Origin of the sequence: Chryseobacterium sp. CBo1, assembly GCF_001693475.1 — a bacterium.
GTDB classification, from domain to species: Bacteria; Bacteroidota; Bacteroidia; order Flavobacteriales; family Weeksellaceae; genus Chryseobacterium; species Chryseobacterium formosense.
The window spans coordinates 1-57,671 of the sequence record NZ_MAUH01000034.1; the positions used below are offsets into that span (position 1 = coordinate 1).

Annotated in this window: 49 protein-coding genes; 28 read left to right on the top strand and 21 right to left on the bottom strand. The window is 35.1% G+C overall.

The window, feature by feature from the left end; translation table 11 throughout:
• Positions 1 to 128 precede the first annotated feature (128 nt).
• The 5 genes from BA768_RS14895 to ricT form a co-directional block, all read right to left on the bottom strand.
• Positions 129 to 1,403: a DUF6080 domain-containing protein gene (locus BA768_RS14895; protein ID WP_065721405.1), complete on the bottom strand. Its 1,275-nt coding sequence runs from the start codon at positions 1,401 to 1,403 to the stop codon at positions 129 to 131.
• A 60-nt stretch (positions 1,404 to 1,463) separates the two neighbouring features.
• The gene (locus BA768_RS14900) at positions 1,464 to 3,005 is read right to left on the bottom strand and encodes a protein adenylyltransferase SelO (protein WP_065721406.1); all 1,542 of its coding nucleotides are present in this window, start codon (positions 3,003 to 3,005) and stop codon (positions 1,464 to 1,466) included.
• A 76-nt stretch (positions 3,006 to 3,081) separates the two neighbouring features.
• Positions 3,082 to 5,463 carry a penicillin-binding protein 1A gene (locus BA768_RS14905; protein WP_065721407.1) on the bottom strand — a complete coding sequence of 794 codons (2,382 nt, stop codon included), beginning with the start codon at positions 5,461 to 5,463 and terminating at the stop codon, positions 3,082 to 3,084.
• A complete protein-coding gene (locus tag BA768_RS14910) occupies positions 5,450 to 5,932 on the bottom strand; it encodes a gliding motility lipoprotein GldH (RefSeq protein WP_034677750.1) in 483 nt (160 codons plus the stop codon). The genes BA768_RS14905 and BA768_RS14910 overlap by 14 nt, the downstream gene beginning before the upstream one ends.
• Complete coding sequence (gene ricT / locus BA768_RS14915; protein ID WP_065721408.1) at positions 5,925 to 7,346, bottom strand: stage 0 sporulation family protein; 1,422 nt, start codon at positions 7,344 to 7,346, stop codon at positions 5,925 to 5,927. The genes BA768_RS14910 and ricT overlap by 8 nt, the downstream gene beginning before the upstream one ends.
• Positions 7,347 to 7,622: 276 nt before the next feature.
• On the opposite strand from ricT, the gene BA768_RS14920 reads away from it, so the two are divergent.
• The 6 genes from BA768_RS14920 to BA768_RS14945 all read left to right on the top strand — a co-directional run bounded on the left by BA768_RS14920 (position 7,623) and on the right by BA768_RS14945 (position 14,792).
• A complete protein-coding gene (locus BA768_RS14920) occupies positions 7,623 to 8,861 on the top strand; it encodes an OmpP1/FadL family transporter (RefSeq protein WP_034677752.1) in 1,239 nt (412 codons plus the stop codon).
• Between the two features lie 9 nt (positions 8,862 to 8,870).
• Positions 8,871 to 10,307: a G-D-S-L family lipolytic protein gene (locus BA768_RS14925; RefSeq protein WP_065721409.1), complete on the top strand. Its 1,437-nt coding sequence runs from the start codon at positions 8,871 to 8,873 to the stop codon at positions 10,305 to 10,307.
• An 85-nt stretch (positions 10,308 to 10,392) separates the two neighbouring features.
• The gene (locus BA768_RS14930) at positions 10,393 to 11,331 is read left to right on the top strand and encodes a ribose-phosphate pyrophosphokinase (RefSeq protein WP_034677754.1); all 939 of its coding nucleotides are present in this window, start codon (positions 10,393 to 10,395) and stop codon (positions 11,329 to 11,331) included.
• 56 nt (positions 11,332 to 11,387) lie between these two features.
• On the top strand, positions 11,388 to 12,032 hold the full coding sequence (locus BA768_RS14935; RefSeq protein WP_034677756.1) for a 50S ribosomal protein L25/general stress protein Ctc: 645 nt from the start codon (positions 11,388 to 11,390) through the stop codon (positions 12,030 to 12,032).
• A gap of 375 nt (positions 12,033 to 12,407) precedes the next feature.
• Positions 12,408 to 13,628 (top strand): aminotransferase class V-fold PLP-dependent enzyme, encoded by a 1,221-nt coding sequence (locus tag BA768_RS14940; RefSeq protein WP_065721410.1) that lies wholly within the window; start codon positions 12,408 to 12,410, stop codon positions 13,626 to 13,628.
• A gap of 45 nt (positions 13,629 to 13,673) precedes the next feature.
• The gene (locus BA768_RS14945; RefSeq protein WP_065721411.1) at positions 13,674 to 14,792 is read left to right on the top strand and encodes an aspartyl protease family protein; all 1,119 of its coding nucleotides are present in this window, start codon (positions 13,674 to 13,676) and stop codon (positions 14,790 to 14,792) included.
• A 361-nt stretch (positions 14,793 to 15,153) separates the two neighbouring features.
• On the opposite strand, the gene BA768_RS14955 is transcribed toward BA768_RS14945, so the two are convergent.
• From BA768_RS14955 to hemA, 7 genes are all read right to left on the bottom strand, one after another.
• Complete coding sequence (locus BA768_RS14955; RefSeq protein WP_034677763.1) at positions 15,154 to 15,390, bottom strand: hypothetical protein; 237 nt, start codon at positions 15,388 to 15,390, stop codon at positions 15,154 to 15,156.
• Between the two features lie 127 nt (positions 15,391 to 15,517).
• On the bottom strand, positions 15,518 to 16,555 hold the full coding sequence (gene hemE, locus BA768_RS14960) for a uroporphyrinogen decarboxylase (RefSeq protein WP_065721412.1): 1,038 nt from the start codon (positions 16,553 to 16,555) through the stop codon (positions 15,518 to 15,520).
• A 28-nt stretch (positions 16,556 to 16,583) separates the two neighbouring features.
• Complete coding sequence (locus tag BA768_RS14965; RefSeq protein WP_034677766.1) at positions 16,584 to 17,270, bottom strand: uroporphyrinogen-III synthase; 687 nt, start codon at positions 17,268 to 17,270, stop codon at positions 16,584 to 16,586.
• A 149-nt stretch (positions 17,271 to 17,419) separates the two neighbouring features.
• On the bottom strand, positions 17,420 to 18,082 hold the full coding sequence (locus tag BA768_RS14970) for a peptidoglycan recognition family protein (protein ID WP_034678279.1): 663 nt from the start codon (positions 18,080 to 18,082) through the stop codon (positions 17,420 to 17,422).
• A gap of 6 nt (positions 18,083 to 18,088) precedes the next feature.
• The gene (locus BA768_RS14975) at positions 18,089 to 18,670 is read right to left on the bottom strand and encodes a DUF1287 domain-containing protein (RefSeq protein ID WP_065721541.1); all 582 of its coding nucleotides are present in this window, start codon (positions 18,668 to 18,670) and stop codon (positions 18,089 to 18,091) included.
• 126 nt (positions 18,671 to 18,796) lie between these two features.
• The gene (gene hemC / locus BA768_RS14980) at positions 18,797 to 19,705 is read right to left on the bottom strand and encodes a hydroxymethylbilane synthase (RefSeq protein WP_034677769.1); all 909 of its coding nucleotides are present in this window, start codon (positions 19,703 to 19,705) and stop codon (positions 18,797 to 18,799) included.
• Positions 19,692 to 20,966 carry a glutamyl-tRNA reductase gene (hemA, locus tag BA768_RS14985; RefSeq protein ID WP_034677771.1) on the bottom strand — a complete coding sequence of 425 codons (1,275 nt, stop codon included), beginning with the start codon at positions 20,964 to 20,966 and terminating at the stop codon, positions 19,692 to 19,694. Before hemA ends, hemC begins: the two co-directional genes overlap by 14 nt.
• Before the next feature lie 238 nt (positions 20,967 to 21,204).
• Between hemA and BA768_RS14990 the strand changes: the two genes are divergently transcribed.
• The 6 genes from BA768_RS14990 to BA768_RS15015 all read left to right on the top strand — a co-directional run bounded on the left by BA768_RS14990 (position 21,205) and on the right by BA768_RS15015 (position 27,578).
• Positions 21,205 to 22,230, top strand: coding sequence for a rod shape-determining protein (locus BA768_RS14990; RefSeq protein WP_034677772.1), 1,026 nt, complete (start codon positions 21,205 to 21,207; stop codon positions 22,228 to 22,230).
• A gap of 27 nt (positions 22,231 to 22,257) precedes the next feature.
• Positions 22,258 to 23,112, top strand: coding sequence for a rod shape-determining protein MreC (gene mreC, locus BA768_RS14995; RefSeq protein WP_034677773.1), 855 nt, complete (start codon positions 22,258 to 22,260; stop codon positions 23,110 to 23,112).
• Positions 23,105 to 23,611: a hypothetical protein gene (locus tag BA768_RS15000; protein ID WP_034677774.1), complete on the top strand. Its 507-nt coding sequence runs from the start codon at positions 23,105 to 23,107 to the stop codon at positions 23,609 to 23,611. Before mreC ends, BA768_RS15000 begins: the two co-directional genes overlap by 8 nt.
• Positions 23,608 to 25,635 (top strand): peptidoglycan D,D-transpeptidase FtsI family protein, encoded by a 2,028-nt coding sequence (locus tag BA768_RS15005; RefSeq protein WP_065721413.1) that lies wholly within the window; start codon positions 23,608 to 23,610, stop codon positions 25,633 to 25,635. Before BA768_RS15000 ends, BA768_RS15005 begins: the two co-directional genes overlap by 4 nt.
• A complete protein-coding gene (rodA, locus tag BA768_RS15010) occupies positions 25,632 to 26,879 on the top strand; it encodes a rod shape-determining protein RodA (protein WP_034677776.1) in 1,248 nt (415 codons plus the stop codon). Before BA768_RS15005 ends, rodA begins: the two co-directional genes overlap by 4 nt.
• Before the next feature lie 117 nt (positions 26,880 to 26,996).
• On the top strand, positions 26,997 to 27,578 hold the full coding sequence (locus tag BA768_RS15015; RefSeq protein WP_065721414.1) for a pentapeptide repeat-containing protein: 582 nt from the start codon (positions 26,997 to 26,999) through the stop codon (positions 27,576 to 27,578).
• 79 nt (positions 27,579 to 27,657) lie between these two features.
• On the opposite strand, the gene BA768_RS15020 is transcribed toward BA768_RS15015, so the two are convergent.
• Both BA768_RS15020 and BA768_RS15025 read right to left on the bottom strand, forming a co-directional pair.
• Positions 27,658 to 28,344, bottom strand: a complete 687-nt coding sequence (locus BA768_RS15020) for a C40 family peptidase (protein WP_034677778.1) — start codon at positions 28,342 to 28,344, stop codon at positions 27,658 to 27,660.
• A 341-nt stretch (positions 28,345 to 28,685) separates the two neighbouring features.
• Complete coding sequence (locus BA768_RS15025; protein ID WP_034677781.1) at positions 28,686 to 30,881, bottom strand: glutamine synthetase III; 2,196 nt, start codon at positions 30,879 to 30,881, stop codon at positions 28,686 to 28,688.
• A 204-nt stretch (positions 30,882 to 31,085) separates the two neighbouring features.
• Here BA768_RS15025 and BA768_RS15030 point away from each other — a divergent pair, with 204 nt between their 5' ends.
• The 10 genes from BA768_RS15030 (at position 31,086) to BA768_RS15075 (ending at position 44,298) form a co-directional block, all read left to right on the top strand.
• Positions 31,086 to 33,593 carry a toxin-antitoxin system YwqK family antitoxin gene (locus tag BA768_RS15030; RefSeq protein ID WP_065721415.1) on the top strand — a complete coding sequence of 836 codons (2,508 nt, stop codon included), beginning with the start codon at positions 31,086 to 31,088 and terminating at the stop codon, positions 33,591 to 33,593.
• 180 nt (positions 33,594 to 33,773) lie between these two features.
• Entirely contained in the window at positions 33,774 to 35,465 is a 1,692-nt protein-coding gene (locus BA768_RS15035; RefSeq protein WP_065721416.1) for a DUF6909 family protein, read from the top strand.
• 198 nt (positions 35,466 to 35,663) lie between these two features.
• Positions 35,664 to 36,137, top strand: a complete 474-nt coding sequence (locus BA768_RS15040; protein WP_065721417.1) for a DUF1572 domain-containing protein — start codon at positions 35,664 to 35,666, stop codon at positions 36,135 to 36,137.
• Between the two features lie 256 nt (positions 36,138 to 36,393).
• Positions 36,394 to 38,235, top strand: coding sequence for a M1 family metallopeptidase (locus BA768_RS15045; protein WP_065721418.1), 1,842 nt, complete (start codon positions 36,394 to 36,396; stop codon positions 38,233 to 38,235).
• 154 nt (positions 38,236 to 38,389) lie between these two features.
• Positions 38,390 to 39,853: a DUF5687 family protein gene (locus BA768_RS15050; RefSeq protein WP_034677789.1), complete on the top strand. Its 1,464-nt coding sequence runs from the start codon at positions 38,390 to 38,392 to the stop codon at positions 39,851 to 39,853.
• 171 nt (positions 39,854 to 40,024) lie between these two features.
• On the top strand, positions 40,025 to 40,771 hold the full coding sequence (locus BA768_RS15055; RefSeq protein ID WP_034677790.1) for an ABC transporter ATP-binding protein: 747 nt from the start codon (positions 40,025 to 40,027) through the stop codon (positions 40,769 to 40,771).
• A 235-nt stretch (positions 40,772 to 41,006) separates the two neighbouring features.
• Positions 41,007 to 41,567 carry an RNA polymerase sigma factor gene (locus BA768_RS15060; protein WP_065721419.1) on the top strand — a complete coding sequence of 187 codons (561 nt, stop codon included), beginning with the start codon at positions 41,007 to 41,009 and terminating at the stop codon, positions 41,565 to 41,567.
• A complete protein-coding gene (locus BA768_RS15065; protein WP_065721420.1) occupies positions 41,554 to 42,165 on the top strand; it encodes a hypothetical protein in 612 nt (203 codons plus the stop codon). The genes BA768_RS15060 and BA768_RS15065 overlap by 14 nt, the downstream gene beginning before the upstream one ends.
• A 29-nt stretch (positions 42,166 to 42,194) precedes the next feature.
• Positions 42,195 to 43,232: a porin family protein gene (locus BA768_RS15070; protein WP_065721421.1), complete on the top strand. Its 1,038-nt coding sequence runs from the start codon at positions 42,195 to 42,197 to the stop codon at positions 43,230 to 43,232.
• 16 nt (positions 43,233 to 43,248) lie between these two features.
• Positions 43,249 to 44,298, top strand: coding sequence for a S41 family peptidase (locus BA768_RS15075; RefSeq protein ID WP_065721422.1), 1,050 nt, complete (start codon positions 43,249 to 43,251; stop codon positions 44,296 to 44,298).
• Between the two features lie 105 nt (positions 44,299 to 44,403).
• Here BA768_RS15075 and fumC read toward each other — a convergent pair whose 3' ends face one another.
• Together fumC and BA768_RS15085 are read right to left on the bottom strand one after the other, a co-directional pair.
• A complete protein-coding gene (fumC, locus tag BA768_RS15080) occupies positions 44,404 to 45,798 on the bottom strand; it encodes a class II fumarate hydratase (RefSeq protein WP_065721423.1) in 1,395 nt (464 codons plus the stop codon).
• On the bottom strand, positions 45,795 to 46,241 hold the full coding sequence (locus tag BA768_RS15085; protein ID WP_065721424.1) for a hypothetical protein: 447 nt from the start codon (positions 46,239 to 46,241) through the stop codon (positions 45,795 to 45,797). Before BA768_RS15085 ends, fumC begins: the two co-directional genes overlap by 4 nt.
• 164 nt (positions 46,242 to 46,405) lie before the next feature.
• Between BA768_RS15085 and BA768_RS15090 the strand changes: the two genes are divergently transcribed.
• Complete coding sequence (locus BA768_RS15090) at positions 46,406 to 48,013, top strand: fumarate hydratase (protein WP_065721425.1); 1,608 nt, start codon at positions 46,406 to 46,408, stop codon at positions 48,011 to 48,013.
• A gap of 97 nt (positions 48,014 to 48,110) precedes the next feature.
• Entirely contained in the window at positions 48,111 to 48,401 is a 291-nt protein-coding gene (locus tag BA768_RS15095) for a hypothetical protein (RefSeq protein WP_034677796.1), read from the top strand.
• A gap of 98 nt (positions 48,402 to 48,499) precedes the next feature.
• Here BA768_RS15095 and BA768_RS15100 read toward each other — a convergent pair whose 3' ends face one another.
• The gene (locus BA768_RS15100) at positions 48,500 to 49,414 is read right to left on the bottom strand and encodes a helix-turn-helix domain-containing protein (protein WP_065721426.1); all 915 of its coding nucleotides are present in this window, start codon (positions 49,412 to 49,414) and stop codon (positions 48,500 to 48,502) included.
• Positions 49,415 to 49,512: 98 nt separating this feature from the next.
• Between BA768_RS15100 and BA768_RS15105 the strand changes: the two genes are divergently transcribed.
• The 3 genes from BA768_RS15105 (at position 49,513) to BA768_RS15115 (ending at position 53,473) form a co-directional block, all read left to right on the top strand.
• Positions 49,513 to 51,579, top strand: coding sequence for a T9SS type A sorting domain-containing protein (locus tag BA768_RS15105; protein WP_065721427.1), 2,067 nt, complete (start codon positions 49,513 to 49,515; stop codon positions 51,577 to 51,579).
• A gap of 175 nt (positions 51,580 to 51,754) precedes the next feature.
• Positions 51,755 to 52,840 (top strand): peptide chain release factor 1, encoded by a 1,086-nt coding sequence (prfA, locus tag BA768_RS15110; protein WP_065721428.1) that lies wholly within the window; start codon positions 51,755 to 51,757, stop codon positions 52,838 to 52,840.
• Positions 52,841 to 52,909: 69 nt separating this feature from the next.
• Positions 52,910 to 53,473, top strand: coding sequence for an STM3941 family protein (locus BA768_RS15115; RefSeq protein WP_065721429.1), 564 nt, complete (start codon positions 52,910 to 52,912; stop codon positions 53,471 to 53,473).
• A 44-nt stretch (positions 53,474 to 53,517) separates the two neighbouring features.
• On the opposite strand, the gene BA768_RS21530 is transcribed toward BA768_RS15115, so the two are convergent.
• Entirely contained in the window at positions 53,518 to 54,351 is an 834-nt protein-coding gene (locus BA768_RS21530) for a M23 family metallopeptidase (protein ID WP_065721430.1), read from the bottom strand.
• Positions 54,352 to 54,512: 161 nt separating this feature from the next.
• Between BA768_RS21530 and BA768_RS15125 the strand changes: the two genes are divergently transcribed.
• Positions 54,513 to 55,271, top strand: a complete 759-nt coding sequence (locus tag BA768_RS15125; RefSeq protein WP_065721542.1) for a type III pantothenate kinase — start codon at positions 54,513 to 54,515, stop codon at positions 55,269 to 55,271.
• Between the two features lie 77 nt (positions 55,272 to 55,348).
• On the opposite strand, the gene BA768_RS15130 is transcribed toward BA768_RS15125, so the two are convergent.
• From BA768_RS15130 to BA768_RS15140, 3 genes are all read right to left on the bottom strand, one after another.
• Positions 55,349 to 55,780, bottom strand: coding sequence for a nucleoside deaminase (locus BA768_RS15130; protein WP_047482194.1), 432 nt, complete (start codon positions 55,778 to 55,780; stop codon positions 55,349 to 55,351).
• A 69-nt stretch (positions 55,781 to 55,849) separates the two neighbouring features.
• Positions 55,850 to 56,398 carry an energy transducer TonB gene (locus BA768_RS15135; protein ID WP_083206703.1) on the bottom strand — a complete coding sequence of 183 codons (549 nt, stop codon included), beginning with the start codon at positions 56,396 to 56,398 and terminating at the stop codon, positions 55,850 to 55,852.
• Between the two features lie 130 nt (positions 56,399 to 56,528).
• Entirely contained in the window at positions 56,529 to 57,446 is a 918-nt protein-coding gene (locus BA768_RS15140) for a helix-turn-helix transcriptional regulator (RefSeq protein ID WP_065721432.1), read from the bottom strand.
• Positions 57,447 to 57,671 lie beyond the last annotated feature (225 nt).

Consider the following 57,671-nt stretch of genomic DNA (forward strand, 5'->3'; position numbering starts at 1 on the left):
ATTGGATTTTTCAATTTTATTCTTCGAGTTTTTCAAAAAATTATATTTTTCAAAAAATAAAACCTGAAAAAAGATTTTTTTTTCAACTCAACACGAAAAAAGACTGCCCTTTTGAGACAGCCTCTTTTTTATCTGTAATATTGATTTACAAAATCATAAAATTCCCACATTCTTACATAATTATTGAAAAGCAAGAAAGTGAACATTATAGCAAGTAAAACTGTTAATAAAGATACCATCTTCGGAGAATTTCGGTAAGAAAAAAACAGCCAGCCCAACATAATCGGAAATGCAAAAACAAAATGACCGCCATAAATGTATGACGTGTGAAGCCCGAATCTCAAAACACAATGAATTAAAATGTCAACAAACATAGAAAGCATTACAATCTGAGCAAGCTTGTTTTTAAAATTTCTGAAATAGCTCCAGAATATTAAAATTAAAAGTAATCCTATAAAAATATAAGGAACGATTGAAGTGTAAACATCCATGAAAAGTGCTTTGTAATAAAAACCTTTCATATTGTGCTTTTCACGGATAAAGAAACTTGGGAAAAGAATACTGCCACCAAAAAAGTAAGAGTAAATCATATCCCATGTCGGAGTAGATTTTACATTAGAGAATTTCTCGTATTGTTCGCCTGATTTTGACAGAATATTTGAGTATTTAAAATCAATTCTGTAAAGATAAAGCGCAATAAAAGCCACGCAGGTAAGTGAAACTCTGAAAACGGCATTCCCAAATTTTTTCCAGCTTTTAAAAAGGCCTTTTTCAAACGCGATGGGAATAAAAACTTTAACAATATTGGTAACCGTTAATCCACCAACGGTAATTCCTGCTAACACTAAAGCTGAACCGGCTATTTTTTGATCTTTTTTAAATTTTATTGCGGTATAATAATTAAATAAAACCAATAAAAATAGAGTGTAAGTATACGTTTCCGGAGTGAAAGAAAGCAAAATATTCGTTGAAAAAATACTGAAAAAAGCTACGATCAGAATATTTAAACCTAAAGGAAGCTGAATAATATTTTTTAAATATTTAAAAATCTGAATTAAACTTAAACTGATTGTGATGTTGCTCAGCCAAGCCAATGTTAGTCTGAAATTGCTTCCTGTTTTTCCGCCTGAAATATAAAATGCCAGTTCACGAATCCAGTTGAAAAAATAATAGGAGAGTGGGTGTCTTTCAAAGCTTCCGCCGCTCATAACGATGGCTTTATTGTCGAAACTAAAATACCCATCCCAAGGAATTCTTGCATCAAAAATAATGCGGTAATGCTGTGCTAAATAAGTTCCGAAAATTCCGTAAGCGAGAATAAAGAGTACAAATAAGCCGAATTCTGCCCATGAAGACGGAAAAACGATCTTAAAAAAGTTTAAAAATTTAGATTTGAATGACACTAATTTATTTTTTGCAAAAGTAAAATAAAAAACCCACCTGAAAAGGTGAGTTAGATATATTTATGAACTACAAGACAACATCGAGCATCCTGAAACATCATCATATCCTGATGGTCTTTTTATAGATAATTCAGGAAATATTTCTTCATATGGATTTTCCAAAGCCTTGGTAAGTTTTTCGAGCATTTCAGTTTTTCCGTTGTTGATTTCTTCAATACATTCGTACAAAAGGTAGTTTCTCAGGATAAATTTAGGATTAGTTTTCTTCATTAAATCTAAAGATTCTTTTTTCGAAATTTTATTTTCTCGTAATCTCGACTCGTAAGATGAAATAAAATGTTCAAGTTTTTGAGTTTTTGATTCGTCTAAAAATCCATACGAAACTGATGAAAAAAGATGTTTAATATCAGAATTTTCATCAAGCTTTTCCAATTGATTAAAGAACAAAGTGTAATCCAACTGTAACTCCTGCATTAAAGCCTGCCAATTTGTAAAAAATTCTTCATCATCTTTCTTTAGCTCATCAAAACCAAATTTCCTGCAAAGCATTTTGTCATGTGTCTCCCAAAAATAATTACCATAATTATTTAATGTTTCTTCCAGAAATTTTTCATCTTTTATCAAAGGAAAAAGCGCATTTGCCAATTGCCAGAGATTCCATTGCGATATTTGCCCCTGCTTTCCGAAAGCATATCTTCTTCCCGGAAGATCCGTGGTATTTGGTGTGAAATTGAGATCATATTCATCCATCATCGAATACGGTCCGTAGTCAATCGTTAAGCCTAAAATAGACATATTATCGGTATTCATCACCCCATGTACAAATCCAACTCTGAACCATTCAACCATTAAATCGGCTGTTCTCTTGCAAACTTCACTGAAAAACGCCTGGTATTTTTGTTCGCCTTCAGGTTTAATATCTTTAAAATAATTTTCAATAGTGAAATCGGTAAGATCGATTAATGTGTTAATTTCTTTCTGGGCAGACATCAGTTCAAAATGACCAAAACGGAGAAAACTTTCAGCAGTTCTAATGATTACTGCACCTTTTTCTTCCTGAGGATTTCCGCTGTACATGATATCGCGAACCACATTTTCTCCTGTAAATGCTAAACTCAAAGCTCTGGTTGTAGGAATTCCTAAATGATGCATTGCTTCACTCATCAGATATTCCCGAACAGAAGATCTTAGAACGGCTCTTCCGTCTGCATGACGGGAATAAGGAGTTGCTCCCGCACCTTTCCATTGAATTTCGTTTTTTTTACCGTTTTTATTGGTGATTTCTCCGGCGAGAATGGCTCTACCGTCTCCTAACTGGCCTGCCCAGTTTCCGAACTGATGTCCTGCATAAGCCGTTGCGTAAGTCTTTATTTTTTCAGATAAATTTGTTGCTGCTAAAAAATTAATGTCACTTTCTTGAAATTTTCCCAATCCTATTTCTTCTGAAAGTTTTTGATTAAATGCAACCAGTTTTGGGTTGTCAAAGCCAACAGGATTTACTGTCGAAAAAAGAACTTTAGGCGTATTTCTCTGCATTGGATTTCCTGAAAAATCACCTGGAAACATGTCAATAAAAGGCTGAGTAATTTGATCAATATTCATGTTTCAAAGATATTAAAACAGAAAACAAAAAAGACCCTTCAGTAATTGAAAGGTCTTATGATTATTATAAAGAATTTTATTTGTTAAAGTCAATATCTTCACTGGTGTTCAGATGTTCATTGACGTTGTCTTCTTTCTTACCGGAATTGTTCTTCGGTCCTGTTTCTGCAGGGCGAGGGTTTTTCAGATCATCAATGGTCTGAAGCCCGCCGTCGTCGCCGTATCCGCCACCAAGTCCCTGAAGATTACTGCATCCGTCTTTCCAGTCGAGAGGTTTTACGAATTTATCGTCAGGAGATATTTTTAAGCTTTTATCGGCCCAGACTTTCTTCATGAAAATTGCCCAGATCGGAAGCGCCATTTTTGCTCCTTGTCCTTCACCGGTTCCCCAGAAGTGTGTTGCTCTGTCTTCCCAACCAACCCAAGCTCCGGTTGCAAGTTTAGGTACAATTCCCATAAACCAACCGTCGGAATTATTCTGGGTTGTTCCCGTTTTACCGGCAATTTCTACCGCTTTAGATATTCCTTTTCTTCCTAATTCACCTGATGCAGTTCCGTATTGTGCAACACCCTTCATCAATTCAATCATGGTGTAAGCGTAATTAGGGTTCATTACTTCTTTAGGTTCAGAAATGACTTCTTTTATAACTCTTCCGTTTACGTCTTCAATTCTCCAGATCATTTCCGGTTTGTTGTAATTTCCGTAGTTGGCAAATGTGCTGTAAGCTCCAACCATTTCGTAAATGGTAATATCTGAAGCCCCTAAAGCCATCGGTAAACTTGTGGAAATTTCTTCAGTAACCCCTAAGTCTCTCGCCGTTTGAATAACACTTTGCGTTCCTGACATTTCAGCCAGTCTTAGTGCTACAGGGTTTTGAGAATGTGCTAAAGCGTCTTTTAATGTCAACATTCCGCCTCTTCCAGGAACATGGTAACTTCCTTTATTGAAGCTTGCGTTTGAGATTGTTGAACAAGGTGTTAAGCCTAATTTCATAATCGCAGTCGCATAAACGAAAGGTTTGAAGGTTGAACCAACCTGTCTTTTTCCTTGTTTGATGTGATCATATTGGAAGTGTTGCCAATCAATTCCTCCAACCCAGGCTTTAATTTCACCTGTTCCGGGAACCATAGACATTAAGCCAGCCTGTGCAATTTGTTTATGGTATCTGATAGAATCCCACGGACTCATTTCAACTTCTTCTTCCCCGGCCCATGTAAATCTTGACATTTTTATAGGCTTTCTGAATTCCATCATAATTGAATCTTCAGAAACTCCGGCTCTACTCAACTGTTTGTAACGACCTGTTCTTTTTACGGCCTGCATCATTACATTGTGTGCCTGTTGATCATTTAGGTAATAAAAAGGCCTGTTTTTTCTACCTCTTTGTTCTGCATCAAACCTTTTCTGAAGATCGGTTAAGTGTTCTTTAATAGACTCCTCGGCATATTTCTGCATTTTAGAATCCAGCGTAACATATATTTTTAAACCGTCTTTAAAAAGATTTAATGGTTTACCTGTTTCTTTTTCGTAATCTTTAAGATAGGTGTCTATTTCCTTTTTCAAATAAAACTTATAATACGCAGAGTAGTCATCAGTGATATTTTTAATTGGATGATAATCTAAAGTAATCGGAGTTCCTACAGCTTTATCAAAAGTTTCTTTATCTATATATTCAGTTTTAAGCATCTGCTCCAATACAACATCTCTTCTGAATTTAGCTCGTTCAGGATTACGCATCGGATTATTTTTAACTGGATTTTCGAGCATTGCAACAAACATTGCAGCTTCTGGTAGAGTTAGTTCTGCAGTTGTTTTATTGAAATATATTTTTGATGCCATTTCTACACCATTAGCATTATATAAAAAATCAAACTTGTTAAAATATAATGTAATAATTTCTTCTTTCGTATAGCGTTTTTCAAGACTTACAGCAACAACCCATTCTTTTAGTTTTTGTATAACCGCTTTTACTTTATTGTCTGACCTTTTGCCAGTGAAAAGTAATTTAGCCAACTGTTGGGTAACCGTAGATCCACCGCCTCTTCCTCCTCTAAATGCTACAGCTCGTACAACAGATTGTAAATCAATGCCAGAATGTTCCTTAAAACGCTCATCTTCTTTTGCATACAATGCATAAATAAGATATGGAGGGAGCGATTTGTATTCAACCGGCTGAGTTTTTTCTTTTTCGAATTTACCTAAAAGAACGCCGTCCGAAGAATAAATTTCAGAGGCAACATAAATATCCGGGTTTTCAAGTTCTTTTACATCAGGCATTTCGCCAAGAAAACCTTGGGAAACTGCAAAGAAAAGTCCTGAAATTCCTAAAACTACTGCAATGAAACCAATCCAGATAAATTTCACCCACCTCTTCCAGGCTGTGCTTTTTTGGTTCTTTTTAGGAGGAAGCGGGAACGTTTTTCCCTTGTTTCCTGTATTTTGCTTATTTTGTTCCATTTGTACTTACGGTTTTTGCCGTTTCTACTTTTATTCCTAAATCTTCTATTCCCGGAAGATTATCGTTTCTCATTGCCTGAGCAACAGAAATTTCATAATTGCCTTTTTCAGGAAATTTATAATTCAGTTTATACTGAAATAAAGTCTCTTTTACTTCTCCAAATCCCGTTCCCAGCCATTCTCCATTTGGTTTTGCCAAAACATAATTCAATGTATCGGTTTGCCTGGCTTTGGTTTTAGGATCGGTAAGATTTACAATGAACCTTATATTGCTGTAAGGATATTCGTTGTTATTTCTTACAACAAATATAAGATTTTTAGGATTTTGCGGATCCGAAATTTCAAGATTAAATTTTTGTTCGGTCTTCTTATCCCATTTGTTATCAACATTGTTCATCACAACATTTTCTTCGGAAGCATTGCAGCTTACCAAAAAAATAAGGAGAAAAAATCCTGAGATTTTATGCATTGTTATCTTTTTTTGGAGGGAATTTCTTTTTGAACTTCTTTTTGGGTTGTTGATTTTGAGGTTTTTTCTCAGCATCATTATTTACAGCTTCCACTTTTTCCAACTGTGGTTTTGGCTGTTGTTCTTTTTGAGGTTTCTGATTATTATTCTGATTTGGTTTCTGAGGTTTTTCAGATCTCATCGGTCTGTCCTGTCTTTCACCCTTGTCAGTTCTCTCCGGTTTATCGTTTCTGTCCGGTCTGTTCTTTTTTTGTCCCGGATTTTGATTGTTGTTAGGTCTGTTTTGATTTGAATTCTGGTTTTGGTTTCTGTTTTTATTGAAACCTCTTTTCTTTTCAAAACGGTCAACACTGTTTTCCTGAATTAAATCTACAGTTTGCAGAGAAAGTTCCGGCTGTTTCAAATCTTCGAGAGGTAACGTTTTTTCACCTCTTTTATTTTTTGAAATCAGTTTTTTAACCAAATCTACATCGAAATCGTACCAAGCCATTGAGCTGTCAACATATGCAAACCACATTTTCTTTTTGAAAACATCGATTTTTATACAAAACGCCCGACCTTTTTCGGTGTCAAGAACGGTTGATGAAGACGGAAAATGACTTAAAGCATCAAGATAACTGTCTAATTCGTAGTTCAGACAACATTTCAGTTTACCACATTGTCCGGCTAATTTCTGAGGATTAATGCTTAGTTGCTGGTATCTTGCAACATTGGTGTTTACCGATCTGAAATCGGTAAGCCATGTAGAGCAACAAAGTTCTCTTCCGCATGAACCGATACCTCCAACTTTTGCCGCTTCCTGTCTGAAGCCAATCTGTTTCATGTCGATTTTTGTACGGAAAGCTCCCGCAAATTCTTTAATCAACATTCTGAAATCCACGCGATTATCGGCAGTGTAGTAAAATGTAACTTTAGAAGAATCACCTTGATATTCAACATCGGTTATCTTCATTTCAAGACCTAATCGATGCGAAATTTTTCGAGCCTCAATTTTTACATTTTCTTCTTTTTTTCTTGCTTCCTGCCAAACCTCAATATCTTTTTGGTTGGCTAATCTATATATTTTGAGGGCATTGTCTTCTGAAGATCTTTTCTTCTTCATCTGAATTTTTACCAATTCCCCTGTGAGGCTTACTACGCCTACATCATGTCCCGGACTCGATTCTACTGTTACTACGCTACCTATATGTAAAGGAATGTTATTGACATTCTTAAAAAACGATTTTCTGTCATTTTTAAATCTAACTTCTACAAAATCACACCTGGTTTGCGCAGGATTTTGTACGTCAGACAGCCAATCGAAAACACTTAATTTATAACTATTACCGCAGGTATTTACACTTTCACAGCCATTCGCAGATTTAGTTCCGCAAGAATGTGCAGAATCGCCGGATGTTTTACATCCACAACTCATATTATAATTTGTTTAATCTTGCAAATTTATTGATTTTTATCTTTATACAATTCCAAATGTACTAAATATTAATTTTTGAATTTGTTTAATATTAAACATCATCATTAATGTGTGATTTTTTGATGTTTAATTGTTTGTAATTCAAAAAGATATTGTATTTTATGTATTGAATGTTATTTTAAACATAGTTTTCTTTTGGCGCTTAGTTTAAAATATTAAGATTTATTAACAGGTGTATCTAAAATAATTTTATATTTGGGTATATAATAATAGTCTATGAAAAAAATATTAGTATCAACTGCTTTATTGGCTGGAGTTTTGTCTTACGCAGGAGGCTTTAGAGTTTCTTTGCAGGGGGTGAAGCAATTGGCAATGGCGCACACCAGTGCTCATGCTGAAGATGCGAGTGTTGCATTCTTTAATCCGGCAGGTATGTCATTCATTCCTTCTAAACTGAGTGTTGTTGCAGGAGGCTTCGGAGCAAGTAATAAAGTTACTTTTCAGAATCTAAACACTTTAAACAGTACAGAAACAGATAATCCTATCGGTACCCCGATTTATGCGGCGATTGCCTACAAGCCGATTGATAAATTATCAATTGGTTTTAGTTTTTCTACGCCTTTCGGAAGTACAATTCAATATCCATACGATTGGGAAGGAAGAGAAATGGTGCAGAAGCTTGAGCTAAAAAGCTTTTATTTCCAGCCGATGGTTTCCGTGAAAATGGCAGACTGGTTGTCTTTCGGAGCAAGTTATATTTATGCTACCGGAAAAGTAGACTGGGATAAAGCGGTAACTCAATTTGGAGGAACGGTTAATATTAATGATGATAAAGCAACAGGTCATGGTTATGGTTTTGGTTTCTATTTCCGACCGGATCCTAAATTTGATCTGAGTATTGCATATCGTTCACCGGTTGATATGAAAGCTAAAAAAGGAACTGCAACTTTCAGAGTTCCTGCTCAGACTACGGTAAACGGACTTTTAGGTCTGAATGCAAACGGACAGGATGCGTTTACAGCAACTTTACCTTTAGTTGAAGAATATACAATCGGTATGACCTATAAGGTAACACCAAAATGGCTAATTTCTGCCGATTTTAACTATCATGGTTGGGAAAGATACAGTCAGTTGACTTTAGATTTTGCTAATGCTCCGATTGGAAATCAGGCAGATCCTACGGTTTTGGTTGCGCCAAAGAATTTTAAAAATTCAAAAACGGTAAGATTGGGAACTCAGTATGCGTTCAGTAATATGATTTTTGGTCGTTTGGGAGCTTATTATGATGAATCTCCATATTCTGATGAAGACTTTATTCCTGAGACGCCTTCTTTCGATTCTTTTGTTTTAACAGGAGGTTTAGGCTTTAAGTTTAATAAATTCGGAGTTGATGTTGCAGGTGGTTACGTAATGCCACAAAGCAGAGATGTGAAAAATGACTATTTAGGATTCTACGGCCAAGCGAAAGCAAAAGCGTTCTATTTTGGTCTTGGTTTATCGTATAATGCTTTTTAAATTTAAATTATGAAAAAAATAATAATATCTACAATCGCTGTTTCTGCACTTCTTTTTACAACAAGCTGCGAAACAGATTTTGATACTGATGTACAGGATATAGTCGTAACGAAAGGTGAGGCAGATTTCTCGAAATTTATTTCTTTGGGAAATTCGCTTACTTCGGGCTACAGAGATGGTACACTTTATTCAGGTGGACAAAATGAATCTTTTCCAAGTATGATCGCTATGCAGATGAAACTTGCAGGAGGTGGAGAATTTAAGCAGCCATTAATGTCAAATAACGTTGGCGGATTTATTGGTTTGCCGGGATTTCCAGGGAAACTTGAATTGAAAATGGTTAACGGAGCATTAAGCCCCGTTGCAAATGCGCCTGCTGCGGCCTTAGACGATGTCAAATCAGGTGGGCCATATCAAAACATGGGTGTACCCGGAGCTAAAACCTCTCATTTACTTGCGCCCGGATATGGTAATCCTGCTGGTCTTTCTCTAGGTCTTGCGAATCCTTACTTTGTACGATTTGCTTCGTCTACTACAGCTTCGGTTGTTGGTGACGCTCTGGCTCAGAATCCTACTTTTGTTTCTTTATGGATCGGGAATAATGATGTATTAGGATATGCAACAACAGGAGGAGACGGTTCAAATCCTATTACTCCGGTAGACGGAGCTGTAGGAGTAGGTTTTACAAATACTTATACTGCTTTAGTCAACACGGTTTTCCCTTCCGGAACTACCAGAAAAGGGATCGTAGCAAATATTCCTAACGTAACAAGCGTTCCGTTTTTCACAAGAGTTCCGGCAATGCCGCTTACAAATCTTACGGATGCGCAAGTTGCTCAGTTAAATGGAGGGTATGCTGCTTATAATGCAGGGTTGGCGCAGGCTAAATCTTTAGGAGCAATCAACGATGCGGAATATCAGAAAAGACTGATCAAATTCACGGCAGGAACTGTAGCCAACGGAGCTGTTATTGCAGATAAAGATTTGTCAACGGTTCCTGGATTACCAAAGTACAGACAAACGACAGCAAAAGATTATATCTTACTAACGGCAAGTGCAGTGCTTACGCCTCAAGCTGGTGGAGGTACTTCAGTTCCTTTGGAAGATAAATTGGTGCTAACGGAAGCTGAAGCGGCAAAAGTTATAACAGCTACTACTTCTTATAACGCAACAATCAAAAGTTTGGCGGAATCAAAAGGGCTTGCTTTTGTTGATATGAATGCTAAAATGACAGAATTGAATTCTAAATCAGGAATTTCGTGGAATGGTGTGAAGTATACTGCTACTTTCGTAACCGGAGGAACATTCTCTTTAGACGGAGTTCATCTTACGGGTAGAGGTTATGCTATTGTTGCGAATGAATTTATCAAATCAATTAATGCGAAATACAAATCTACTTTACCACAAGTAGATCCGAATAAATATTCAGGGGTGACATTCCCTTAATATTCAGGAAATATAAAAACTTAGAAACCACAGGATTGATTCTTGTGGTTTTTTTTTAAATTTGCAAAATCTTTAAAAAGTAAAAATGGCCGATCAGTTAAGTTATCTGTTTTCTACAAGAACGAGTAAGGATCTTGCAGAAAAAATTGCCCAACATTATGGGAAAGAATTAGGGAAAATCAACTTTCAGGAGTTTAGCGACGGAGAGTTTGAACCTGTTTTAGACGAATCTGTAAGAGGAGGAAGAGTTTTCCTTATCGGGTCGACATTCCCGCCTGCAGACAATCTTTTAGAGTTGCTTCTAATGATTGACGCTTCGAAAAGAGCTTCTGCAAAAAGTATTACTGTCGTACTTCCATATTTCGGTTTGGCAAGACAAGACAGAAAAGACAAGCCAAGAGCACCAATCGGGGCTAAACTGGTTGCAAATCTTTTAACCGCTGCAGGTGCTACAAGAGTAATGACGATGGATTTGCATGCAGATCAGATTCAGGGATTCTTCGAAATTCCTGTGGATCATTTGTATGCTTCTACTATTTTCGTTGATTACATCAAAAATCTTAACCTTGATAATCTTACCATTGCTTCTCCGGATATGGGAGGTGCGAAAAGAGCGAAAAATTATGCAGGTCACATTGGCGCTGATGTTGTAATTGCTTACAAAGAAAGAAAAAAAGCAAACGTTGTAGAAGAAATGTTCCTTATCGGGGATGTTGAAGGGAAAAACGTTATTCTTATCGACGATATGATCGATACTGCGGGTACACTTTGCAAAGCTGCAGATATATTGATGGAAAAAGGAGCAAAATCTGTAAGAGCAATGGCTACTCACGGAGTGCTTTCAGGAAAGGCTTACGACAATATTGAGAACTCAAAATTATTGGAAGTTATTGTAACTGACTCAATTCCTGTAAAAACTAATTTGTCATCTAAAATAAAAGTGCTATCTTGCGCCCCATTATTTGCAGATGTGATGAAGATGGTGCACGAGCATCAATCAATCAGTAGTAAGTTTGTTATCTAATTGATAATTAATTTGTTGCAAATTAAATTGAAAACAATTTTTTAAATTTTTTATAAATGAAATCTATTACAATTCAAGGTACAAAAAGAGAAAGCGTGGGCAAAAAGTCTACAAAAGCTTTACGTGATGCTGAATTAGTTCCTTGTGTTGTTTACGGAGGTGGTGAGCCATTGAACTTCTCTGCAGAAGAGAAAGCGTTCAAAGGTTTGGTATATACTCCTGAAGCACACACGGTATCTATTGAGGTTGACGGACAAACTATTCCGGCTGTTCTTCAGGATATTCAGTTCCACCCAATTACAGACAAAATTATTCACGCAGACTTCTACAGATTATCAGATGATAAGCCTGTAATTATGGAGGTTCCTGTAAGAATTACTGGTCGTTCTAAAGGTGTTGTAGCTGGTGGTGTTCTACGTCAGTCTTTCAGAAAACTAAAAGTAAAAGCAATCCCTGCAAACTTACCTGATGAGGTAGTTGTAGATGTTACTCCATTGAAAATTGGTAACAAACTTTATGTAGGTAGCATCAAAACAGAAGGATATTCTTTCATGCACCCTGACAACGCAGTTGTTGTGGCTGTTAAGATGTCTAGAAATGCAATGAAAGGTGGTGCAGCAGCACAGGATGATGATGAGGATGAAGAAGTTGCAACTGAAGAAGGAGCGGCTCCAGAAGCAGCGGAAGCTTCAGCAGAATAAGAATTTCTTATTTAAAATATAGAACCTGTCAATTTTTTGGCAGGTTTTTTTATGATTAAAAGCAAACGTTATCAGTTTAAACATTTCCGTGTCTTTTTATAAGTGAAATCGAAGATTCGACGTAGTCAAACGGCTTTGTGAAACTAAAAATATAGTAGTTAGAAAAACTTTGCGTCCCTGATAATATTAAATTTTAGGATTAAAAATTTACAATATAATTTTCCATTCTTAGCGTTAAAATAATTAAAATAAGTTCATCTAATCCATCGAATCTTTCTATCAGCTCTCAACAATCACCATCAAACAAGAATCCGAAAAAAAGCCGTAAATTTGATGGGTTCTAAATAAAGAACGTTTTAATTAAAATTTTAATAAATGTTTGACATTCAGGAAATCAGAAGTCAGTTTTCTATATTAAATCAGGAAGTGAACGGTAAGCCTTTGGTTTACTTAGATAATGCAGCAACCTCTCAGAAACCGAACTCAGTTTTAGAAGTTTGGAGTCAATATTATACAGAGATCAATGCAAATGTGCATCGCGGAATTCATACTTTAAGTCAGTTGGCGACCGAAGAAATGGAACTTTCAAGAAGAAAAATCCAAAAGTTCATCAATGCTAAACATGATTTTGAAGTTATTTTCACCAAAGGAACAACGGAAGGATTAAACCTCATCTCCTATATTTTAACTTCAAGATTAAAAAAAGACGATGAGATCATTATTTCTTACCTTGAGCATCACTCCAATATTGTTCCATGGCAATTGCTTTGTGAAAGAACAGGAGCAAAATTAAGGGTGATCCCAATTGATGAAAACGGGATCTTACAGTTGGATTATTTAGACGAGTTTTTAAGCGAAAAAACGAAAGTAGTATCCGTAAATCAGGTTTCCAATGCTTTGGGAATTGTAAATCCTGTTGAAGAAATTATTGCTAAGACAAGAGCTAATTCAGATGCATATATCGTTATCGATGGCGCACAGTCTGCTCCACATTTTAGCATTGATGTTCAGAAATTAGATTGTGATTTCTTTGTGTTTTCAGGACATAAAATGTACGCTCCGATGGGAACCGGGATTTTATACGGAAAACAGGAAATTCTTGAAAATTTGCCGCCTTTCCATGGTGGAGGAGAAATGATTGCGGTTTGTTCATTTGACAGTACAACTTACGCAGGTTTACCTTTTAAATATGAAGCGGGAACTCCAAATGTTGGTGGAAATATTGCTTTAGGAGCAGCGGTTGATTTCATTAAAAAAATAGGACAACAGAATATTCAGAATCACGAAAATGCTTTGTTGGAATATGCTCAGAAACAACTTTTAGAAATTGAAGGTTTAAAAGTGTACGGCGAAAAAGCTCATAGAACGGGTGTAGTTTCCTTTAATCTCGAAGGAATCGGTATTTCTTCCGATGTAGGGATGATTCTTGATAAAATGGGCGTTGCGGTAAGAACGGGGCATCACTGTACACAGCCGATCATGGATTTCTTTAATATCGCAGGAACAGTTCGGGCAAGTTTTGCGGTCTATAATACGTTTAATGAAATCGATTTGCTTGTAGAAGGTGTGAAAAAAGCACAAAGAATGCTTTCTTAATAATTAACAGACTGTTTCTATGAGGCAGTCTTTATTTTTTATGCTATGATGAAATATAAAAATCTTTATGCTTTTGCATTTTTAATTTTCCCTTTGTTTGTAAGTGCTGTAACCATCCCTTTTGATTATATCGACGGAAAAATCATCATCAATGTTGATATTAAAAATAAGAAGCACAATTTTGTTTTTGATACGGGTGCTTTAACGATAATTTCTGACGAACTAAAAGGTTCGTTGAACGAAAAGAAAGGCAATGTCCTTTTTGAAGCAACGGATGCAAACAGTTCCAAATCTACGATGGATGTTTTCTCAACCAATGAGTTGAAAGTGTCTGATTTAAAATTTAAAAATATAAATTTTTCATTCGCTGATATAAGTTGGATGAATTCTCGTGCATGTAAAAAAATCAGCGGGATTTTTGGAGCGAATATGATGAATAATAAAGTTTGGCGAATTGACTTTATAGCTAAAACAATTGTTGTTTCAGATAAGTTATTGGAAGATTCAGTTCAATCCGTTTCAATTCCATTTTCTGAAGAATATTTTACCCATGTTCCCACAATTAGTATTAAGATAAAAAAACATAATTTTAACATGTTTTTTGACACGGGAGCAGGTTCTGGCTTTACGTTGGATCCAAAATCTTATCAATTGGTAAAAGACGATGATTTTTTGATTTTTGAAGGACTTTTGTCGCAATCTTTAAGTAGTGTGAGTAAAGGCGAAAGGCAGCTTGATATGATGAATGCAGAGATACATAACAAATTTCTGGGAAAGCAGATTGTTGACAGCAGCACTGATTCTCGAAATCTGATCGGGACAAAATTTATGGAAAATTTTCTTGTTGAATTAGATTTTATTTCTAAAAATATTATTCTTCACAATTTAAATAAAACTCCTGATTACAATAGTTTCGGAGTTGCTTTTGCACCTGTTGAAGGTCATTTGGTTGTTGTGAATAAACTAAAAATTCCACAATTGTCAGAATTGAATGTGGGTGACAAGATTGTCAAAGTAAATAATATTATTACCGATAAAATAAATGGCGATACTTTTTGTCAGGTTAAAAAAGTGATAGACGATAGTCAAATGATAACATTCCAGACTAAATCGGGGAAGGAATTTAAACTTGAAAAGAAAAATATTTTAGAATATCTGAATTAAAAGATAATAAATAAAATCTTTTTCTAAAACCAATTGAAATTTTTTTATTTTTCCCGTTCTATCTTTTCCGGATTTTGTCTTGTATCAAAGACATCAGCAATTTTAATATACTTGTTTCCTTCATCAATAGAATAAATTATTTTGTAATTTGATTCTACAATATAATGATATTGAATACTTCTGTTTTCTAAAAACAATTCTCTTTGCCCAAATTTTAGGGTTATGGATTAATTTTCAGGTGCTAAAAGAATTCTGGTTATAATTTTTAATGCAACTTGATGACTTTTCGAGGTGTTTTCGTAATAATTGAAAATTTCATCAATCTGCTTTTCAGAAAATTCCGACCAAATAACTTTGTATTTCAATTTGAATATTTTGAAAGAAGTTCTGAAGTTGTTTTAAACTTGTTGTTTTCAAAATCACTCTCTGATTTAGAAATTCTTTCATTCATTTCTTCAACAGTTAATGCCTTGAGCTTATTTTCTTCTTCAATATTTTTGGTTTTTTTTAGTAATTTTTCAAACTGAGCAATCACTTCTTCACTTTGAAGCTTAAGGAAATCCTGTATGAATTCTAATTTTCTTGATTGAATGTCCATTGTAGAAAATATTTGATAATCAAATGTATAAAAATAAATTTAGAATTAAAAATCCCTTTCAAATAGCTGAAAGGGATTTTATTTTAATTGATTTTAAAATCTGCATTATCCACAAAAACGACGAGAATTAAAATTCAACATTCGGTTTCCAATCCACCACCGCTCTGATAAACGCTTCCGCATTTTCCACCGGAATATTAGGTAAAATTCCGTGTCCTAAATTGGCGATGTATTTATCTTTTCCGAAACGGTTGATCATTTCCGTTACCATTTTTTTGATGGTTTCAGGGCTTGAATGTAATCTTGCAGGATCAAAGTTTCCTTGTAACGTTACTGAATTGTTTGTCAGCTTTCTTGCCATTTCTGGACTCACCGTCCAGTCAACTCCCAAAGCTGAAGCTTTAGATTTTGTCATGTCATCCAAAGCAAACCAGCATCCTTTTCCGAAAACCACCACATGCGTCAACGGACTCAATGCTTCAACAATCTTATTGATATATTGCCATGAAAATTCCTGATAATCTGCCGGAGAAAGCATTCCGCCCCAAGAATCAAAAACCTGAACGGCGGAAACTCCTTTTTCAACTTTTCTTTTCAAATAAGCAATTGTTGTGTCGGTGATTTTCTGAAGTAGTAAATGCGCCGCTTCCGGTTGCTGAAAACAAAAAGATTTAGCAATATCAAAAGCTTTGCTTCCTTTTCCTTCTACGCAATAGCAAAGAATCGTCCACGGAGAACCCGCAAAACCAATCAAAGGAATTTCGTTGTCTAATTTCTGTAAAGTAAGCTCAATCGCATCAAAAACGTAACCTAAAGTATCATTCACATCGGGAACAACAACATTCTTCACATCTTCCATCGTTCGGATCGGGTTATCCAGCCAAGGTCCGACAGATTCTTTCATTTTGAAATCAATTCCCATCGCCTGAGGAACTACCAAAATATCAGAGAACAAAATCGCTGCATCCAAAGGAAATCTTCTGATCGGCTGTACCGTGATTTCAGAAGCCAGTTCCGGAGTCTGACATCTCGTAAAAAAGTCATATTTATCACGAAGTGCAATGAATTCAGGTAAATATCTTCCTGCCTGTCTCATCATCCAAACCGGTGGTCTTTCTACGGTTTCTCCACGAAGTGCTTTTAAATATAGGTCGTTTTTAATCATAATTTTAGTTGATGCTTGTCGGTGTTCTTTAAGGTTTAATTTTCATTAAAGTTTCTTTTATGACCGACAACAGGTTTGCCAGAGTGTTTTCTTTACTCGTGAAAATCTCTGATTTTGTATGTCTTTTTAGTTCTTTGGAGGTGGTTTCTCCGATTGAAAAAAGGATTACATTTTCCAAAGAATTATTTTTCGCAAAACTACGAACTCCGCTTGGGCTAAAAAAAACTATTGCATGATATTTTTCATGTATCGTGGGATTTAGCTCTTCTGTTTGATAAACTGTGACTTTTTTATACTGAATATTCTGCAGCGGAAGTTCATTATCCAAAACATCAATTGCCAAATTTCCGCAAAAATGAATGAATTTTTCGTGAACGCAGTTTTCAATAATGAACTGAGAGAGCGTTTCCGCATTTTTCAACACCTTAAAAGTTCCAAACCCGTTTTTGCGAAGTTCTCTTTTGGTTTTTTCGCCAACGCAATAGATTTTATTATAGTTTTTGGCTGTGAAATCTTCATTTGGCTTGAAACCGTTTTCAAAAAAAGATTTCACCCCATTTGAGCTTGTGAAAATAAGAGAGCTGTTTTTTAAATCAAAACTTCTTACGTAAAGTGATTTTGTTTTTATTACCTCTATGTATTCAACCGAAATATCATTTCCTAATTTTTCGGAGATGTATTTTGGGTCTAAAATTTTGGTAAATAAAATTTTCATTATTTTTTTAGCAGTTTATTTGTCATTCCGTAGGAATCTAAACATTTTATGTTAAATGCTTTGCTGAGATTCCTACGGAATGACAAAGTGGTCGTTAACTTCATTATTTATAAAATAAATATTGAATCTTTTTTATCGCTTTTATAAAACTAATTAGCTGGCTTATCTTTTAATTTTAAATCAGAAACTTGCTGTCTAACTTTATTCATGAAGTCTTTTCCGGGATCTTCTTTTCCGGTAAAATAATTTGGGTCAGACTCCTTCCATAATTTAGAATTTCTGAAAACTCCGTACTCTGAATGACCGATGAGATATTCAATCTTATACTTTTGAGTTAAATATCTTACCAGTTGTGCATTGGCTTCAACCTGCTTTTCGGTTAAAGGTTGCTTTTTGCTTCCGATATTTTCAACTCCGATAGCACAATAATTTAAACCAATCGTATGTCTTGCAAATTGTGTTGGTTCCATCAATTGATAAATAGTTCCGTCGCGATCGATGATGAATTGCGAAGAAACATTTAAAGTACTTTGTTTTTTTAATGTATTTCTTGCGCTTTCAAGATGTGTTTTATTGAAATATTTAAAATTGCTTTCGACCGTTCCACCTGCAGTGTAATGCAAAACAATCATTTTGGGAGTAATGGTCGGGTTTTTTTGATTCAGACCGTGGTGGTCTTTCAGGTATTCTAAACTTAAAGCTATTCGTTCTGCAGAATAATTAATGGGTTTTTCAATAATTTTTAAACCTGAATTCTGTGCAAAGCTTACATTTAAAATCAATAAAAAAAGAACAAAAATTATCTTCTTCATCATGAATTATTTTGAATATTGATAATGTCCGGTAATATCAAATTTAAACAAGCAGTCTTCAAGAACTTGTCCGGCACCGATATTATGAACGATTAAATATCTTTTTCCGTCTGCAGATTTTTTATTAACTACAATTCCGATGTGCGTTAAATTTCCGGGAAGAAGCCAGGTTACAATATCTCCGGGAACATATAATTCGGGCTTGGTTTCTGTTGATTTTGATTTCCCGAATTTGGCAAAAAAAACTTGCAGATTGGGAACTCTCCTATGATCAATATTGGTGTCTGGTTTTTTCAAACCGAATTTTTTAGGATATTTAGAAAAGTTTTTCTTCATATCTTCATGTACTTCTTTTTGCAAATCAATTCTAAGTTTTCTGTAAGCTCTGATGATCACATCAGTACAAACGCCTTTATCTGCAGCAACATCACCATTGGGATATTTAATCGAAACATACGCAGGATCATAAGTGACTTTATCTCGTGTTAAACTCAAAGCTGCATCAGATAGTTTTTGCGCAAACTGATTTTGGGCATTCGCTGTGAAAACAAAAAACAGAAAAATGAGTATTGAAAAGTACTTTCTCATCGGCTTAAAATTTAGAATTGAAAACATTTTTGTAAAGTTCAAAAATTAATTTTAAACATGAAGGTACTTTAAACATAAAGAAATGTTAAGATTCGGATAAATCTTAATTTTGCTTAAACCTAAACCTTAAATCTGACTTTTAATCTCGGTCATCAATTCCTTTCCACCGTTTTCAAGAACAACATTGGCAAATTTTTCCCCAAAATTTTCTACTTCGTTATACTCAAAACTTTCATCGGTTGCGATGTAGTTTTTCCCGTCTAATGAGCAAAGTGCCGCTTTAAATCTGATCTGATTTTCAATTTTTTCGGCAAAAGCTCCAATGGGTGCAGTACAGCCCCCTTCCAAAGTGCTCAGGAAATTTCTTTCCATTTCTACACAAGCCTGGGTTTCTTTATGGGAAATCTGTTTCAGAATGTCGTTGATTTCTTTTTTGTCAGAATGTCCCGCAACTGCAACCACGCCTTGTGAAGGTGCAGGAATCATAAACGGAATAAATTCGTAATCGATATCCATTTTCATTCTCTTGATTCCGGCAAGAGATAAAATAGTCGCATCAAAATCCTGCTCTTCCAGCTTCTGAAGTCTGGTTTGTATATTTCCTCGGATGTCAAAAAACTCGGTATCGGGATAATGTTTAGACCAAAAAGCTCGTCTTCTTAAACTGCTTGTTGCCAATTTAAGCTCATGAAATTCTTTATTCATTGCCGATTTTCTTCTGATCAAAACATCTTGTGGATGATCTCTTTCGAGATAAGAAATGATTTCGATGTTTTCCGGAAGTTTTGTCGGAACATCCTTTAGCGAATGTACGGCGATATCGATCTCGTCGTTGAGCAAAGCAATATCTAAATCTCTTGTGAAAACTCCTGTAATTCCTAATGAATACAATGGTTGATTAAGATTTTTATCGCCTGAAGAAACAATCGGGACAATCTCGGTAAGATGGTTTAGATTCTGCAAATGTCTTGCAACTTCTCTTGCCTGCCAAAGTGCAAGTGCTGAATTTCGGGTTCCTATTCTAATGCTTTTCATTGAATTCGTTATTGGGTTGTTCAACTAAAATTTCGTGCATTAATTTACTAATTTCTTCGGCTTTCAAAGGGTTGTCGATAATATATTTTGCAAAACGGTTGGTAATCTTCTGAATCATCTTATCAGAAAGCTCCATGTCGTTGATATTGATGTATTTATTTTTTCTGTAGAAATTGTGCATTTCATTACGTTCCATATTTTTCAGAACAGCTTTGAAATGATGGATGTTCGGAGCCAGTTTTCGCTTTTTCTCCCATTCCAGAAAATCTTTGGTCATTTCTTTAATAATGAGTTCCGCTTTTGGGATTTCTTTTTCACGCTGCTGAATGGTTTCCTGAATTTGTTTTGAAAGTTCATCCACATCAATTAAAGTAGCATTTTCAACTTCCGAAACATTTTTATCAACATTATGCGGAATCGAAAGATCAATAATCAGAATTTCTTTTCCGTTTTTTAAATGTGATTTGTTAATGATCGGCGTTTTCGCTCCGGTTGCAACGATGAGAATATCTGTATTTTCTAATTCCTTTTCAAAGTCATGATAATCGATGTTGGGAATATTGTATTTCTCGGAGATCTTAGCTGCTTTTTCCTGAGTTCGGTTGGCAATTTTTATCTTAGGCTGGTAAACGTGTTTTACTAAATTTTCTACCGTATTTTGTCCGATCTCTCCAACACCCAGAAGAAGGATGTTTTTTTCGGTAATTCTTTTCTGATTATTTAAAATATAATGAACCGCCGCATACGAAACAGAAGCCGCCCCGTTTGAAATTCCGGTTTCATTCTTTATTTTTTTTGAAATCTGAATAGCAGAATTAATAGATCGTTCTAAAAAAGGATTCGAATTTTGTCTTTCTTTTTTAAAACGTGCATACGCTTTCTTAATTTGTCCTATAATTTCAAAATCTCCTATGATCTGGCTTTCCAATCCTGCTGCAACCCTGAATAAATGATTTAAAGCTTCTTCTTTTGTTAAAATATTCGCAAACTGAAGAAAATCTGACAAATTCACCCCAATTGTTTTGCAATATTCTTCAGCTACAAAAAGATAGTTTGAAGTAGTGGTGTAAATTTCGGTTCTGTTGCATGTAGAAACCACAAAAGCATCCCCTAAATTTTCATCATGAATTCGGGTGACAAAGTTTTTGATGTTTTCATCAAAAAATGCAAATTTCCCTCTCGTCTCTACATCAGCTTTCTCATAGCTGATCGATAATACGGCGAAATTTGTTGTCTGATGTATATTAGAATACTGTATCATAAGCAGTCGCAAATTTAAGCAATTTTTATGGATGCAGCTTGTGATAGTCTGTATGATAATTATCGTAAAAAGCTATGAAAATCCATTTTAAACCTAAATTTAGATTGGGTAAAAATAGAAACAGTTAGGGTTGTGTACTTTGTAAATTTTAATAAAAATTTAACCAAATTATCTCTTGTTAATTATTTTTTACTACTGTGAATTTTATATCTTTGTAAACTTAAATCAAGCAGAAATTATGAGTTTATTCGATATGTTTACGCAAGAGATTGCGATAGACCTTGGTACTGCCAACACGCTTATCATACATAATAATAAGATTGTTATAGACCAGCCTTCAATTGTCGCAATTGAGCGTTCCACCGGCAGACCTATTGCGGTCGGTGAGCAGGCTAAACATATGCAGGGTAAAACCCATGAAGATATTAAAACTATCCGTCCGTTAAAAGATGGAGTAATTGCAGATTTTCATGCTTCTGAGCACATGATTAAAGAATTTATCAAAAAAATTCCAGGAATTAAAGGTAAATTCATTCAACCTGCTTTAAGAATTGTGATCTGTATTCCTTCAGGAATTACTGAAGTTGAAAAAAGAGCGGTAAGAGATTCTGCTCAGAAAGTAAACGCAAAAGAAGTACGCCTGATTTACGAGCCAATGGCAGCTGCAATCGGAGTTGGTATTGATGTACAGAAACCTGAAGGGAATATGATTATCGATATAGGTGGTGGTACTACCGAAATCGCTGTTGTTGCTTTAGGAGGTATTGTTTGTGATAAATCTGTGAAAATTGCAGGTGATGTATTCACCAATGATATTGCTTATTTCTTAAGAACACACCACAATTTATATATCGGAGAAAGAACAGCTGAAAGAGTGAAAATCGAAGTAGGTTCTGCTGTTGAAGATCTTGATGTAGATATCGATGATATTCCGGTACAAGGAAGAGACCTTATCACTGGTAAACCAAAAGAAATTATGGTTGGTTATAAGGAAATCGCAAGAGCTTTAGATAAATCAATTATCAGAATTGAAGATTCTGTAATGGAAACCCTTTCTCTTACGCCGCCGGAATTGGCAGCAGATATTTACAAAACAGGTATTTATCTTGCAGGTGGTGGTGCTTTGTTAAGAGGTCTTGCAGACAGATTACACAAAAAGACAGGCCTTCCTGTATTCGTAGCAGAAGATCCTTTGAGAGCTGTTGTTCGCGGAACTGGTATTGCCCTTAAGAATATGGATAAATTCAATTTCTTAATTAAATAATTCTAACTTTTTACGACCTTTATCTGAATGGGATTTTTGCTGAGATTATTTTCGAAGAATGCTCTTTTCGTATTCTTTATTTTCCTGCAAATTATTGCTCTCATTTTGATATTCTCTAAAAATGCCATGCAGCAATCGTGGTTGGCCGGGCAAACTGCGGCTTTCAACTCCTGGGTTTCGGGAGGGATTGATGAAGGAGTTTCTTATCTTAAACTAAAACAGGTAAACGAAGATCTTGTTGCACAGAACAAATCTTTAATGGTACAGCTTTACGGAAAGCAAGGTGCTGCAAATCCCGTATTCAGAAAAGTTCACGATACTTTAGGAGGCGGACAAATCTATACTTTTGTAGATGGCGAAATTGTTTTCAACAGCATCAACAGAAGAAACAACTATTTTACAATCAACCGAGGCAGAAGAGACGGAGTGTATCCTCAGATGGGCGTAATGGCTCCGAAAGGAATTGCCGGGATTGTGATTAATTCTACCGATAGTTATGCTTTGGTACAATCCGTTTTAAGTGTAAATAAAATCAGGATTAATGCTGCCCTTAAAAATTCAGGATATTTCGGAACTCTTACATGGAGAGGAGATAATTCTCGGGTCATGCATTTGGCGGATGTGCCAAAATATGTTTCCCTGAAAATTGGTGATACCATAGAAACCGACGGGAAATCGGCGATATTTCCTAAAGGGGTAATGATCGGAACTGTTGCAGGATATTCCGTAGACAATAAAACAGGATTTTGGGATATTTCAGTTGAATTAAGCGAAAAAATGGGAGCTTTAAATAAAGTTTTCGTTGTTAAAAATCTTAAAAAAGCTGAGGTTCAGAAGATTCAGGACACGATGCAAGCTGTAATAAAAAAAGAAAATGATTAGCAGAACGATATTTACAGATCTTTTGATCATGGCTTTTTTGGTGGCATTACAAGTTTTTGTATTGAACAGAATTACGCTGTTTGGTAAATTTACTCCGGTTCTATATCCGGTTTTTGTCATGTTTTATCCTTTTTTCAGAAATAAATTTCAGTTCTTAGCTCTGAGTTTTTTAATTGGGCTTTCCGTAGATGGTTTTCTGGGTACATGGGGAATCAATGCCTTGGCAACTACAGTAATTGCTTATTTCCGTACGTTGATTTTCCGTACGTCTACAGATACTTCTACAGATTTCTTTTCGTTCCAGTCTCTGCAATGGACGCAGTTTTTACTCTTTCTGTTTTCAAGTATCTTTATGCATCAGCTTTTGGTGCAGTATATCGAGTTTTTCAAATTCAGCAGAATTTTTGAAATCTTACTTAATGTGTTGGTAACTAGTGTAATTTCCTTTATATTTATCATTGTTTACGCATTAATCTTTAAAATCAAACAGAAAGTTTGAACGCACGCCATATAAAAATCTTAACCGTTCTCATTGTCATTGCTCTTATTTTTGTAGCAAGGCTTTCTTATTTGCAGCTGTTTACAGACCGTTATGCACTTAACGCAGCCAACACGTCTATTAAAACTGAATATGTAATTCCTCAGCGCGGAGTTATTTTCGACAGAAACGGTAAAATTCTGGTGGGAAATCAGCCTGCTTACGAAATTTCTTTCACTCAGGCATTGATGAAACCTGATTTTGATACGCTGGCTTTCTGTAATTTAATGAAGATTTCTAAACCTGAATTTATCAATAAGATTAAGCTTATTAAAAAGGAAAAATATTATTCCAAGCTCACCCCGATGACTTTTTTTAAAGATCTGAGCAGGGAGGAGATTGCAAGAGTTCAGGAAATTATATTTAAATATCCGGCATTCAGTATTGTTCAGCGTCCGCAAAGACAATATGAAGTGTCAACTTCCGGAAATCTTTTGGGCTATACAAGTGAGGTGAACGACAGGGAAATCAAAAAAGATTCTACTTATTACCTTCCCGGTGACCTCATCGGTAAAACGGGTGTAGAAAAGGCTTACGAAAAAGAGCTTCGTGGGGTGAAAGGTGTAAAATATATTCAGAAAGATATTAAGCTTAGAAATGTTGGCCCTTATAAAAACGGTTCGTTAGACAAAGACGTAATTACCGGAAAAGATATTACTCTGACGATTGATTACGATCTTCAGAGAATGGCCGAAGAAATGTTGGTGAATAAGCACGGTGCTGTTGTAGCTTTAGATCCAAATAATGGTGAAGTTCTGGTTGCAGCAACCGGACCGGATATTGATCCGAATCTTTTTACCGGCCCTTATAAATCAAAAAATTTATATGCTCTATCGAAAGACACGATTTATGAAAATAAACCGACTTTCGACCGTTCTTTACAAGCGGGTTATCCTCCCGGATCAACATTTAAATTACTGACTGCTTTAGCAGCAATGCAGATGGGCGTGATGGATGAAAATACAATTTTCCCATGTGGCGGAGGTTTCTATTATAAAGGTAAAAGAATTAAAGGTCATGGTGGAGCAGATCCGTTGATTCCTTCTATTCAGGTTTCCAGTAACTGTTTCTTTACGTATGCATTTATTGCCATTATTAAAAAATATCCGGGAAATCCTTCAAAAGGAGTTGATGAATGGAAAAAAATCATGAGCAGCTTTGGAGTAGGAGAATTTTTAAATAATGATTTTGCTGTTGGTGCAAAAGGCAGAATTCCTTCCGGAGATTTTTACGAAAGGAGATTTAAAGCCATTATTAAAGCAAGCGGCTCTACCAAAAAAGATTATAAAAACTGGGATGAAATGTCAACCGGAGCTATTTATAACGGAATGGGGCAGGGAGATGTTTTAGTAACGCCTATTCAGTTGGCAAATTATGTTGGTGCGATTGCAAACCGTGGATGGTATTACACTCCTCACATCGTAAAAGCGATTGACGGGAGGCCAAATCCTGATCCTAGATTTAAGGTTAAACATAAAACTTTAGTAGATCCGAAACATTTTGGTCCTGTTTTAAAAGGAATGGAAGCCGTTGTTCTACGTGGAACTGCGAGAGGCCTAATGTCTAAAGATTTCACACAGTTAGCAAAAACGGGAACAGCGCAGGTTCCGCAAGGAAAAGATAACTCTATTTTTGTATTGATCGCTCCTGCAGATAAACCGAAAATTGTTGTGGTTGCTGTCATGGAACACGCAGGTTTTGGAGCAACCTGGGCGGGTCCGGCTTGTACGGTTATTGCTGAAAAATATATTACAGGAGACTTAAAACGTGAGCATCTTTACAAAAAAATGATTACGTCGAGTTTCATGCCTGAATACAAAAGACAGTGGATTGCTGATTTAAAGAGAAAAGGTTTGTATGTAGAACCAAAACCTGATTCGCTGAAGCTAAAAAGAATTCAGGACAGCTTAAATCTGATTAAGAAAAAGAAAGAAGCACTGCAAAAGAAAATGAATTCTAACCCCCAAAAACCTAAGAAACCATGAAGTGGACAGAAGGAGTAGACAAACTTGGGCTTGGATTGTACTTTTTGCTTTGCGTTTTCGCTATTGCGAATATTTACAGTGTTGATGAGGCTTTAGGTAAAAAACAACTTATTTTCTTCGGAATTTCTCTCTTTGTTGGCATCATTATTTTTGTCAGCAGAAGCAAGTTTTTCGAAAACATGGCTGGAATTATTTATATCGGAGGGGTTTTGATGCTTGCCGGTCTTCATGTTTTCGGAACGGAAATTCTCGGTCAGAAAAACTGGTATAAATTCGGAAGCTTTACGATGCAGCCTGTAGAATTCTCAAAGATCGGGACAGCGTTGATGTTGGCAAGCTATGTTTCGAGAACAGAGTTTAATCTTAAAGATACAAGGTCATTAATAACGGTTTTGGCCATTATTGGTATTCCTGCCGTAGTGGTGCTGTCAATTCCTGATGTTGGCTCGTTACTTGTTTTTACAGCTTTTTTCATTGCTTTATATAGAGAAGGTCTTTCGGGAAAGCTTTTTCTTATCGGAGGTCTTTTTGGAGCTGTATTTTTAATTGCTAATTACCTGAATGATCCCTTAAAATGGAGTCTCTGGTATTTCACAACTTTTATCATTATCATTGGCGGATTGTGGTTTGCTTTTAATGCGGCTTTTCTCCGTAAAAATATTTATACACTTTTACCGGGAGTAGGTATTGTTCTTCTCTTGGCGGCATTGTCATTTATTTCACCGGTTATTTTCGAAAAACTTCCTAAGCACCAACAGGAGCGTGTTGAGGTTTTATATAAAGGTGAAAAAGAATTCCGTGATACTTCAGGGTATAATTTACTGTACTCTAAAACAGCCATCGGTTCCGGCGGAATGTTTGGAAAAGGATTTCGTGAAGGCTCTGTTACTCAAGGTAAATTTGTTCCTGAACAGGAAACCGATTATATATTTTGTACAGTTGGAGAAGAATGGGGATTCGTCGGAAGCGCCGTTCTGGTCTTTTGTTACATGATTTACATCGGTCGAATCTATTACCTCGCAGAGAAACAGAAATCGATATTTAACAGGGTTTTCGGCTATTGCTTTGCTTCGATCCTGTTGATGCACTTTTCAATCAATTTAGGAATGGTTATGGGGCTTTTCCCGACAGTTGGTATTCCTTTACCATATTTCAGTTACGGAGGTAGTTCTTTATTAGCCTTTTCAATCCTTACTTTTATTTTCTTTAAACTCAATCACGCTGATAAAAACAGTTTGGTATAAAGCTGGAAGAGGTAAGTTGGGTGATGGAAGTTTAAAGCCATTCTTCAAATCTTTTTCATTTGAATCTGCGCAATTTCCCAAATCAGCGAGATATATTTCTAAAAATCAAATAATACTATGAGAGAAGTCTATATCATTGACGAAAATTTCGAAAACATTGATTTTACTCAGAAACTTTTAGATTTAGGCGAATACGAGAACTGCACTTTCCGAAACTGTAATTTTGAATACGTAAATCTTTCCGAATTTAAATTTACTGACTGCGAGTTTATAGAATGTAATGTAAGCATGACAAAACTTGTGGGAACTGCTTTTCGTGAGGCTGTTTTTAAAGACTGTAAAATGTTCGGAATGGCTTTTAATGATTGTAATGAATTTGGAATGTCATTTAAATTCGAAGGTTGTGTCTTAAACAATTCTGTATTTTATCAATCAACAATCCGAAAAACAATATTTAAAAATTCAAAATTAATTGAGGTTGATTTTTCTGAAGCTGACCTTATGAATGCTGTGTTCTCAGGATGTGATCTCAGTGGTGCAATTTTCGACCGTACCAGTCTTGAAAAAGCAGATCTAAGAACTTCTTTCAATTATACCATCAATCCGGCTTTAAACAAGCTAAAGAAGACCAAATTTTCCCTTTCTGAAATTCACGGTCTCTTGCGTCAACTTGATATAGAAATTGATAAAAATAGCTAATCTCAGCTGTCATGATGTACAAAAATTAAAGCCATCAAATAAGATGGCTTCATTTTTAATATCAATCAATTATTTAAGACTAATTTACGGATGCTAAATTATTGTAGTTCTCTCCGTTTTCGTTGATCACCCTTTTTGCGAATCTGAATTTAGGTCCCCAATAAGAATCATTCAGTGACGAGACCATTACTCCTTTCGACGTTGCCGCATGAATAAACTTTACTTCTCCTTCTTCTGTAACGTCTTCCACGATTCCTACGTGAGAGATTCTTCTACCGTGAGAAAAGAAAATAAGATCACCTTTCTGAAGATTTTCTTTCTCAACACTTTCTCCTTCCTGAGATTGAGATGCTGCAACTCTTGGCAAAGTAAGACCTGCTGCTGCACCGAAAACTGATAATACAAATGCTGAACAGTCGATTCCGTTTCTTGTTGTTCCTCCGTATCTGTAAGGCGTTCCAAGATAAGTTGCTGCTTCTGCTAAAATGTTATCAATGGTCTTATTATGTTTGATCGCTTTTGCGATTTCAGAATTTTTTAAAGAATTTTTTGCGTTAGATAGCGCAACTGCTTTTTCAGATACAAAAGAGCTGATTAGCAATTTTTTATCTTTCTCCAACTGAGTGTCGATAGCAGTAAGTTTGGCATCTGTTTTGTATTCTTTAGTGTAAGTTGCCGGTTTTGAAACTACGTAATTTGTTACGCATGATTGTAGTGATATTGTAGAAACGAAAGCAACTAAATAAAACAAAACTCTTTTCTTCATATAAATTTGATTATCCGTGTTAAAAAGGTATATTTATTTCTCTAAAGCATTACAAAAGTAGATATTCCAGCTAAAAGAGCCTCGATATGATTATTATCAGGTTCTTGATTTAACACATTTTAACATAATGTATCGTTATGTTAAAGAAAAACAAACCGCTAACTCCCTTTTTTGGTGAATGAGCGGTTTTTTTTATTAAGATTTTTTAACAAAATAATTCCACTTTCCTTTATTCATCGGATTTTATAATTTTTGTGATTCTTAAAAATACTATTAAGAAATTATAAAAAAAGTTCCCCGGAAAACCAGGGAACCTTCACTAATATGGAACTTTACAGATGTTATCTTGTAAATAACATTTCTCTATATTTAGTCAGTGGCCAAAGCTCGTCGTCAACCATCATTTCAAGATCATCAGAAGCTTCTCTGATTCCTTCAAATAATGGGATAACTTTCGTACAGTAATCTTCTGCCTGGGTCTGACTATTGGTTACAGCTTTTGCTGCTTCTCTTGCTTTAATTAAATCTTCAACACCTAATTTGATCTTAGAAACATTTTCAGAAATATTGGTGATCAAACTCATTTGTTCTTTCGCCAAAGTTTTGAATTCTTTATCTCCGAAGATTTCTTTAAGACCTTTTACGTTTTCAATTAATCTGTTCTGATATTTTAAAGCGGAAGGAATAATGTGGTTTCTTGCGATATCACTTAAAACTCTTGCTTCAATATCGATTACGGTAGAATATTTTTCTAATTTGATTTCGTTTCTTGCCTCAACTTCTCTGTGAGTGAAAACTCCGATTTCTTCGTAAAGATCCAGGAATTTTTTATCCATTTCCTGCTTAAGAGCTTCCGGAGTCGTTTTCAAATTGTTCAAACCTCTCTTTTTAGCTTCTTTAGCCCAGTCATCAGAATATCCGTCACCTTCAAACATGATGTTTTTACACTGCTTGATGTATTCTCTCAATACATTGAAGATTGCTTCGTCTTTTTTAAGACCAGTTTCAATTAAAGCATCAACTTCTTTTTTGAAATCGTTTAATTGTTTTGCTGCAATCGTGTTCATTACTGTCATCGACTCAGCACAGTTTGCTGCAGAACCTACTGCTCTGATCTCAAATTTATTTCCTGTAAATGCGAAAGGAGAAGTTCTGTTTCTGTCAGTGTTATCCAACAGAATTTCAGGAATTTTTCCAACTACATTTAGCTTTAAATCTGTTTTTTCGTCTGGTGAAAGTTTTCCTTCCGTTACTTTTTCAAGCTCTTCCAAAACTCTGAACAACTGGCTTCCGATAAATACAGAAATAATTGCCGGTGGAGCTTCGTTTGCACCTAATCTGTGGTCGTTACTTGCAGAAGCAATACTTGCTCTTAAAAGATCAGCATATTCGTGAACTGCTTTAATGGTATTCACGAAGAACGTTAAGAACTGTAGGTTTTTCTTAGGGTTTTTCCCCGGACTTAAAAGGTTTTCACCTGTATCGGTTGCTAAAGACCAGTTGTTGTGCTTTCCGCTTCCGTTTACTCCTGCGAAAGGTTTTTCGTGAAATAAGATGTGGAAATGGTGTCTGTGAGCAATTCTTGCCATAACGTCCATCAACAAAGAGTTGTGGTCAACTGCAACGTTTACCTCTTCAAACATTGGAGCCAGCTCGAATTGGTTTGGAGCTACTTCGTTGTGTCTTGTCGTAACTGGAATACCCAATTTCATACATTCAACTTCCAACTCTTTCATGAAGTTCATTACTCTTGTAGGAATTGAACCGAAATAGTGGTCATCAAGCTGTTGTCCTTTTGCTGGAGAGTGTCCTAATAAAGTTTTACCTGTTAAAACTAAATCCGGACGAGACTGATACAATGCTGAATCAACTAAGAAATATTCTTGCTCCCAACCTAAAGTAGGAGTTACTTTTGTTACGTTTTTGTCAAAATACTGCATTACGTTTGTTGCAGCTTCGTCTACAGCGTTCAATGCTCTTAAAAGAGGTGCTTTATAATCTAAAGTTTCTCCTGTATAAGAGATAAAAATTGAAGGAATACATAAGGTTGTTCCCATAATGAATGCCGGAGATGTAGGATCCCAAGCTGTATAACCTCTCGCTTCGAAAGTGTTTCTGATACCACCATTCGGGAAAGAAGATGCATCCGGCTCCTGCTGAATCAATAAGTTTCCGCTGAATCTTTCGATCGCTCTGCCTCCTTCGATTGGAGTGAAGAAAGAATCGTGCTTTTCTGCAGTAGATCCTGTCAAAGGTTGAAACCAGTGTGTGTAGTGTGTTACACCTTTGCTCATTGCCCAGTCTTTCATTGCAACAGCAACTTGGTCTGCAATGTGTCTTTGGATTTGAGTTCCTTTTTTCATCGCATCCAAAATAGATTGGAATGCTTCTTTCGTTAAATATTCTCTCATTGTTTCTTCTGAGAAAACATTTTGACAGAATAATTCTGACAATTTTACAGGAACTTCAATAGAATTATCTTTTCTAAAGTCCTTAAATGGTAAAGTTTCTAACGCTTTGAATCTTAAAGTCGACATATTGGGTTTGATTTTACGGGGCAAATTTACGAAAAAATTGAAACAAAAATTAATTACCCCTATATTTTTATGATAATTTATAAATAAATATAATTTTAAGATGAAAATACCCTCTTGATTTTATGGGGTAGCTTTGAATTGGCTTTGATTTTATTATTTAAATTTATGATTAAGAATTCTTACTTTTGAATAAATCCAAATTGTATGATTAAAAAATCGATATGTATTATTTCTTTTCTTCTGTTTACAGCAGCGTTTTCTCAAAAATCTGAACCGATATATTATGATAAAGAATGGAAGGTGACTGCAAAATCCAATGCTTCTTATTATAGAATAATGCCCATGAAAGAATTGGGTGATTTGGTTTTGCTTCAGGATTTTTATATCAACGGAACACCACAGTTTGAAGGATATACTTTTAAAAAGAATGAAAATGCCTATGTAGGAGATATTGTTTGGTATGATGAAAAAGGAAATGATGAGAATTTTAAACAATATAGAAATGAAACTAAAAATCTCACCTTATTATATTATTATCCCAATGGAAAAATCCGAAAGAAAGGTCAGTATAAAAATGGGGTAAAAGATGGTGAAACTGTAATTTATAGTACAGACGGAACTGTTTTAATGAAAGGAATTTATGTAAAAGGAAAACCTGAAAGCGGAAGTTTTGAAAGAATAAAAAACAATGATGATTATGATTATAATGAGAAAATTCAGGAAGTTTCTTCGTTAGATAAAGGAGCTCATAATGATGGTGAAGATTTGATGGTTGTTCCACCGCCGCCGCCAATTCCTCAAACAAGAGGAGTTGAGCCGCAAACTATTGCGCTTTTAGAACCAATAGGGGAAGTGAAAAATTCTTCAAAAAAAATCAAAAATAGAAAAACAGTTACTGAGAAAATATTTTGGGCAAATTCAAAACAAATTGCTCAGGAAACAGTTTTTGCCATTGACGGGGGTTATTATAAATCTATTGAACAGAGAAATTACGACAAGACGGGAAAATTAATTCAATCTTTGAATGAGGCTAACTTTTACGATTATGGAAATGATATTACAAATGGATTAGATTATGAGTACTATCTCCAGAATAACTTTGCAACCGAAGTTAAAACCATTATAAGGTATGCTGGTAAATTAAGATCAGGGAAGAATTTTTCATATTTCCCGAACGGAAAAATTGCAACAGAAACTTTGTATAAAGATGGCTGGAGAGATGGCGAAGAAATGGTTTATGATGAGAATGGAAAATTAAAAAGTAAAAGAATTTATAAAGAAAATGAGCCTTTTCAAGGAAATTTTGATGAAAATGCAGGTGCGTTTATCGTGAATTTAAATTATGTCAACGGTTTAAAAGATGGTGAAGCAATTGCTACAAATGAAGAAAAGCAAATCGTTGCAAAAGGCATTTACAAAGAAGGAAAGCCTTTTAACGGAACTTTTGTTTTGCAGCTTGATGACCGTTCCGATGATTATGAATTAATCAATGTTGATAATTTCAAAAAGACTGGTTTGCAAAAAGTATTTGGTTACCGATTGGAAAATTTAGAAAAGACCTACACGATGAAAGATGATAAGCTTGATGGGATCAAAACTTTTTATGATAAAGGCGAAATTACCGGAACATTAGAATATAAAAATAATGTACCTTATAATGGGACTTTAGTTAGTGACGAAAAAGCAATCATTTACAAAAATGGAAACCTTGCTGAAGAAACCTATTTTAAAGACCGATATAATAAAGAAGGAATTCAAAAGCAGAAAATTTATGAAAACGGGGTTTTAACAAAAGTCAAAAATTATTCTTTCACCATTTCAGATAAGCCACAGGAATTTTATGAAGGGATTTTGAAAAACGGAAAACCTTTCTCCGGCTATTTTGAAACGGAAGATGATCGCGAGTTTAAACAAGTTGATTATTTTGAAAATGGAATCCGAAAATTTCAGTATTCCAATGATTATCTGAAAAATATGGATAATTATCAACATCAATTATATGATATAAAATCAACTTATAAAGGCGGGGGAATTTTTGATGGTGTCGAATATAAGCTCAATGAAAAGCAGTTCATTTCAAGATATTGGAAAAATGGCGTGTTGAAAAGTTTCGACTGGGATTTGTTTGCCATGCATTATTTTAACAGAATACATTTTGAGTTGAAAGGGAATGTAATTGAAATCAAAGATATGCAGGCGAACAAAAAAGCTGAGATTAAAATCGAACAATCAGGGAATACTTTCAATAAACAGCTTTCTATCGACGGGAAACTTGTTGATTCGACAAGAAAAGAGTATTTAGAATCAAAATATAAAGAAGGATTAATTCTTTATCGTGAGCAAGACGGGAAAATTTTTGCGACAAAAGTAGACTTAGCAGATGAGTCTGTCGAGCCTAGCGAAGGAACAGAATTATTTTACAAAGTGTATATGCTTGTTAAAGAATCATCAAATATTCAGGTAAGTTTTAACGATTTGTCTGAAAAATTTGTTTCAAACAAATTCATGGAAGAAACTGATGAAAACGAAATTATAACAGGTGTTCAAACCGACGCAGAAGGAAAACCAAAAGACGGAATTTTTATTACGCCTACTGAGAATAATAACTACACTTTACAACTTTACATGAATCGAAAATTAATGAAAACGGTAGAGAAAGTGAGTTTCGATAAAATTAAAGATGAAATAAAAAAGTTGGAAAGGTTAGATTAAATATGAATAAAACTTATTCTTAATTTCTTTTTATGTATTCCGATAAGTATTAATTTTAAAAACCATTTAATCTATTAACTAGGTTTTTAGATTAAATAACAAGTTGCTGAAAATTAGTGTATTAAAATATTAAAAATATTTTTCGTAACTTGCGAGACTTTTTATAAAAATTTTAAATATATGACAAATTCTAGAGCAAGAGAAACCACCGAGGCAATTGAAAGACTATACATATCTATGAGACATTTGTTTTATAGAGGTTTTTTCAAGCCAAGCGGAGTTTCGGGAGAAAGCATTAGAAGTTTGTTGAAGACGATCAATCCGGAAATTTACGGTACCATGAGCATTCCAAGCAAATTGGAATTGGATGGTTTGATGTATGTTTTAGACAGACTTCCAGAAGGTATTGAAGAATGTGCTTTCATTCATCTTACATCAGATGAAGGTTTTGATAAAGGAAGTTTTGAGCCGATCGTTCCTAAAAAGAGAAGAAGAAACTGTTACAGAATCGACGAACATCAGATGAACATTGAAGTTCTTTTGGGACGTTCGGAAATCTACGATATTCTTACCCACCTTACTTTTTTATTTATAGAAGCAGATAAAATTCGTAACCTCGCATTTATTCAGGATGAAAACTGGAAGCCGACAAGAGCTTTCAAAATCATAGAAGAAGTAGTGAAAGGCGAGAAAAAATTCAGCAGAAGAGAAAAAGAGGTGGCATTGATTCATTTGTCTTCATTAATCGGAAGAACTTTTGATGAAACGTTAAATGCTTATAACACTTTTGGCGATGATGAAAACCCGGACAGATTGTTTAAAATCATCTATCATTTAGGGAAAGTAAGTCTGGAAGATGCAAAGCAGAGCCGTGAAAGAGAAATTCATTTCAGTGCAATCCTGAAAGAAAGAGTAGGACATCACTATTTCGGAGAAAAATGGGCAAATAAGGTGAAAGAAGTTTTATTTGAAAACGACCTTCATATGCGTCCTTTACACATCATATCTGCCAATATGCATTCGGTAAAAAATATGCTGTTTGCCAATGACGCTCTAAAGAAAAAACAGACTAAAGATGTTGACTATAAACTTTACCAGGAAATTTCTAATAAAAAAGATCTTCGTGATAAGGTTTTAAAATATGCGTTGGAAGAAGGTTTGATTTATATTGATGATAGAAGCGGAAGTAATATTGATGTTCAGATCATTGATTTAAGCAAGGTTGATCTTAAAAATACACCATTTAGCGGAGTGAAATTCGCGGGAGAAGATGTAATCATGGTTTTTGATTACGCTTTTGGAGAACAGGCTTTTGAGGTGATGGATGAGCTTTTAAGACCATTCGAGCAAAAAGGTGAAGTGTATATGATGAAAGTAAAATCGGTTTCCATTATGGGTAAGGCGGGAATTCTTGCCGGTGGAAAAGGCGATATTATGATTCCTACTTCGCATATTTTTGAAGGAACAGCCGACAATTATCCGTTTGAAAATGCCCTTAAAAAAGAAGATTTCGTTGATGATGAATTACAGGCTTTCGAAGGTCCGATGATTACCGTTTTGGGAACATCACTGCAAAACAGAGATATTCTTCAGTATTTTATGAATACTTCGTGGAAGGCAATCGGGCTTGAAATGGAAGGGGCGCATTATCAGAAAGCAATTCAGGTAGCTTCTAAAATCAGACACCATATTTCCCCGGATCTATTTGTGATGTATGCTTATTACGCATCAGATAATCCTTTGGAAACAGGTTCTACGCTATCTTCAGGAGGTTTGGGATTAACCGGAGTAAAACCAACCTATCTGATTACATTAAAAATCCTTGAGAAAATTTTACAAAGCGGAGCAAAAGAAATTACTGCTAAGAAATAGTTTTCAACTAAACTTATCATTTTAATCCTTCAAGGTTTTGAAACCTTGAAGGATTTTTATTTCCCACTGATTATAGAGATTTTCACGAATGATTGCGTATAGTTCTTATGGTTAAAAATAATTGAAATATGCGAGAAAGATCTGCGTAATCTGCAAAATTAGCGTGAGAAAATATTTATCTTTAGAAAAAACAAAACAATGAGCACAACACAATTAGCCAAAAGATTCAGAGAAGTTTTGCTGGATGGGAAATGGATTGCCAATACCAATTTTAAAGATCAGCTTTCTGATGTGACTTGGGAACAGGTAACCACAAAGATTAGTTCTTTAAATACCGTCGCAATGCTTGCTTTTCATATTGATTATTATATTGCAGGATTGATCAATGTGTTTGAAGGTGGCGATCTGGAAATCAGAGATCAGTTCAGCTTTGATCTTCCTCCGATTGAATCTCAAAAACAATGGGAAGAATTGTTGAACAAACTCTGGGGTGATGCCGAAAAATTCGCTTCTTTATTAGAAAAAATGCCGGATTCTAAAATGAATGAAGTTTTTGTTGATGAAAAATACGGAACTTACTTAAGGAATATCGACGGAATGATTGAGCATTGTTATTATCATTTAGGTCAGATTACTTTAATTAAAAAATTGATCTTGTCTAAACACGAATAGCACTAATATTTTTTACCAATTACACAAAATTATTAGGATCTGTTTGTACCTTTCATTTGTAAATTTGTGTTTAAATATTCTCAAGATTGCACCGATTCTTTTACGCAATCATCTGTGAAAATCAGTGAAATCTGTGGGAATCTAATTTAACCATTACATGAAAGCTATATCTAAACCCCAACGAAAAACCTCTTCAAAGCTTCATATTTGAGGCTTTTTCAAAAATTACCTACCTTTAGACAAATAAAATTTATCAATGAAAAAATCGTTAATCATCCTTTTTGCGTTTGTTATTTTGCAGTTTCAGGCTCAGCAAAAAGCCTATTATCAGCAGGCTGCACAATATAAAATGGATATCGACGTCAATGCAGAAGAATTTACTTACAAAGGAACTCAGACCTTAAAATACCAAAACAATTCGCCCGACGAGCTCGATGTGGTGTATTTCCATTTATACTGGAATGCTTTTAAACCAAATTCCATGATGGATCAAAGAGTGGCAAGTCAGGGAAAAAACGGGGATTCCAGATTACAGAAAGACGGAATTTCAAGATTAGCATCTATTCCGAAAAATGAAGAAGGAGCCCAAAACATTCACTGGATTAAGCAAAACGGAAAAAACCTGAAATTTGAAATCCAGGAAACCGTAATGAAAGTGTATTTGGATAAACCGATGAAACCTCGTTCAAAAACAACTTTTACAATGGAATGGGATGCCGTAATTCCTCAACAAATTAGACGTAGCGGAAGAAATAACCGTGAAGGTGTTGATATGACAATGACGCAATGGTATCCTAAAATTGCTGAATATGATTACGACGGATGGGCAACTTTCGATTACATCGGTAGAGAATTTCATGCACCGTTTGCGGATTTTGATGTGACGATTAAAATCAACAAAGATTACATTGTCGGAGCGGGAGGAACGCTTTTAAATCCGACTGAAGTAAAAGGCTATGATACTTCAGCACAAATTAAAACAGACCAAAATAAAGCAACCTGGAAATGGAAAGCTAAAAATATGCTCGACTTTGCCTGGGCTGCAGACCGTGATTATTCGGTAGAAAGCTTTGAGGTTTCAGAAGGTCCGAAAGTGTATTTTGTGTATCAGAAAAACGATAAAACTAAATATTGGGGTGAAGCAAAACCTTACGTAACCAGATATTTCCAAATCATGAATTCTAAATTCGGGAAATATGCCTATCCTTCTTACGCATTTATCCAGGGTGGCGATGGCGGAATGGAATACGGAATGTGTACCATGATTCTGGGTGAAGCAAAAAATCTTGAGGATTTAATGGGATTAATGGTGCATGAAGGTTCTCACTCGTGGTATCAGCAAATGTTGGCGACCAACGAACCGACAAGATCTTGGATGGATGAAGGTTTTACAAGTTATGCTGAAAGCTACGTAATGCATCAGTTGTTTCCACCAAAAGATAACAGACCGAATGCTTTCGTTGAAAAACTTGATGCGTACAGAAAGTTTCTGAAAAAGGGAATTGAAGAACCTGCGGTTTGGTTGGGTGATCATCATGACAACGGTTCGGCATATTCCTACGCAAGTTACGTGAAAGGAGAATTGTACTTGGTGCAATTGGGGTACATTGTCGGAGAAGAAAATTTGTCTAAAATCATGACTGAATATTTCAAAGAATGGAGTATGAAACATCCTACAGACAGAGATTTTCTACACATCGCACAGAAAGTTTCAGGCATGGATTTGAAATGGTTTCATCATTATTGGATTAATACGACTAAAACCATCGATTACGGAATTAAAGATGTTCAGTATGGTGACAAGTCAACAACGATAACTTTGATAAATAACGGTCAAGTTCCTATGCCGATTGACTTCTCTGTAATTACTGCGGATAACAAAATCGTGAATTACCAGATTCCTTTAAACATGACGCATACCTGGAAAACCAAAGATGTATTCGGAGAATTTACTACTTTAAAATACTGGCCGTGGACACAGAAAGAATACACGTTTACGATTCCTTACAACAAATCTCAGATAAGCGCTTTAGGAATAGACCCAAGCGAAAGAATGGCAGATGTGAATCCTGAAGATAATTTTGTTGAAGTGAAGTAATGAAGTTTTAAATAAATCAAAAATCCCCGAAGAGTTTTCTTTGGGGATTTTGTTTAAATTCAATTCATAGCGGATAAAATAATTATTCCCATATTCAGTGACAAATTCTGTAACATTTAAACCATTATCTTTACTAATATTTAAAAAGTAAACTATGTTTAAAAGATTTTTGAAGCTGGAGTGGAAAAGTTTTTTTAGAGGATCTTCAGTCGGGATTAATCTAGCGATGAAGATTTTCAGAATTATCGGGATTTGTTTCTTTATTTTTTGGCTTGCCATGATGTCTTTCATTGCGTATTACTATGTACAGGAAGAAATGAAGGAGGATCCGTTGAAAATTATTTCACGTTTTCTGATTATTGGCTGGGTAATCGATTTGGTATTCAAATACATGATTCAGCAGATTCCGACGCAGAATATCAAGCCTTTTCTTACACTTAATATTCCCAAAAAAGTGGTGGTCAATTACACTTTGATTAAAACATTTCTCACGCCGCTGAGTTGGTTTAATTCAATATTTATTATAACATTTTGCGGAATTTTAGCCTTTAACGGATATGGTTTTCTGGGGATTTTTACTTGGTTTGTAGGAGTTTCATCAATGTTTTATCTGAATAATTTTCTCAATCTTTTATTTAATGATAAAGAGAATGTAGCGATTGGGGTAGGCGTTGTTATTGCCGCTTTATCTGCTTTGAATTATTATGATATTGTTCCGGTTTTATCTTACTCCGAAAAGTTTTTCTATAATCTTTACGAGCGACCTTATTTTGCGGTAGTTCCTGTGATGCTTTTCGCAGGTCTTTGGAAGGTAACCTACAATTACATCCGAAAAGGATTTTATCTTGATGAAGGTCTCGAAGCTAAGAAAGAAATCGGGAAAACCGAAAACATTGCTTTCCTGAATAAATATGGTGCTATCGGAACTTTTATCAACAATGATATTAAGATGTTGAAGCGTAATAAAGTAACGAAAGGCGTTTTAATAGGAAGTTTTATGTTCGTATTCTATGGTTTACTGATGTTTACCAGCGAAATATACAGCACGCCCACAATGATGATGTTTATGGGACTTTTCGTAACGGGAGGTTTTCAGTTTACTTTCGGACAAAGAGTTCCTGCATTTGACAGCGCTTATTATCCTTTGATGATGACGCAGAATGTTCCTTACAAAGAATATCTAAAGGCAAAATGGTGGCTGATGAATATTGTTACGGCAATCTCTATAATTATCGCCTTATTTTACGCATATTTCGGTTGGAATGTTTACTTCGCATTTTTTGCGGCAGGATTGTACAATATTGGAGTGAACTCACAATTTACGCTTTGGTCCGGTGCTTATAATAAAAACTTGATTGATCTTAATGCTAAAGAAAAAAGAGTCGGTCAAAAAAATACACTTAGCTTCAAGGCTTTTATTTTAATGATTCCTAAAATGATCTTACCAATGGTAGTTTATGGTGTGACGGAAAAACTTTTTGGTATTCCTGCAGCAGTTGTGACGATTGGTGTTTTAGGATTAATTGGCTTTCTTCTCCGTGAAAAAATCTTCGATATTATTATTAAAAAATATAAAACCGAAAAATACAGCACGATTGAGGCTTTTAAGAAAGATTAATTTTTGAAGAGCCAAGATAAAAGGCAAAAGTGAATAAGTATTTTTGTTGATAAACTATTCATGTCTTTGCTGAGTGTAACGCCTTTGCGACCGAAAATATTCACTGTTAAAATGAAATAAATCTTTGCGAACATTGCGTTAAAAACAAACAACAAAATTAAAATCAAAACAATGATCACAATACAAAATTTAAAGAAAACATACGGGAACGCAACCGTTCTTAATATAGAAAATTTAGAAATTACCAAAGGCGAAACCTTCGGTTTGGTTGGAAACAACGGAGCCGGAAAGACAACGCTTTTCAGTTTAATGCTCGATTTGATACAGCCGACAACAGGTTTTGTGAGTGTTGAAAATATCAAAGTAAACGAATCTGAAGCTTGGAAAAACAAAGTTTCCGCTTTTATCGATGAAACTTTTTTAATTGGATATCTTACTCCCGAAGAATATTTCTATTTTATCGGCGAACTGAGAGGGCAGAATAAAGCTTCTGTGGATGAATTTTTGAAGCAGTTCCATGATTTGTTTAACGGCGAAATCATCAACTCTGGAAAATATGTAAGAGATTTATCTAAAGGAAACCAGAAAAAAGTCGGCATTATCGGCGCATTAATTGGTAAACCGGATATTATTATTTTAGACGAACCTTTTGCCAACTTAGATCCATCCACACAAATCAAATTAAAAAATATGATCCGTGATTTTGCCAAGGAAAACGGAGTAACGTTTTTAATTTCAAGCCATGATCTTGCGCACACCACAGAAGTTTGTAACAGAATTGTTGTGGTAAACAAAGGTGAAGTTGTTCAGGATATCCAAACAACGCCTGAAACTTTACGTCAGCTTGAAAAATATTTTGAAGATCAGGTTAACTCTGGAAAGACCGAAATTATTTCTGAAGAAACCTCATCAATCTAAGATTTTTAAAAGAGCCACAAGGTGGCTACATCATACAGCATCGGGTATAGCCCGATGTTTTTGATAAATAATAAATTGAGTTGTATTAGGATAATAATTTAAAAAAAATATAACATTCATTTTCAGTTGGTTATATTGGTTTAAACAAAAAAATAAAATTTTCTGTAACCATTTTAAACTTTTACTGTCTTTACTATAGAAATCGAAGATTCGACGAAGTCAAACAGAATAAACCATGAAGCTTTTGTTTAATAATAAAAAAGAAGATTTGCTGAGCCGCCTCAAAAGGCAGGATCCGGCTGCGCAGAAAATCTTTTATGATCAGAGTGTAAGAAAATTCCTGAGTGTGGCGAAAAGTTATGTCAGCGATTTGTATCAGGCCGAAGACTGCGTGATCAAAGCATTCTGTAAGATTTTTAAACATATCGAAAGCTTTCGTGGTGAAGGAAATTTCGAAGGTTGGGCGAGAAAAATTGTGGTCAACGAATGTCTCAATTTTATCAAAAGCCGCAAAACGGTTTTTTATCTTGACGACGTTCATGCTTCTGTTCTGGAGGATTTACACGAAGAGCCTGTAGATTTTGATTTTAATGCACAGGAACTTCTCGATCAGCTTCCGGATGCGTACCGAATGGTTTTCAACCTTTATGTGATTGAAGAATACTCGCATCAGGAAATTGCAGACACACTGAATATTTCTTTGGCTGTAAGCAAAACGCAACTCTTCAGAGCTAAAGAAAAATTAAGAAAGATTTACTTTCAACAACAAAAAAAACTGAAAAATGAACTCGTATAAAGATAATTTTGAATACCAGATAAAAAAACAGATCGACGAAAGAGAAATTGCTCCTTCAAGAGATTTATGGGCAGATATTCAGGCTCAAACTGAAAATATCCAACCCAAAAAATCAAATCTTAACTGGGTTTTACTGGCTGCTTGTTTTGTTTTGTTATTCGGTTTAGGAGCGGTTTTGTTCTTAAATAATGATACTGAATCTACGGTGCAAATCGCTGAAACAGGAAAAAAGCCTTCTTTGAAAGAACAGGATGCTGAAATACAGCCCGAGAAAATAAATTCTCAGGAAATTATTCAAAAGCAAAAGGAAGTGAGATTTACTCAGACTAATAATTCGCCAACTGAATTAAAAATGGAAAAAGAAATTCTTATAAAAAATGATCTTCCATTAATTAAAGAAAACCCTTCTGAAATTGCTTCTCAGATCATTCAGAATCAGCCGGCGAAAATCATGGCAAAATCCGATTCTGTAAAGGTTCAGAAGAAAAAAAGATATGTTGATCCTTCAACGCTGCTTTTTTCTGTAGAGCATAAAGATGTTATTGATAAATCGAAGGATGGGAGCAATGTAGCGACCATCGACCTCAATACGAAATAACCCAATTTTAAATTTAAAAAAATAAAAATATGATCAAGAAATTTATCATCACAGGAATGTTGTGTCTTGTTGCGACCTCAATGAATGCACAAAGAAAAACATTTAGTTTGAATCTTCAGCCAAAAGAAGATACTACGGTAAGCCCGATTGTGAAGGAGAAAGTTGAAGAATACGCTTCGAAAATCAACGAAATCATTCAGGAAGAAAAAACACAGATGGAAACCGAACTGAGGTTTCTTCAGGAAAAAAATCTTGACAAAGCTGAGTTTGATAAGCAAAAAGCTCAGATTGCAGATACGTATTCTCAAAAAATAGATACAAGAATTGAAGGTTTGGGATTTGATTTGGATCAGGTGATTCAAAAACAGGTAAGATATTCTCTTTTGAATTCTGATGTCACTTCAAATGAAGAATTAAAAGAAAAACTGTTGAAAAAGTTTCAGTCTAAAAAAAGCTTTGATCCTTATATTTCTTACGGAGTTATGACTTTAACGAATGATAAACCGGATAATGATTTAGATAAAAACTTAGGTTACGCCAATAACTTTGAATTTGGTTTAAAATTTAATTATCAGTTTGGCAGAACCAGTCCGTGGGGATTAATTTCAGGTTTAGGCTTTTCCTGGAGAACAGTTCGTACGGATAATAATATGGTTTTTGCAAAACAAAACGGAGATGTTTTTCTTACTAAATATGAAGGAAGTCTTGATAAATCGAAATTGAGAACAGGCTATCTGATGATTCCTTTAGGTTTTCAATATAATTTTTCAAAGCTGAAAAGTGCCGGAATGGATGTTCAGTACAGGCCTTATTCAGATGGTTTCAGAGTTGGTGCAAACGTTTACGGCGGAATTAAAATGGCTACGAACAATATTGTGAAAGAAGACAGCCAGGGTTTCAGAGATCGCTCAAATTATCAGGTAAATCCTTTTGTTTACGGAGCTCAGGTAACGCTTTCTTATGACAATATTTCTCTTTTCGTAAAAAAAGATTTCAGCAATTTCTTCAAAGATTCTTATTTTGAAAACGACAAGGCTTTGGTTTTCGGAGTGGCTTTAGGATGGTAATTTATTACGTTTGAAGATGAAGAAGATTTTATTACTGATCGGCATATTCTGCATTGTTTTCAATGGGAATGCACAAAAGCTAAAGACATCGCGGGACAGCACAAAAATATTTTACGATAAAATCTTTAAAGCTTTCGAAGTTGCTTACTTATACAAAAAAGATTACGATTGGAAGAAGTTAAAGACTGAGACATTTCAAAACTTGGAATCTGCAAAAGATTTTAAAGGATCTTTATCTGAAGTTAAAGTTTTATTTGAAAAAGTTAATGCCAATCATTCGGTTGTGTCTTATCAGGAGAAAACGTATGGGATGAAAACAAATATCCCATGGGATAATTTCAGTGAGCAATGGATGAAGAAGCTTAATGCCAAGCCGAAATTTGAAGCTCAGGTTTTAGATGGAAAATATGGTTACATCTTAATGCCCAATATATCATCGGATGATTTCAGCAATGAATATATAAATAAAACAGCACAGCTTATGTATGACAAAATTGCAGAATTGAAAACCAATAATAATCTGGAGGGATGGATTGTTGATCTTCGTTTCAATAGCGGTGGAAACTCTGCGCCGATGTTGTTGGCTCTTTATGATTTGCTGGGAGATAATGTAGTTTGGGGTATGCTGGATGAAGATAAAAAACGTGCTGATTGGACGAGGCTCAATAAAGGCGCATACGATCAGGGAAATAAAAATCCGTCTAATATAAAACCAAAAGGAGAGCTTTTAGATGAAGCCAAAGTTGCAGTACTTATAGGTGGATTGACGGCAAGTTCGGGAGAAATTACAGCATTAGCATTTAAAGGGAGAGTTAATACTGTTTTTATTGGCGAAAAAACAATGGGTAAAACTACATCAAATTTTATTGTAACGCTTCCTTTTGGTGGATTTATGTCATTGAGTAATGGGTATGATTGCGATCGGAATAAAAATTATTATGCTCAGATACCTCCGGATGTTGAGATTTCAAAACAGGATAATTTTGAAGACTATATGTCTGACCAGAATATAAAAGAAGCAATAAAATTTTTCAAGAATAAAATTCATAATAAAAATGACATATAGTATAATTTGGTACAATAATTGAGATATGCATATCAACATTCACATTAACAAACAAAACACTCCGCAGAATTCTCTACGGAGTGTTTTGTTTTATGTCGTGGAATATTATTTCAAGCTTCCCACCATATCTTCAGGTTTTACCCACTCGTCAAACTGTTCAGCCGTTAAAAGACCAAGATTTACAGCTTCTTCCTTTAATGTTGTTCCGTTTTTGTGAGCGGTTTTTGCGATTTTTGCAGCATTTTCGTAACCGATATGAGTATTCAATGCAGTTACCAACATCAGAGATTTATCAACCAATTCTTTGATTCTCTCGTGATTCGGCTCGATTCCTACTGCGCAATGATCATTAAATGAAATACAAGCATCAGCAATTAATTGAGCAGATTGTAAGAAATTATAAGCCATTACTGGTTTAAAAACATTCAATTCATAATTTCCCTGTGTTCCCGCAAAAGAAATGGTCGTATCGTTTCCTAAGACCTGTGCGCAAACCATCGTCATCGCTTCATTTTGGGTAGGATTTACTTTTCCCGGCATGATTGATGAACCTGGCTCATTTTCAGGAATATGAATTTCCCCGATTCCTGAACGTGGTCCTGAAGCCATCAATCTGATATCCTGAGCAATTTTATATAAAGAAACCGCTAATTGTTTTAAAGCGCCGTGAGATTCTACAATTGCGTCGTGAGCAGCCAAAGCTTCAAATTTATTTTCTGCCGTTACGAAAGGAAGGTTTGTGAATTTCGAGATATACTCCGCAACTTTTACGTCATAGCCTTGAGGAGTATTCAAACCTGTCCCAACCGCAGTCCCCCCCAAAGCCAATTCGGAAAGATGAGGTAATGTGTTTTTTAAAGCTTTAATTCCGTAATTCAATTGAGCAACGTATCCTGAAAATTCCTGTCCTAAAGTTAAAGGCGTGGCGTCCATCAAATGCGTTCTTCCGATTTTTACAATGTCTTTAAATGCAACAGCTTTTTCGTTCAACGTATTTTTTAGTTTCTCAATTGCCGGAATGGTTACTTCAACCACTTTCTTATAAGCTGCGATATGCATTGCGGTTGGATAGGTGTCGTTTGATGATTGAGATTTATTCACATCATCATTCGGATGAACTTCCGTTTTGTCACCTAAGTTTCCTCCTGCATTGAAATGAGAACGGTTCGCGATTACTTCATTCACGTTCATGTTGGATTGAGTTCCTGAACCGGTTTGCCAGATCACTAAAGGAAATTGATCATTCAGTTTTCCTTCCAAAATTTCGTCGCAGACTTTTCCGATCATGTCTCTTTTTTCAGCGGAAAGAACTCCTAAATCGGTATTGGTAAATGCTGCCGCTTTTTTTAAATAAGCAAAAGCTTCAATAATTTCGTGTGGCATAGAACCTTCCGGACCGATTTTAAAATTGTTTCTTGAACGTTCTGTTTGTGCGCCCCAAAATTTATCAGCAGGAACCTGCACTTCACCCATGGTGTCTTTTTCTATTCTGTAATTCATTTTATTTGTTTTATTAATTGTATGTTGTCTATATCTTCAATGAGTAATGATTCGTCCTCTGTTATATTGCAGATTGGTCCCACTGATTTCAAATTTAAAGTAATGAGGTTTTCTGACAAGTTGGAAATTGTAATAATTCCTGCGGAAAAAAGACACTTTTTCCATTTTTCTGATGAAAGGTTTGCTTTCTTAATATTAATGATGATTTCACGTTTGTCATTTACCACTATGTCAGATTTTTTTACAATAAACTTTTCATTATTTGAATTCATATATGAAAATGTGAAAAATTTTGGAGTCTTGAAAAACTCAAATTTTATTGAATCTTCTTCAGCTTTTCCAACCCAAGTTCCTTGAAGTTTGGAAACATTATCAGATTTCTTTTGAGCAAAACTATTATTGTAAATAAGAAGTGAGAATAATATGATTAAAATATTTTTCATTAAACTTTAAATAAAGAATTCCAATTCTTTGTGGCTTTAGTGGTTAAAAATATATTCCTATAAAAATACAATTTATAATCATTATAAATACGTATTTAAGTCATTGATTTTGCTCATGTTTTTTTGCGTAAGCTGTATTTTTGCACTGAAAATAAAAAAGTAAAATGGATTTTAGATATCAGGATCCGTATCCGATTTTGAAAGATGATACGGTTTATAAAAAATTGACTTCAGATTATATAAAGGTTGAAAAACATGGCGAAAGGGAAATTTTAACCGTAGATCCGAAAGGTCTTGAGCTTCTTGCAGAAGAAGCGATGGCGGATGTTTCTTTTATGCTTCGTTCTTCACACTTGGAAAGTCTGAGAAGAATTATTGATGATCCTGAAGCGACTGATAATGACAGATTCGTTGCTTATAATTTATTGCAAAATGCTGCAGTAGCTGCGGAAGGCGCTTTGCCTTCTTGTCAGGATACAGGAACAGCTATTGTAATGGGTAAAAAAGGAGAAAATGTTTATACGGGTGTTGATGACGGAGAATATTTAAGCAAAGGAATTTACAATACGTATCAAAAGCGAAACTTAAGATATTCTCAGGTCGTTCCTTTGACAATGTTTGATGAAAAAAATTCTGGTTCTAATCTTCCCGCGCAGATTGATATTTATGCTAAAAAAGGAGATTACTACGAATTTTTATTTTTAACAAAAGGAGGAGGCTCAGCAAATAAAACATTCCTTTATCAAAAAACTAAATCTTTACTGAACGAAAAATCTTTGGAAGCTTTTGTAAGAGAGAGAATTTCAGATTTAGGAACTGCAGCTTGTCCGCCTTATCACTTGGCTTTGGTTATTGGTGGAACTTCTGCGGAAGCAAATTTGGCTGCGGTGAAAAAAGCATCTGCAAAATATTACGATAATCTTCCAACGGAAGGAAATGAAGCCGGACAAGCATTCAGAGATTTGGAATGGGAAGCAAAAGTTCAGAAAATTTGCCAGGAAAGTGAGATAGGAGCACAGTTTGGCGGGAAATATTTAACGCACGACGTTCGAGTAATCAGACTTCCTCGTCACGCAGCTTCTTGTCCTGTCGGAATGGGAGTTTCTTGTTCGGCAGATAGAAATATTAAAGGAAAAATTACCAAAGAAGGTATTTTCTTAGAGCAATTGGAACAGGATCCGAAAAGATTTTTACCCGCAACGCCGCCACATTTGGAAGAAGCAGTTGAGGTTGATTTGAATAAACCAATGCCTGAAATTTTGGCTGAACTTTCAAAATATCCAATCAAAACAAGATTAAAATTAAACGGAACTTTAATTGTTGCAAGAGATATTGCTCACGCAAAAATCAAAGAATTATTGGATGCAGGACAACCTATGCCTGAATATTTTAAAAATCATCCGATTTATTACGCAGGGCCGGCTAAAACTCCGGAAGGAATGGCTTCAGGAAGTTTCGGACCTACGACTGCGGGTAGGATGGATGTTTATGTAGACGAATTCCAAAGCCACGGCGGAAGTATGGTGATGTTGGCAAAAGGAAACAGAACGGCTGATGTAACCAATGCTTGTAAAAAATATGGAGGTTTCTACATCGGTTCGATCGGAGGTCCGGCTGCAATTTTGGCAAAAGATAATATTCTGTCTGTTGAGGTTGTTGATTTTCCTGAATTAGGAATGGAAGCAGTAAGAAAGATTGAGGTAAAAGACTTTCCTGCATTTATCATTACAGATGATAAAGGGAATGACTTCTTCGCAAATCTTGCGCATTAATTAGTTTAAATTTAAAATAAATAGCAAAAATCAGCTTCTATCTTTTGCCTGAAAAGGAAAAATGTTTTATTTTTGCCCTAATCTTTAAGAAAAAAAAATGATTTTATCAGCATTTTGGCCGTTTTATCAGTTCCTTTGGACAATCTATTTCATTACAATGTTCCTTGTAGGATTCTGGTGTATCTTTATGTTTTTCGGATTGGTCATTCCAATGTGGTTAACAGAAGGTTTAAAAGAATATTTTGGTAAAGTAAAACCTTTCGATCCTGAACAAATCAGAAGCAAGCTTTTGACAGAGCAGGAAGGAGTTGAGGTTATTTACAGTGCTCCAAAAGGTCACGGTCCTTTCTTACACGATAGCCACGGTCACGATCACGGACATCATTAATTGATTGTCATTGCTTTCCCACATGAATTCCGGGAAAGTAATATCAAAGCAAAACAACATATATGAAACCACTAAAAGTAATTTTGGTGGTTTTTCTTTTACCCTAACCTCAGCTTTTCAGGTGAAACGCCAAACTTTTTTTTGAAAGCACGGGTGAAATTCTGTACATATTCATAGCCGCATTCTATTGCAATTTCTTTAATCATTACCTTATTGTTGATGATCATTTTCTTGGCTTTCAGCATTCTGAGTTCCGAAATATAATCGACGATGGTTGTATGATAATGTTCTTTAAACTCTCTCCTCAATTTATTCTGATTAATCCCTATGATTCTGGAAATTTCTTCAATTTTCAAATTCCTGTGATAGTTTTCATCTAAAAATTTCTTAATGGTTTCTGGAGTTTTAGATAAATCTTCTGCAATATCCTTTTCATTAAACTGCTCAAAAATTAAAATTAAAAGCTTAATGATTTTAGCTTCAATAAAAAGCTTCTGCATAACCCCTTTTTTAGAATAACCGGAAATTTCCTTTAAGATCATATGCATTTCTACGGTCATCAGTGGCGGAGTTTCTTTATGAAGAAAAATAAAATTGTTATTCTTCATGTTTTCAAGAATTTCTGCACTTTCAAGGTTAGATTGTGGTTCAATTAAATCAAATACATACTGATAGTTTACCTGAATCTGAAAATATTTTAGAGCTTCCTGATTTTCCGTCCATAATTCCGCACGGTTTTCCGATGACGAATAATGAAGGATGTATTGGTTTTTTTTAAACATGAAATTTGTATCACAATCTGAAGCCTGCAAATTGATATTCGGGCTTAGTAAAAAAAGCAGATTAAAGCTCGATTCTCCCTCAATAAAATTTGATTTCAGATATTTTCCTGTTACTGTATCTTCATGATAGACTACTTTAATGTCTTCAGATTCAAAGAGTAAGCTTCTTTTTGTTTCATTCATCTTATTACTCGGTTTTGTTTCATAATACTCAAGTAGAAAAATCTGCATCCGATAAATGAAAGTTTGAAAATGATAAGTATAGAATGATCGGGCAGACTAATTTTGCGCAAAATTAAATTAAATTTAGAATAAATAAAAATAATTTTATGTTTATTAATCTACAATCTAAAGTAAAAGGAATAGGAGTAGGGATTGGAATTCTTACAATGGCGATAAGTTCGCTCAATGCGCAGCAATGGGTTGATGTAGGCTCTACAGGAAATATTTCTGCGGGAACGAGCAGCTATAATAATCTTGCCATCGATACACAGGGAAACTATTATATATCTTATTATGATGTTTCTGTTCAAAAGGGTTCTGTACAGAAATTTAACGGAACCTCTTGGTCTTATGTTGGCGGAAATGCCGGAATTACTACAGGAACGGCAACATTTAATTCTTTATCCACAGATTCTTCAGGAAATGTTTTTTACACCAATCAGGACGGTTATCCGAATTCCGGGATGGAAGTAAGAAAATTTGACGGAAATACATGGACGTCATATGCAAAGCCATTCACAGCGACAATTAATTATCAGGCTTCAGCAGTTTCTCCGAATAACAACACCCTTTTCGTTTACTCAAATTCAGAATCAGGCTCGGTAAAACGATATGTAAATAATGCATGGGAACAGGTTGGAGCTACAGGTTTCGGTACGCCGGCTTTTTCAGAAATGATTGTTGGAACTAACGGGAAAGTATATGTTTGTGGAATTTCTTCAGGTGTAAAAGTATTTGAAAACTCAGCAACTGCTACTTCATCTGATCAATGGTCATTGGTCGGAGGTGCAAATGTGGGAAGCACATTTACTGAAGGAGTAAATTCGACGGCAGACTTTGCATTAGGAGCCGATAATACAATTTATGTGGTTTATTCTTCTCCGGCATCAAACAACAGAAGATTAAACGTAAAGAAATTCGACGGTACAAACTGGGTTCAGGTTGGTAATGCAGATTTCGGGATTTCAAATGATTTGTATAATGTTTCCATCGCAGTAACGCCTTCAGGAAAATTGTATGCTGTAGCAAGCGGATGGATTATAAATGGCGGAAAAAATACGGTTTATCAATATAACTCTACAAACAATACATGGGAAACTTTCGGAGGAGACTTTGTTTCTGATGGAACAGCTACTTACAATGATTTGCAATATGATGCCGTAAACAATACTCTGGTTCTTACGTATTCTCAAAACGGAGTAAGAGTGAAAAAGATTCAACTAGCAAATACAACTCCTGCGTGCAATAATGCTGATCCGGGAACTAATCCTGGAGATACAGGCTGCGTAACTTTTACATACAAAGGTCAGCAAGTTACTTACACAACAGTAAGAGGTGCAGATGGTAAAGTTTGGCTTCAGCAAAATTTGGGAAGCTTACAGGTTGCAACTTCTATGACAGATGCCGATTCTTATGGAGATCTTTTCCAGTGGGGAAGATGGGATGATGGTCATCAAAATCGAAATTCAGCAACCTCTAATGAGCCTTCACCAAACACTCCGGTTGGTTTGAATAATTCGGCCTCTTTTATTTTAGGATCTTGGTGGGGAGGAAATGATCTTAATGATCAATGGACAGCAAATTCTAATTCTATTACCTCAACAAACGGAGCAGATCCTTGTAAAATTGTAGGCTCAGATTGGAAAATGCCAACCCAGGCCGATTGGACAGCCACTAAAAATGCAGAAGGAATAAACAATCCGGCAACAGCATACGCAAGTAAACTTAAGCTTCCGGCGGGAGGTAACCGTTCATTTACAAATGGTAGTTTTGAATTTGTGGGACAGAGAGGCTATTTCTGGAGTTCAACTACTACAGGATTGGGAGCTAAATATTTATATGTAGGTACTACTATTGGAAATCCATCAGCGGGAGCACCGAGAGGGCAAGGTTCTTCTGTTAGATGTATCAAAGAAATAACAAGCGGTTTAGGAACTTCCGATATTAAAAAAATAACATTAGGAATTTATCCGAACCCGACCAATGGAATTTTAAATATCAAAACAGATTCTGAGGTTGAAAAAATAAATGTTACGAATATGGTAGGCCAGAGAATGGATGTACAATTTATTAATAATCAGATCAATATACAGTCCCTTCAGAAAGGAATTTACATCGTTGAATTACAATTGAAAAGCGGACAAAAAGTTTCGAAGAAAATCATTAAAAACTAATAACCATTTATAATAATTGATTCATATTATTAATTTTTTTACACCAAAGGCTCATGTGTTTTGCATGAGCTTTTATTTTTAGTTTAAAACAAATAAAATCAGAGATCTAAAGTCATGAAATTGAGCTTTTGTTCTTCGTTGCCAATTCCGTATCTTTGCCAACTAAATTTTTAATATGTCTAAATCATTAATTCCAAAATTAGAAGCGATAAAACAGAGATATAATGAGGTTGCCGATCTTATTATTCAGCCTGATGTCATTTCAGACCAGAAAAGATATTCTTCTTTAAACAAAGAATATAGTGATTTGGGAAAAATTGTAAGAGTTTACGATCAATATAAAGGAGCTTTAGATACAATCGAAGAGTCAGACGAAATCATTGCAGACGGTTCGGATAAAGATTTTGTTGAATTGGCAAAAATCGAAAAAAATGAAGCTTTAGAAAAAATTCCCGGTCTTGAAGATGAGCTTAAAGTTCTTTTGATTCCTAAAGATCCTGCCGACGATAAAAACGTTATTGTGGAACTTCGTGCCGGAACTGGAGGAGACGAAGCGGCGATTTTCGTGGAAGATGTCTACAGAATGTACACTATGTATTTCAAAACGAAAGGTTGGAGACATGAAGTGACCGACTCCAACGAAGCGGCAAAAGGCTACAAAGAACTCATCATGAAAGTGGAAGGAGAGGGCGTTTACGGAATCATGAAATTCGAATCCGGAGTTCACCGTGTACAGCGTGTTCCGGAAACTGAATCTCAGGGTAGAGTTCATACCTCAGCAATTACGATTGCGGTTCTTCCGGAAGCTGAAGAAGTTGATTTTGAATTAAATCCTGCCGATATTGAAATGCAGACTTCACGTTCAGGTGGAGCAGGAGGTCAGAACGTAAACAAGGTTGAAACTAAGGTTCAGTTAACGCACAAACCTTCAGGAATGGTGGTTGTTTGTCAGCAGGCTCGTTCTCAGCTCGCAAACCGTGAACTGGCAATGGAAATGTTGAGAACCAAACTATACGACATCGAATTGCAGAAAGTTCAGGGAGATATTGCTGCACAGCGTAAATCGATGGTTTCTACCGGTGACCGTTCTGCTAAGATTAAAACATACAATTATCCACAAGGAAGAGTTACCGACCACAGAATCAACAAGTCGATGTACAATCTTGATGCCTACATGAATGGTGATATTTCAGAGATGATTGATGCAGTAATTATGGCCGAAAACGCTGAAAAAATGAAAGGAGAAGAGGATAATTATTAATTCTTTTTCTTTTAATAATATAAGCTTCTGATAATTCGGAAGCTTTTTTAATACATAAACAAATATTTTATGGATATTAATAATGAGTCACAACAGATTGAAATTCCATTAAGTAAAGTGAAAATCGGCTTATTGTGTTTAGGGGCTTTGTTATTTGTTGCTTTAGGATTGTTGTTAATTATTTACGAACCACAATCAATCAACTATTCCAATAGGCACTCTTGGATAATGAGACCTTTCTTTCGTTTTTTAGCAGGACTTCTATTCGTTATTTTCTTCGGTTTTGCATTAGTCATATTATTTATCAGATTGTTTAATAAAAATCCGGGATTAATCATTAATGAAAAAGGTATTATTGATAATACAAGTATTTTTGGTTTGGGATTTATCCCATGGAAAGACATAAGAGATATCAAAATTGTAAAAATTAATAATGGAAATTTTATTCTTGTTTTGCTTAAAAATCCATCTTATTATATTAATTCAACAATTCATTGGTTAAAACGAAAATCACTTAAAACTAGTTTTAAATATCATAATACGCCACTTTGTATGTCTGCTAACTCTTTAGCCATCAACTTTGATGAGCTATATCAGTTACTGATAAATAGTAAAAAAGAATTTAAAAAGTAAAATTCTTTTACGTTAGCAAGAAAATTAAAATTCAATTTTTGAAATTAATACCCTCTCGCATACGATTTTCCCTCTTCTAAATATTCAGTCTTATCTCCGTGTCCGGTTTTAAACAGCGTTTTTACCGTAAGTCGGTTTTTATCTGCAGTTGCACTCGGAAGAAAAGTGACGAAATGCAAATGAGGACCGCTGCTCCAGCCTGTATTCCCGCTCCATGCGATGGGCTGACTTTTAGTTACCGTTTCTCCAACTTTTACTTGTGCACCATTTTGTTGAAGATGAAAATATTCAGCAATCGTTCCGTCAGAATGCAAGATTGAAATATAATTGCCGTAAGGAGCGCAGTTTCTCGTCGGGCAGCTTTGATTATTATTTTGAACAATATCAATGACCATACCTTCGCGTGCCGCCAAAACCTCGGTTCCTTCAGGCATGATAAAGTCTAAAGAATTTTCATTTTGATGAGAAAAACTGCCGTTATAACCTTGGTGAATCCAAAGTGCTTTTCCCTTGCGAAAAGGCAGATCGTAGACATAATTTTTGTCGTAGTTTTTTATGGTGATATCTCCCTTGTAGCTTTTGTAATTTGGCATTTTCTTTAGTTTCCAGCTTTTTTTCTGATCATTTACCACAAAATAAGTGACCTTATATTTTGTTGTTTTTGCGGGAATAACCTGTGTGGTTTTGAAAATTTCAGGCTTTTTTAAATTTTCAATTTCCGGCTGTCCGCTGAAAACCATAGAAACAGGATAGATTTCCTGATTGTCTGCATAGTAAATCAGTGTATCTCCTTTTCTTTCGGGATACATTTTGATATTTTTTTGTGAGAAGTAGAATGCGGACTGAATAATAAGAATAAATGCAAGAACGTTTTTCATATCTGTTTTGATCTAAATAAATCTATCACAAGTATAAACCATTTTCATTGATATTGAAAGGATATTTTTAAAGAAAAGTATTATTTTTACCTCTGAAAAATTAATAGGATATTCATCTTTTATTCCTGAATTCTGATGAATTTCCGCTGAAAAATATGTCAATGAATTCTATCGTAATCAATGTTGGAAACAGCAATATCAGATTTGGTCTTTTTGATGATGATAATTGTGATATTTCGTGGATTATCAATACAAAGCCTTATCGTACCGCCGATGAGCTACATGGTCAGATGCTGATTTTGTATCAGACGTATAAAATTGATCCTCAGGATATAAAAAAGATAATTGTAGGTTCTGTAGTTCCGCAATTAACAAGAGAAATTACTTCTGCCATCAGAAAAATCCATGGAATTATGCCTGTTATGGTAGATCGTACTACACCTTCTGAAGTTGTGGCAAAATCGAAACAGATGGGAACCGATATTTATGCCAATCTGGTTGCTGCTCACAATATGTATCCCGGGAGAAAGAAGATTGTTTTAGATTTCGGAACTGCGCTTACCGCAAGTTGTGTCGCCGAAGATGGTGAAACAATGGGCGTTATTATTGCGCCGGGAATTATAACTTCTTTAAATTCATTGATCAGTCAGACCGCTCAGTTACCTGAAATTGAACTGGTAAAACCGAAATCTGTTTTAGGTTTAGATACAGTTACCTGTATGCAAAGCGGTATGGTTTACGGCTTCCTCGGAATGGTAGAAGGCTTTATCGATCGGATTAATGATGAGGTTCAGGATGACTGCTTTGTCATTGCAACAGGCGGTGTTTCTCACGTTTACAAACCTCTAACCGAAAAAATACATATCGCAGACCGACTTCACACGCTGAAAGGTTTGTATTTTTTAGGAAAAGATTTATAAATTAGGTTGAGGCTAAGGTTAAGGTTAATGAAAATCTTATTGAATATTTCAGTCTCAACCTCAGCCCTAGCCTCAATCTATCTTTTAGATTTAAAAAACTCTTTTACGATAGAAGAGCACTCGTTTTCCATTATTCCCGTAACGATTTCTGTTTTAGGATGAAGGGAAAGATTTTTATTGATAAATCCACGCTGTTCGTCTCTTGCACCGATGACAACTTTCGAAATCTGTGCCCAGGAAAGTGCTCCGGAACACATTACACATGGTTCTAAAGTCACGTACAGTGTACAGTTGATAAGGTATTTTCCTCCTAAAAAATTGGCAGCAGAAGTTATAGCCTGCATTTCAGCATGTGCGGTCACATCGTTTAACGTTTCGGTGAGATTATGCGACCTTGCAATCACACGATCATTTGATACCACAACGCAGCCAATAGGAACCTCATCTTTCTCAAAAGCTGATTCGGCTTCCTGCAAAGCCATTTTCATAAAATATTCGTCGGTAAACATAAAAATAAAAGCTTAGTACAAAAATAAGCTTTTCAATAATTATTTTTTGAGATTAATTTAAATATAAATTTATTCGAAATTCAGTGCTAAAGGAAGCCTGAATTTGTATCTGACAGGAGTTCCGTTGATATAAGCAGGGGAGAATTTCTCAGAAATGGAGTAGACTGCTATTTCTGCCTGTCGGTTAAATGTAAAATTGTCACCTTCGGCTTTTACATTACTGATGGTTCCGTCTTTTTCAACAATAAAACCAATATTGGTTTTTACATTTCCTGCTTCAGAATGTACTCCGTCTCCATAAAAAAGCTGGGCAATTTCTTTTCTTAAGGCATTAATTCCGCCGGGATAATCGGCTGTTTTGTCAATCGTTTTAGAAAATTCAGAGCTTTGTTGATTATTGGTTAGTGTAGGTTTTAATCTCTTGACGTCTTCAAGGTTTTTAACCTTTAACAAAGCTGCAATGAGAGCGACATTTTCAATACTGTCCATTTTTTTCATGAAGAACAAAAAATCGTTCTTAACGGCAGATTTATACAGCGGATTGTTTTCTGCATCGAATTTCTTTTTAAACTCGTTATTGAGTAAGGTTCTGTGCTGATTATAATAGTGTTTTACCATTCTGAACTCCTCGGTCTGCTGAGAAAAACAAAATGTTGATACAAAAATCAAAAACAGGTATAAAACTTTCAACGGATTCTAATTATATGTAAATGTAATCAAAAAAGATGCAAAAACAGATTTGATCTTACTATTCAAAATAATTATTCAGAGATTCCTGTAAATGTTTCTTAATGTCGTCAACTAAATTTATCGGTTCTAAAACCTGCACTTCCTTTCCATACGATAAAATCTCCTGCATAAAATCATAAGTAGGATGGAGGAAAAATTCAAAATAAATCTCTTCAGGTGTTTCTTTTGTTTCTGTTTGTGACTGGTGCAAAGGAAAACTTCTGATGTATTCGCCCTGATGACGGCTACATTTCAAGACGATTTTCTGTGGGTTTTGTTCGGTAAGATTCATCACTCCGAAAGCATTTTTGAAATGCTCCCTGAAATTGTATTTGTACTTTTCTCTGAATTTCTGAGGCGTCACATCCAGATAATTAATCCGGTCTAAACCGAAAGATTTCAGTGCTTTGTCTTTGGTGTCAATCGCAATAAGATACCATCGGTCTTTGGATTCTTTCAAGGCTAAAGGATGAACCTTTCGGGAAGTCATCAGTTTGTTTTTGTAGTTGTAATGTTCAAACAAAACAATTCTTTTATTGCGGATGGCAAAGAATAAATCATAAAAATTTTCTGCTCCGCTTGGTTTTCGGCTTTCAAAAAAGATGTAATTGGCGAAATCGGGATGATTGTTTAAGGCATTGCTTACCTGGAAAGACTCCAGCAATTTCTGATTGTACTCATCCACTTCCATCATAGGGCGGCTTTCGATATAATAACGGTTGTCACCCTTTTTCTTGTTGTGAATGGAAAGATTAAAAAGATTGGAAATCTCACGAATATCCCTCTGCAGAGTTCTGATTGAATAGCTTTTGATATCCGCATCCTGAAACTCAAAAGAGTCCAGAAGATAATCTTCCAGCTGGGAATAGGTAGCAGGAGCGCTCTCTAATTTTTTGATGATTAGTGCATATCTCGTAAGATAAAAATCTTTTTTCATGCCTGAATTTTATAAAACAAATATATGAGCTTACTGCGACAAACGGTGTCGTGTTTTGCTTTTGTGGATAAATTTTATGCTAAAATATTCTTCAAGATGATGAGGAGGTTTTTGAGAACTATATTTGGTATATGTTTCTAAGCCTTTATTCTTCTGGCAAAATCTTAAACTTTCTAAAAGAAATTTCTGTGTATTCATTTCGGATAAATACATTTAACCAACCTA

Bases quoted from the DNA above. Each gene is read 5' to 3' on its own strand.
- hemC (WP_034677769.1), bottom strand. From the start codon at position 19,705: ATGAAAAGCATTAGAATAGGAACCCGAAATTCAGCACTTGCACTTTGG.
- BA768_RS14925 (WP_065721409.1), top strand. From the start codon at position 8,871: ATGAAAAAAATAATAATATCTACAATCGCTGTTTCTGCACTTCTTTTT.
- BA768_RS14965 (WP_034677766.1), bottom strand. From the start codon at position 17,270: ATGAAAATTTTATTTACCAAAATTTTAGACCCAAAATACATCTCCGAA.
- BA768_RS15095 (WP_034677796.1), top strand. From the start codon at position 48,111: ATGATTTTATCAGCATTTTGGCCGTTTTATCAGTTCCTTTGGACAATC.
- BA768_RS15140 (WP_065721432.1), bottom strand. From the start codon at position 57,446: ATGAAAAAAGATTTTTATCTTACGAGATATGCACTAATCATCAAAAAA.
- rodA (WP_034677776.1), top strand. From the start codon at position 25,632: ATGAAGTGGACAGAAGGAGTAGACAAACTTGGGCTTGGATTGTACTTT.
- prfA (WP_065721428.1), top strand. From the start codon at position 51,755: ATGTCTAAATCATTAATTCCAAAATTAGAAGCGATAAAACAGAGATAT.
- BA768_RS15025 (WP_034677781.1), bottom strand. From the start codon at position 30,881: ATGTCGACTTTAAGATTCAAAGCGTTAGAAACTTTACCATTTAAGGAC.
- BA768_RS15000 (WP_034677774.1), top strand. From the start codon at position 23,105: ATGATTAGCAGAACGATATTTACAGATCTTTTGATCATGGCTTTTTTG.
- BA768_RS14905 (WP_065721407.1), bottom strand. From the start codon at position 5,463: ATGGAACAAAATAAGCAAAATACAGGAAACAAGGGAAAAACGTTCCCG.
- BA768_RS15030 (WP_065721415.1), top strand. From the start codon at position 31,086: ATGATTAAAAAATCGATATGTATTATTTCTTTTCTTCTGTTTACAGCA.
- BA768_RS14975 (WP_065721541.1), bottom strand. From the start codon at position 18,670: ATGAGAAAGTACTTTTCAATACTCATTTTTCTGTTTTTTGTTTTCACA.
- BA768_RS15125 (WP_065721542.1), top strand. From the start codon at position 54,513: ATGAATTCTATCGTAATCAATGTTGGAAACAGCAATATCAGATTTGGT.
- BA768_RS14970 (WP_034678279.1), bottom strand. From the start codon at position 18,082: ATGAAGAAGATAATTTTTGTTCTTTTTTTATTGATTTTAAATGTAAGC.
- BA768_RS15045 (WP_065721418.1), top strand. From the start codon at position 36,394: ATGAAAAAATCGTTAATCATCCTTTTTGCGTTTGTTATTTTGCAGTTT.
- BA768_RS14940 (WP_065721410.1), top strand. From the start codon at position 12,408: ATGTTTGACATTCAGGAAATCAGAAGTCAGTTTTCTATATTAAATCAG.
- BA768_RS14945 (WP_065721411.1), top strand. From the start codon at position 13,674: ATGATGAAATATAAAAATCTTTATGCTTTTGCATTTTTAATTTTCCCT.
- BA768_RS14990 (WP_034677772.1), top strand. From the start codon at position 21,205: ATGAGTTTATTCGATATGTTTACGCAAGAGATTGCGATAGACCTTGGT.
- BA768_RS15085 (WP_065721424.1), bottom strand. From the start codon at position 46,241: ATGAAAAATATTTTAATCATATTATTCTCACTTCTTATTTACAATAAT.
- hemA (WP_034677771.1), bottom strand. From the start codon at position 20,966: ATGATACAGTATTCTAATATACATCAGACAACAAATTTCGCCGTATTA.
- BA768_RS14930 (WP_034677754.1), top strand. From the start codon at position 10,393: ATGGCCGATCAGTTAAGTTATCTGTTTTCTACAAGAACGAGTAAGGAT.
- BA768_RS15070 (WP_065721421.1), top strand. From the start codon at position 42,195: ATGATCAAGAAATTTATCATCACAGGAATGTTGTGTCTTGTTGCGACC.
- BA768_RS15060 (WP_065721419.1), top strand. From the start codon at position 41,007: ATGAAGCTTTTGTTTAATAATAAAAAAGAAGATTTGCTGAGCCGCCTC.
- BA768_RS15105 (WP_065721427.1), top strand. From the start codon at position 49,513: ATGTTTATTAATCTACAATCTAAAGTAAAAGGAATAGGAGTAGGGATT.
- fumC (WP_065721423.1), bottom strand. From the start codon at position 45,798: ATGAATTACAGAATAGAAAAAGACACCATGGGTGAAGTGCAGGTTCCT.
- BA768_RS15050 (WP_034677789.1), top strand. From the start codon at position 38,390: ATGTTTAAAAGATTTTTGAAGCTGGAGTGGAAAAGTTTTTTTAGAGGA.
- BA768_RS15075 (WP_065721422.1), top strand. From the start codon at position 43,249: ATGAAGAAGATTTTATTACTGATCGGCATATTCTGCATTGTTTTCAAT.
- BA768_RS15035 (WP_065721416.1), top strand. From the start codon at position 33,774: ATGACAAATTCTAGAGCAAGAGAAACCACCGAGGCAATTGAAAGACTA.
- BA768_RS15020 (WP_034677778.1), bottom strand. From the start codon at position 28,344: ATGAAGAAAAGAGTTTTGTTTTATTTAGTTGCTTTCGTTTCTACAATA.
- BA768_RS14910 (WP_034677750.1), bottom strand. From the start codon at position 5,932: ATGCATAAAATCTCAGGATTTTTTCTCCTTATTTTTTTGGTAAGCTGC.
- BA768_RS14920 (WP_034677752.1), top strand. From the start codon at position 7,623: ATGAAAAAAATATTAGTATCAACTGCTTTATTGGCTGGAGTTTTGTCT.
- BA768_RS14935 (WP_034677756.1), top strand. From the start codon at position 11,388: ATGAAATCTATTACAATTCAAGGTACAAAAAGAGAAAGCGTGGGCAAA.
- BA768_RS15065 (WP_065721420.1), top strand. From the start codon at position 41,554: ATGAACTCGTATAAAGATAATTTTGAATACCAGATAAAAAAACAGATC.
- BA768_RS15015 (WP_065721414.1), top strand. From the start codon at position 26,997: ATGAGAGAAGTCTATATCATTGACGAAAATTTCGAAAACATTGATTTT.
- BA768_RS15135 (WP_083206703.1), bottom strand. From the start codon at position 56,398: ATGGTAAAACACTATTATAATCAGCACAGAACCTTACTCAATAACGAG.
- BA768_RS15040 (WP_065721417.1), top strand. From the start codon at position 35,664: ATGAGCACAACACAATTAGCCAAAAGATTCAGAGAAGTTTTGCTGGAT.
- mreC (WP_034677773.1), top strand. From the start codon at position 22,258: ATGGGATTTTTGCTGAGATTATTTTCGAAGAATGCTCTTTTCGTATTC.
- BA768_RS15055 (WP_034677790.1), top strand. From the start codon at position 40,025: ATGATCACAATACAAAATTTAAAGAAAACATACGGGAACGCAACCGTT.
- BA768_RS21530 (WP_065721430.1), bottom strand. From the start codon at position 54,351: ATGAAAAACGTTCTTGCATTTATTCTTATTATTCAGTCCGCATTCTAC.
- ricT (WP_065721408.1), bottom strand. From the start codon at position 7,346: ATGAGTTGTGGATGTAAAACATCCGGCGATTCTGCACATTCTTGCGGA.
- BA768_RS15115 (WP_065721429.1), top strand. From the start codon at position 52,910: ATGGATATTAATAATGAGTCACAACAGATTGAAATTCCATTAAGTAAA.
- BA768_RS15090 (WP_065721425.1), top strand. From the start codon at position 46,406: ATGGATTTTAGATATCAGGATCCGTATCCGATTTTGAAAGATGATACG.
- hemE (WP_065721412.1), bottom strand. From the start codon at position 16,555: ATGATTAAAAACGACCTATATTTAAAAGCACTTCGTGGAGAAACCGTA.
- BA768_RS15130 (WP_047482194.1), bottom strand. From the start codon at position 55,780: ATGTTTACCGACGAATATTTTATGAAAATGGCTTTGCAGGAAGCCGAA.
- BA768_RS15100 (WP_065721426.1), bottom strand. From the start codon at position 49,414: ATGCAGATTTTTCTACTTGAGTATTATGAAACAAAACCGAGTAATAAG.
- BA768_RS14900 (WP_065721406.1), bottom strand. From the start codon at position 3,005: ATGAATATTGATCAAATTACTCAGCCTTTTATTGACATGTTTCCAGGT.
- BA768_RS14955 (WP_034677763.1), bottom strand. From the start codon at position 15,390: ATGGACATTCAATCAAGAAAATTAGAATTCATACAGGATTTCCTTAAG.